At 65.3% G+C, this 57,671-nt stretch carries 42 protein-coding genes (1 of these 42 running past the window's edge); 12 read left to right on the top strand and 30 right to left on the bottom strand.

Annotated elements, in window-relative coordinates:
* On the top strand, positions 1 to 1,260 hold the 3' end of the coding sequence (locus tag AC3WN8_RS18720) for an ABC transporter permease (protein ID WP_492670989.1). It extends 1,260 nt beyond the left edge of the window; only the last 1,260 of its 2,520 coding nucleotides appear in the window; its start codon lies off the left edge, out of view; the stop codon is at positions 1,258 to 1,260.
* Positions 1,261 to 1,379: 119 nt separating this feature from the next.
* Here AC3WN8_RS18720 and AC3WN8_RS18715 read toward each other — a convergent pair whose 3' ends face one another.
* From AC3WN8_RS18715 to AC3WN8_RS18695, 5 genes are read right to left on the bottom strand one after another with little or no spacing between them, the layout of a single operon-like run.
* Positions 1,380 to 1,805, bottom strand: coding sequence for an aconitase X swivel domain-containing protein (locus AC3WN8_RS18715; RefSeq protein ID WP_492670988.1), 426 nt, complete (start codon positions 1,803 to 1,805; stop codon positions 1,380 to 1,382).
* Entirely contained in the window at positions 1,799 to 3,043 is a 1,245-nt protein-coding gene (locus AC3WN8_RS18710; protein WP_492670987.1) for an aconitase X, read from the bottom strand. The genes AC3WN8_RS18715 and AC3WN8_RS18710 overlap by 7 nt, the downstream gene beginning before the upstream one ends.
* Positions 3,043 to 3,942 (bottom strand): beta-keto acid cleavage family enzyme, encoded by a 900-nt coding sequence (locus AC3WN8_RS18705; RefSeq protein WP_492670986.1) that lies wholly within the window; start codon positions 3,940 to 3,942, stop codon positions 3,043 to 3,045. The genes AC3WN8_RS18710 and AC3WN8_RS18705 overlap by 1 nt, the downstream gene beginning before the upstream one ends.
* Positions 3,943 to 3,944: 2 nt before the next feature.
* Positions 3,945 to 4,703, bottom strand: a complete 759-nt coding sequence (locus AC3WN8_RS18700; RefSeq protein WP_492670985.1) for an SDR family oxidoreductase — start codon at positions 4,701 to 4,703, stop codon at positions 3,945 to 3,947.
* Positions 4,704 to 4,706: 3 nt separating this feature from the next.
* Entirely contained in the window at positions 4,707 to 5,189 is a 483-nt protein-coding gene (locus tag AC3WN8_RS18695; RefSeq protein WP_492670984.1) for an acyl-CoA thioesterase, read from the bottom strand.
* A gap of 134 nt (positions 5,190 to 5,323) precedes the next feature.
* On the opposite strand from AC3WN8_RS18695, the gene AC3WN8_RS18690 reads away from it, so the two are divergent.
* From AC3WN8_RS18690 to AC3WN8_RS18680, 3 genes are all read left to right on the top strand, one after another.
* Positions 5,324 to 7,453 (top strand): TonB-dependent receptor, encoded by a 2,130-nt coding sequence (locus AC3WN8_RS18690; protein ID WP_492670983.1) that lies wholly within the window; start codon positions 5,324 to 5,326, stop codon positions 7,451 to 7,453.
* A gap of 79 nt (positions 7,454 to 7,532) precedes the next feature.
* Positions 7,533 to 9,527: a prolyl oligopeptidase family serine peptidase gene (locus AC3WN8_RS18685; RefSeq protein ID WP_492670982.1), complete on the top strand. Its 1,995-nt coding sequence runs from the start codon at positions 7,533 to 7,535 to the stop codon at positions 9,525 to 9,527.
* Entirely contained in the window at positions 9,524 to 10,825 is a 1,302-nt protein-coding gene (locus tag AC3WN8_RS18680; protein ID WP_492670981.1) for a spinster family MFS transporter, read from the top strand. Before AC3WN8_RS18685 ends, AC3WN8_RS18680 begins: the two co-directional genes overlap by 4 nt.
* Positions 10,826 to 10,946: 121 nt before the next feature.
* Here AC3WN8_RS18680 and AC3WN8_RS18675 read toward each other — a convergent pair whose 3' ends face one another.
* The gene (locus tag AC3WN8_RS18675; RefSeq protein ID WP_492670980.1) at positions 10,947 to 11,711 is read right to left on the bottom strand and encodes a GntR family transcriptional regulator; all 765 of its coding nucleotides are present in this window, start codon (positions 11,709 to 11,711) and stop codon (positions 10,947 to 10,949) included.
* Positions 11,712 to 11,728: 17 nt separating this feature from the next.
* Positions 11,729 to 12,934, bottom strand: coding sequence for an acetylornithine deacetylase (gene argE, locus AC3WN8_RS18670; RefSeq protein WP_492670979.1), 1,206 nt, complete (start codon positions 12,932 to 12,934; stop codon positions 11,729 to 11,731).
* 155 nt (positions 12,935 to 13,089) lie between these two features.
* On the opposite strand from argE, the gene AC3WN8_RS18665 reads away from it, so the two are divergent.
* From AC3WN8_RS18665 to AC3WN8_RS18655, 3 genes are read left to right on the top strand one after another with little or no spacing between them, the layout of a single operon-like run.
* Entirely contained in the window at positions 13,090 to 14,439 is a 1,350-nt protein-coding gene (locus tag AC3WN8_RS18665) for a peptide MFS transporter (protein WP_492670978.1), read from the top strand.
* Positions 14,436 to 16,826 (top strand): penicillin acylase family protein, encoded by a 2,391-nt coding sequence (locus AC3WN8_RS18660; protein ID WP_492670977.1) that lies wholly within the window; start codon positions 14,436 to 14,438, stop codon positions 16,824 to 16,826. The genes AC3WN8_RS18665 and AC3WN8_RS18660 overlap by 4 nt, the downstream gene beginning before the upstream one ends.
* Positions 16,823 to 17,368, top strand: coding sequence for a GNAT family N-acetyltransferase (locus AC3WN8_RS18655; protein ID WP_492670976.1), 546 nt, complete (start codon positions 16,823 to 16,825; stop codon positions 17,366 to 17,368). The genes AC3WN8_RS18660 and AC3WN8_RS18655 overlap by 4 nt, the downstream gene beginning before the upstream one ends.
* 69 nt (positions 17,369 to 17,437) lie before the next feature.
* Here the strand turns inward: AC3WN8_RS18655 and AC3WN8_RS18650 are convergent, their stop codons facing one another.
* Positions 17,438 to 17,848 (bottom strand): hypothetical protein, encoded by a 411-nt coding sequence (locus tag AC3WN8_RS18650; RefSeq protein ID WP_492670975.1) that lies wholly within the window; start codon positions 17,846 to 17,848, stop codon positions 17,438 to 17,440.
* Positions 17,849 to 17,909: 61 nt separating this feature from the next.
* On the opposite strand from AC3WN8_RS18650, the gene AC3WN8_RS18645 reads away from it, so the two are divergent.
* Together AC3WN8_RS18645 and AC3WN8_RS18640 are read left to right on the top strand one after the other, a co-directional pair.
* A complete protein-coding gene (locus AC3WN8_RS18645) occupies positions 17,910 to 18,092 on the top strand; it encodes a hypothetical protein (protein WP_492670974.1) in 183 nt (60 codons plus the stop codon).
* A gap of 169 nt (positions 18,093 to 18,261) precedes the next feature.
* The gene (locus AC3WN8_RS18640) at positions 18,262 to 18,945 is read left to right on the top strand and encodes a Fe2+-dependent dioxygenase (protein WP_492670973.1); all 684 of its coding nucleotides are present in this window, start codon (positions 18,262 to 18,264) and stop codon (positions 18,943 to 18,945) included.
* Positions 18,946 to 18,967: 22 nt separating this feature from the next.
* Here AC3WN8_RS18640 and AC3WN8_RS18635 read toward each other — a convergent pair whose 3' ends face one another.
* Entirely contained in the window at positions 18,968 to 19,150 is a 183-nt protein-coding gene (locus AC3WN8_RS18635; protein WP_492670972.1) for a hypothetical protein, read from the bottom strand.
* A 299-nt stretch (positions 19,151 to 19,449) separates the two neighbouring features.
* Between AC3WN8_RS18635 and AC3WN8_RS18630 the strand changes: the two genes are divergently transcribed.
* Positions 19,450 to 20,457 carry a transglutaminase-like cysteine peptidase gene (locus tag AC3WN8_RS18630; protein ID WP_492670971.1) on the top strand — a complete coding sequence of 336 codons (1,008 nt, stop codon included), beginning with the start codon at positions 19,450 to 19,452 and terminating at the stop codon, positions 20,455 to 20,457.
* A 110-nt stretch (positions 20,458 to 20,567) separates the two neighbouring features.
* On the opposite strand, the gene AC3WN8_RS18625 is transcribed toward AC3WN8_RS18630, so the two are convergent.
* The 6 genes from AC3WN8_RS18625 to AC3WN8_RS18600 are packed head-to-tail and all read right to left on the bottom strand — an operon-like array spanning position 20,568 to position 40,768.
* A complete protein-coding gene (locus AC3WN8_RS18625; protein WP_492670970.1) occupies positions 20,568 to 21,863 on the bottom strand; it encodes an HlyD family type I secretion periplasmic adaptor subunit in 1,296 nt (431 codons plus the stop codon).
* The gene (locus AC3WN8_RS18620) at positions 21,860 to 22,915 is read right to left on the bottom strand and encodes a cell wall hydrolase (protein ID WP_492670969.1); all 1,056 of its coding nucleotides are present in this window, start codon (positions 22,913 to 22,915) and stop codon (positions 21,860 to 21,862) included. Before AC3WN8_RS18620 ends, AC3WN8_RS18625 begins: the two co-directional genes overlap by 4 nt.
* Positions 22,912 to 25,062: a type I secretion system permease/ATPase gene (locus AC3WN8_RS18615; protein ID WP_492670968.1), complete on the bottom strand. Its 2,151-nt coding sequence runs from the start codon at positions 25,060 to 25,062 to the stop codon at positions 22,912 to 22,914. The genes AC3WN8_RS18620 and AC3WN8_RS18615 overlap by 4 nt, the downstream gene beginning before the upstream one ends.
* Before the next feature lie 44 nt (positions 25,063 to 25,106).
* On the bottom strand, positions 25,107 to 26,477 hold the full coding sequence (locus tag AC3WN8_RS18610; protein ID WP_492670967.1) for a TolC family protein: 1,371 nt from the start codon (positions 26,475 to 26,477) through the stop codon (positions 25,107 to 25,109).
* 44 nt (positions 26,478 to 26,521) lie between these two features.
* Positions 26,522 to 27,241: an OmpA family protein gene (locus AC3WN8_RS18605; protein WP_492670966.1), complete on the bottom strand. Its 720-nt coding sequence runs from the start codon at positions 27,239 to 27,241 to the stop codon at positions 26,522 to 26,524.
* A 30-nt stretch (positions 27,242 to 27,271) separates the two neighbouring features.
* Positions 27,272 to 40,768: a T1SS-143 repeat domain-containing protein gene (locus tag AC3WN8_RS18600; RefSeq protein WP_492670965.1), complete on the bottom strand. Its 13,497-nt coding sequence runs from the start codon at positions 40,766 to 40,768 to the stop codon at positions 27,272 to 27,274.
* A gap of 444 nt (positions 40,769 to 41,212) precedes the next feature.
* Between AC3WN8_RS18600 and AC3WN8_RS18595 the strand changes: the two genes are divergently transcribed.
* The gene (locus tag AC3WN8_RS18595) at positions 41,213 to 42,904 is read left to right on the top strand and encodes a sensor histidine kinase (protein WP_492670964.1); all 1,692 of its coding nucleotides are present in this window, start codon (positions 41,213 to 41,215) and stop codon (positions 42,902 to 42,904) included.
* Positions 42,905 to 42,906: 2 nt separating this feature from the next.
* Entirely contained in the window at positions 42,907 to 43,524 is a 618-nt protein-coding gene (locus AC3WN8_RS18590) for a response regulator (protein WP_492670963.1), read from the top strand.
* Between the two features lie 85 nt (positions 43,525 to 43,609).
* On the opposite strand, the gene AC3WN8_RS18585 is transcribed toward AC3WN8_RS18590, so the two are convergent.
* From AC3WN8_RS18585 to AC3WN8_RS18515, 15 genes are all read right to left on the bottom strand, one after another.
* Positions 43,610 to 44,134, bottom strand: a complete 525-nt coding sequence (locus AC3WN8_RS18585) for an A24 family peptidase (protein ID WP_492670962.1) — start codon at positions 44,132 to 44,134, stop codon at positions 43,610 to 43,612.
* A complete protein-coding gene (locus AC3WN8_RS18580) occupies positions 44,131 to 44,946 on the bottom strand; it encodes a tetratricopeptide repeat protein (protein WP_492670961.1) in 816 nt (271 codons plus the stop codon). Before AC3WN8_RS18580 ends, AC3WN8_RS18585 begins: the two co-directional genes overlap by 4 nt.
* Positions 44,947 to 45,912: a LytR C-terminal domain-containing protein gene (locus AC3WN8_RS18575; protein ID WP_492670960.1), complete on the bottom strand. Its 966-nt coding sequence runs from the start codon at positions 45,910 to 45,912 to the stop codon at positions 44,947 to 44,949. It lies immediately after the preceding gene.
* Positions 45,912 to 46,883 (bottom strand): type II secretion system F family protein, encoded by a 972-nt coding sequence (locus AC3WN8_RS18570; protein WP_492670959.1) that lies wholly within the window; start codon positions 46,881 to 46,883, stop codon positions 45,912 to 45,914. Before AC3WN8_RS18570 ends, AC3WN8_RS18575 begins: the two co-directional genes overlap by 1 nt.
* A 4-nt stretch (positions 46,884 to 46,887) precedes the next feature.
* Entirely contained in the window at positions 46,888 to 47,886 is a 999-nt protein-coding gene (locus AC3WN8_RS18565) for a type II secretion system F family protein (protein WP_492670958.1), read from the bottom strand.
* Positions 47,883 to 49,265: a TadA family conjugal transfer-associated ATPase gene (locus tag AC3WN8_RS18560; protein ID WP_492670957.1), complete on the bottom strand. Its 1,383-nt coding sequence runs from the start codon at positions 49,263 to 49,265 to the stop codon at positions 47,883 to 47,885. The genes AC3WN8_RS18565 and AC3WN8_RS18560 overlap by 4 nt, the downstream gene beginning before the upstream one ends.
* A gap of 3 nt (positions 49,266 to 49,268) precedes the next feature.
* On the bottom strand, positions 49,269 to 50,468 hold the full coding sequence (locus tag AC3WN8_RS18555) for a CpaE/TadZ family protein (RefSeq protein ID WP_492670956.1): 1,200 nt from the start codon (positions 50,466 to 50,468) through the stop codon (positions 49,269 to 49,271).
* An 11-nt stretch (positions 50,469 to 50,479) separates the two neighbouring features.
* Complete coding sequence (locus AC3WN8_RS18550) at positions 50,480 to 51,106, bottom strand: TadE family protein (RefSeq protein ID WP_492670955.1); 627 nt, start codon at positions 51,104 to 51,106, stop codon at positions 50,480 to 50,482.
* On the bottom strand, positions 51,106 to 51,600 hold the full coding sequence (locus AC3WN8_RS18545) for a TadE/TadG family type IV pilus assembly protein (RefSeq protein ID WP_492670954.1): 495 nt from the start codon (positions 51,598 to 51,600) through the stop codon (positions 51,106 to 51,108). Before AC3WN8_RS18545 ends, AC3WN8_RS18550 begins: the two co-directional genes overlap by 1 nt.
* Positions 51,601 to 51,605: 5 nt before the next feature.
* Positions 51,606 to 53,198: a pilus assembly protein TadG-related protein gene (locus tag AC3WN8_RS18540; RefSeq protein ID WP_492670953.1), complete on the bottom strand. Its 1,593-nt coding sequence runs from the start codon at positions 53,196 to 53,198 to the stop codon at positions 51,606 to 51,608.
* Between the two features lie 10 nt (positions 53,199 to 53,208).
* Positions 53,209 to 53,505 (bottom strand): hypothetical protein, encoded by a 297-nt coding sequence (locus AC3WN8_RS18535; protein WP_492670952.1) that lies wholly within the window; start codon positions 53,503 to 53,505, stop codon positions 53,209 to 53,211.
* The gene (locus AC3WN8_RS18530) at positions 53,495 to 55,000 is read right to left on the bottom strand and encodes a type II and III secretion system protein family protein (protein ID WP_492670951.1); all 1,506 of its coding nucleotides are present in this window, start codon (positions 54,998 to 55,000) and stop codon (positions 53,495 to 53,497) included. The genes AC3WN8_RS18535 and AC3WN8_RS18530 overlap by 11 nt, the downstream gene beginning before the upstream one ends.
* The gene (gene cpaB, locus AC3WN8_RS18525; RefSeq protein WP_492670950.1) at positions 54,987 to 55,904 is read right to left on the bottom strand and encodes a Flp pilus assembly protein CpaB; all 918 of its coding nucleotides are present in this window, start codon (positions 55,902 to 55,904) and stop codon (positions 54,987 to 54,989) included. Before cpaB ends, AC3WN8_RS18530 begins: the two co-directional genes overlap by 14 nt.
* Positions 55,905 to 55,984: 80 nt before the next feature.
* Positions 55,985 to 56,155: a Flp family type IVb pilin gene (locus AC3WN8_RS18520; protein ID WP_492670949.1), complete on the bottom strand. Its 171-nt coding sequence runs from the start codon at positions 56,153 to 56,155 to the stop codon at positions 55,985 to 55,987.
* A gap of 434 nt (positions 56,156 to 56,589) precedes the next feature.
* On the bottom strand, positions 56,590 to 57,671 hold a 1,082-nt coding region (locus tag AC3WN8_RS18515), incomplete at its 5' end, for a phosphatase PAP2 family protein (RefSeq protein ID WP_492670948.1).

Genomic DNA, 57,671 nt, shown 5'->3' with positions numbered 1-57,671 from the left:
CGCGAGCCGCTGTTCGCGGCGGTCGTGCTGGCCTCGGTCGGCGCGGTGCTGCTGCTGCTGCTTGGCATCGGGTGGGCGATCCGGCGCGTGTCGCAGCGCCTGCCGCGCCCGAAACGGCCGCTGCTGCGGCTGGCGCTCGCCAATCTTCATCGCCCCGGCGCGCAGACCGTCGCGCTGGTCATCGCGCTCGGCCTGGCCCTCACCCTGTTCGTGACGCTCGCGGGCATCGAGACCAGCCTGAATGCGGAGATCACCCGCACCGTCCCCGAAAAGGCGCCCAACCAGTTCGTGCTCGATATCCCCTCGGGCGAACGTGCGCGCTTCGAGGGGGTGATCCGGCGCGAGGCGCCGGAGGCCGAGATGAACATCGTGCCCTCGATGCGCGGCACGATCGTCGCCTATGGCGGCCAGCGCGTCGCCGATCTCGCCGAACTGCCCGAGGGCGCCTGGTTCCTGCGCGGCGAACGCGGCGTGACCTATAGCGAAAGCCTGCCGCAGGGCAGCGAACTGGTCGAGGGCCGCTGGTGGCCCAAGGGCTATGCGGGGCCGCCGCTCGTCTCGCTCGATCGCGAGGCCGCGACGATCATGAAGGTCGGGGTCGGCGACACGCTGATCGTCAGCGTGCTCGGCCGCGAGATCGAGGCCAGGATCGCCTCGCTACGCGAGGTCCATTGGGACACGATGGGCTTCAACTATATCCTCGTCTTCTCGCCCAGCGCGCTCGCGGGCGCGCCGCACAGCCTGACCGCGACGATCAGCATGGACAAAGGCCATGACGGCCCGGTCTCGCGCGCGCTGCTCGCCGCTTTCCCCTCCGCCTCGATCATCGCGGTCAGCGAGGTGATCGGGCAGGTCCGCACCATCCTGGACCAGATGGCGACCGCGATCCTGCTGTCGGCCTCGGTCGCGATCCTGGCGGGTATCGCGGTGCTGGTCGGCGCGATCGCCGCCTCGCGCCAGGCGCGCAGCTATGACAGCGTCATCCTGAAGACGCTGGGCGCGACGCGCGGGCAGATATTGGCGGCGCAGGCGATGGAATATGGCCTGCTGGCGGCGCTGCTCGCCTCGGTCTCGCTCGGCCTGGGCATCGCAGCCGCCTGGTATGTGATCGTGCGGGTGTTCGAATTCGGCTGGGCGCCGGACTGGTGGGTCGTGCTCGGCACGCTGGGCGCCGGCGCGGTGCTCACGCTCGGCATCGGCCTGCTCGGATCGCTGCCGCTGATGTCGGTTCGGCCGGCACAGGCGCTGCGGCGGCTGTAGCGTCCACCCTCTCTCCCTTGTCATTCCCGCGTATGCGGGAATCTAGCTTCTTCTTCTTTTCCTGAAACTGCATGGAAAAGCTGGATTCCCGCGTGCGCGGGAATGACAGGAAGGGATCTTTAAGCAGGATCGATCATGATCCGGGCTTGATTGCCTTCCGTCTCGATCGACAGCGCCGCTCCATCCACGAGCACGGGCCAGGCCTCCGCCTCGATCACGATCAACGGAATCTCGATTCCATAGAGGTCCGCCGCGACGAGCGCGCCGATCGTCAGGATCGGATCGTGCAGCCCCAGGATCAGCGCGGCGGGCGCGACGCCGGCGCGCGCGGCCTCGACCAGCGCGCTCGACGAGGACGAGGATCCCCGTGCGCTGCGCATCGCGACGATGCGCCCCGCGATCGCCAGCCCGCATTGCGGATGCGTCCGGTCGATGATCGCGCCCGTCCGCAGATCGAGCCCGCCCCACAGGCTGAGCGGCTCGTCGAGCAACAGCAGCGGCCCGGCGGCCCGGCCCGGCGTCAATGCCCGTGCAGCGATCAGCATGGCGGCGCGACCCGGCCGAGTTCGGCCGAGCGGATGCAGCGTTCGAGCGTCATCAGCCCCACACGCCGCTGAAGATTGCCGGGGCCGTAATGCGCATATTTGGCGGAGGTCGTCAGGATCGCGCCCTGGGTGTTGCGGACGACAGGCGCCAGATAGGTGCAGGTATCGACGACGATGCGCGCGTCGAAACGGCGCAGCGGGGCGAAGGCCGGATCATGTTCCACCGCCGCCGCGATCTCGCGCGAGGTCGAGACATAAAGGGCAACGCCTTCGGCCGGGCTACGCCCGCCGAGCGCCGCGTTCAATATCCGGAATTCGTCGAGCGAATAATGCGGCGTGCCCAGGCAGACCGCCGCCACCGCCTCCCCCTCTGCCACCGGACACAGCCGGGAGACGGCGTCGTGGAGGTCGGCGGCTACGATCTCGATCTCCGGAAGCGGCGCTTGCGCGGCCTGTTCGGCCGCCCATTCGGCTTCGGGCGTCACCCCTTCGGCATGGAACAGCGCGAGCGAGCCCGACGATGCGCCTGCAGCGCCCAGCGCCTTCAGTTCATCCTCCGTGGCGTCGCCCGGAACGCCCCTCACCAACGGAACCAGGCCCGGCGCCCGCTGGCCGATCACATAGCCGAGCGCCGCGAAATACAGGTCGCGCGGCAGCCCGGCCGCCTCCGGCCCCGGAACGCCGACGATGCGTTGCGGCCTGCGATTCTCGTCGCGATGAAGCCCGGCAAGCGGCACCCGCCCGGTCAGTGCGGCGCACAGATCGGTGAAATCGCCATAGCGATCGGTGCGCGCGCCGAGCACCGAGTTCACGAAGACGATCGCGTTCGATTCGGCCCAGGCGACATGCTCGCCCGGCCGGGGGCGGACCATGCGCTGATAGGGCGCGCAGGTCAGCGTCGCGATGCAGCCGAGCCGTTCGTGCAGCTCGGTCAATTCCCGCTGCGCGTCGAGCAGTTCGGGTGGGCCGCAATGCCAGCCGGGATGGACGACATCGACCGCCGCGACGTTGAGCGTCGTCGGCACGCGCACCCGCCCGCCCAGATCGACGAAGCGGCGCGCGAAATCGGTGCTGGACGGGCCATGATACAGGCAGCCGTCGATATGCGCGGATTCGATCGACACGAAACAGGGTGCGCCGCCCGCTTCGCCATAGCGGACAAGCATCGCCATCGCGCGCGCCGCCGCCGCGCCATGATCGCCGCCCAGCAGCGCACGGTCGACCGGCTCCAGTTCCATCAGCCAGGCTGCCGCAATTTCAGGATCTCGCGCGTCTCGGCGGGCGTGGCGACGCTGTAGCCGCCAATGGAATTGACGATCGAATAGGCGCGCTCCACCAACTGGCCGTTGGTCGCCCATACGCCGCGCGACATATAGAGATTATCCTCCAGCCCGACGCGGATATTGCCGCCCAGCAGCAACGTCTGCGCCAGCATCGGCATTTGTTCTCGGCCGATGCCGAAAGCGCCCCAATGCGTGCCAGGCGTCATCAGGCCGCGCTGATAGAGGATGGTGTCCACGCCATGCGGCGCCGCCCATTGCACGCCCAGCACCATCTGCATCATCGGTGGCCCGTCGATCAGCCCCTCCTCGACCAGCTTGTTGCCGAACAGGATATCGCCCGCGCCGAACACTTCCAGTTCGGGTTTCACCCCCGCCGCCTTGAACCGCTTGGCCATCGCGCGCAGCGTGTGGGTGGGGCTGAAATAGATATATTCGGTCGGCCCCTCGACCTGGTTGTTGGTGACGATGTCGAGCGTCGCGATCTCGGGCAGCAATTCCTCGACATGCGCGACGCGCTCATCGACGCCGACCACGTCGCTGCCCGGCAACATATGCCCTTCCCGCTCCGGATCGGGCAGGAAATAGGCACCCATGCCGCAGGTCAGGTTGAGCACGATATCAGTGCCCGTCTGGCGGACCCGATCGACCACCTCGCGGAAATGCGCGCGATCGCGATTGCCCTGGCCGGTTTCCGGATCGCGGACATGGATATGGACGATGCTGGCCCCGGCTGAGGCCGCCTCGATGCAGGCGTCGGCGATCTGCTCCGGCGTGATCGGCATCGATGGATGCTTGGGGTTGAAGGGCGCGCCGCCGGTGACCGCGCAGGTGAGGATCGTCTTGTTGCCGCTCATGCTTATTCTTCCCATTCCATATTGCCGCTGACGGCGATGGTCTCGCCGGTGATCTTCCGGCCCGCGTCCGAGGTGATGAATTCGACCATGTCGGCGAACTCGCTCAGCTCGACCTTGGTGCGCAGCGAGACATATTTGAGATAGTCGTTCTCGATGTCCTCGAAGCTGCGTCCGGTCGCGTCGACGTTGCGCTGGACGATGAAGCGGAAGCGATCATTGTTGATGATGCCGGGCAGGATCGCGTTGCAGCGGATGCCGAACGGCCCCAGTTCGCGCGCGCTGTTCTTCGTGAGCCCCTCGACCCCTGCCTTGGACGCGATATAGGGTGCGCGATACGGGATCCCGGTGCGCGTCGAGCAGGTCGAGAAATTGACGATCGACCCGCCGCCATTGGCCTTCAGCATCGGCACGGCGCGCTTCATGCAATAGAACATGCCGGACAGGTTGACGGCGATGGTCTTGTCCCACTCGTCCTCGTCGATCTCCTCGATCGGTGCGCGTGGCCCGGCCATGCCGACGACATTGACGAGGATCGACAGGTCGCCGATCGACGCACGGACATCGTCGAACAGCCGGTCGACATCGGCGCGGACACCGACATCGACGGCGCTGCCGCTCAATCCCGGATTGGCGTCGAGCGTCGCCTGCACCGCATCGGCGCGGATGTCGCAGATATGGACCTTATATCCCTTGCCCAGAAACCGTTCGGCGATGGCGCGGCCGACACTATCGCCCGCGCCGGTCACGAGGACTCGTTCCATAGTTTATGCTCCCAATGAAGATTGATCGGACGCCGCCGGAATCAGCAGCGTCTCGGCGATGGCCCGCACCGGATCGGACAAGGGGACCGACCGGCGCGCATCGAGGTCGAAACGGACGGTGACACCCTCCAGCACGGTGCAGATATGGTCGTCCGACCGTCGCATCACGATCGTGCGATGGCGAAGCGACGAACGCCCGATCGCCAGGATCCCCGATCGCAGGATCAGCAGATCGCCCGCGACCAGTTCGTGCAGATAGCGGATCTCGTGCGACACATCGGCCCAGCCGAGGCGATGCCCGTCCTCCAGCGCGGTCGTCGGCGCCAGCGTGCCGAGCAGATGGTACGCCGCATTGTCGAGCAGCGGCATCTGATGCTGCACCGACATGTGCCCCATCGAGTCGCAATGCCAGGGGAAGACGACGCCGCGAAACGTCTCGATCCCATCCCCTTTTGCGAATTCCACCACGCCTTCCGGCCCAGCCATGTTCTCAAATCCCTCTTGAAACCGCCGATAAACGCTGGGTTAGAGCGACGCGCTTGACTTGTCTACACAGATTATACAGATTGTGTTCACGAGAAATTCAACATCAATGAGCCGAAAAGGTGCAGGGGGATATGATGCGTAAGAAGCTGTCGACGGGATTGCGGTGCGGTGTGGCGATGGCGTTGCTGCCGCTGGCATGGGCGGTGCCGGCAAGCGCACAGACCGCCGACGCGGCGGACGAGGATACCGGCGAGATCGTCGTCACCGCACAGAAGCGTGAAGAGCGTCTGCAGAAGGTGCCGATCTCGGTCGCGGTCCTCGGCGGCGCGCAACTCGACGGCCAGACCACGGGCGGCGTCACCGACGCGCTGCGCAGCGTCGCGGGCGTTTCGATCACCAGCACCGCACAGGGAGGCGCGACCCAGCTCACCATCCGCGGCGTCGCCGCCAACGGCGCGACGCTCTCCGGATCGAGCACTGCCGCCTATTATATCGACTCGGTGCCCTTCGGCCTGGTGAAGTCCGCGATCCTGCCCGACACCAACGGCTTCGACATGCAGCGGATCGAGGTGCTGCGCGGGCCGCAGGGCACGCTCTATGGCGCCAACGCGCTGAACGGCGTCGTCCGCCTGCTGACCAACGACGCCAATCTCGACAAGTTCGAGTTGAAGACGCGTGCCGGCATATCTTCGACGCAGGACGGCGACGAAAGCTATCGCGGCGACATCGCGGTCAACATCCCGCTTGTCGAAGGCAAGCTGGCGGTGCGGCTGGTCGCGGGCTTCGAGAATGCGGGCGGCTGGATCGAGCAGCCGGCGCAGGGCATCAAGAACGCCAACGACACGCAATCGCGCAACGTGCGGCTGAAGATCAACGCGCAGCCGACTGAGGAGCTGAGCATCGGCCTGTCGGCCTGGATCTCACGCATCGATCAGGACGCGCCCAGCTATGCCAATGCCGCCGGCATCCAGCTCGCACCGGTGCCGATCCCGCAAAAGCTGAACTATGACGCGTTCAGCGCGAAGCTCGGCTATGAGCTGCCCGGCGTCACCATCACCAGCGCGACCAGCTATCTGAAATTCGTCAATCGCGGCTTGCGTGACTATAACACGCTCGGCCCCAGGCAGACGCTCTATTCGAACATCGAATCCGAGGTCTTCACCGAGGAACTGCTGCTCAATTCGAAAAGCGAGGGCAGCTGGCGCTGGTCTGCCGGCGCCTTCTACCGCGATGCGACCGACCTGCTGTACCAGACGCTGTTCGTGCTGCCCGCACCGATCAACACCAACGACAAGTCGCGTTCCTACGCGGTGTTCGGTCAGCTCACCAAGAGCTTCCTCGACGATACGCTCGAGCTGACCGGCGGCCTGCGCTATTTCAATGATCGCGTTTCGCAGATCGAGCGGACCCCGACCACGGGCAATCCCGCCCAGCCGCTGGCGCACCGCACTGAGACGTTCGACGCCGTCACGCCGCGCGTGGTGCTGACCTGGCTGCCCTCGCGCAGCTTCACCGCCTATGCATCCTATTCGCAGGGCTTCCGCAGCGGCTTCAACCAGAGCCCGACCGTGATCCGCACGGCGCCGACGCTGCCGCCGGTTCGCGCGGACAAGCTGTCCAACTACGAGATCGGCGCCAAGGGCAGCCTGCTTGGCGGCGTGCTGAACTTCGACGCGGCGCTTTATTATATCGACTGGAAGGACATTCAGCAGAATGTGAATCTGAACTTCATGGGCGCGCCGATCGCGGCGAGCGTCAACGGTTCGTCGGCCAGCGGCTTCGGCGTCGACCTGAGCGCGACCGTCCGTCCGGCCAGGGGGCTCGATTTCGGCGGCACGTTCAGCTGGAACGGCCTGAACCTCGACGCGGCGATCATCACCCAGACGGCCGCCGGCCCGGTGGTGCTGTTCCAGAAGGGCGAACGGCTGGCCTTCTCGCCCGAATATACCGCCAGCGCCTTTGCCGATTACGAATTCCCGATCGGCGGCGCGGGCCTGGAAGGGCAATTCTCGGGATCGGTGAATTATCGGTCCAAGATCCCCGGCCGCCTGCTCTCCGGCGGCGTATCGCGGCTGTTCATCAGCGACGCGCCATTCACCGCGCGCGCCAGCTTCGCGCTGAAATCGCCGGATAACTGGACCGCGACGCTGTTCATGGAGAATATCACCAACTGGAACGGCCGCTTGCAGCCGCCCAGCGATGTCAGCCTGGAATTCCGGACCCGGCCGCGTACCGTCGGCCTCCAGTTCGAATTCCATATCTGATCCTGTCGGGCGGCGGGCCTGCCGCCCGATGCGATAGGAACATGTGTTACGTGACGACGATCGAAAGACCTGGACCGGCATGATTGATGAGAATGAACTCGCCGCGATCCAGACGCGCGTCACCGATTATTTCGAAAAACTCTATCGGCCCGGCACCGCGCAGTTCCACGCGATCGTCCACGCGGTCGAGAATCCCGCGACGGGCGTGATCGCCTTTTCCGGGCCGGTCTATGAAGCCGATGGCGGTTTCCCGGTCACGCGGCTGGCGCTGCTCGGCACCGATGGCGCCGTGCGATTGCTGGGTGACGCGGGCGCCAACGATACCGATCCCAAATGGTCGCCTGACGGCGCGCAGCTTGCCTTTCTGTCGGATCGCGGACGCGGTGGCGGCAATTTCCAGCTTTTCCTGAGCGATGCCGACACGCCGGAAGTTCAGCTTGCCGGCCCCATCCTCGACGGCGAAGCGATCGAGAGTTTCGCCTGGTCCGCCGATGGCCGGCGCATCCTGATCCAGAGCGCGGATGCCGGCGCGGACGCTGCCGGATCGGCGAGCACCGCGCGCATCGGCAGCGCGGCGGTCGAGCGCCCATCCTGGATGCCGACGGTCGAAACCGGATCGCACGACACTCTGTGGCGCCGCGCCCGCATCTGGGACATCGCGTCGAACCGCCTGACCGAGATCGGCATCGCCGGCCAGAATGTCTGGGAAGCCGATTGGTGCGGCAGCGATGCGGTCGTCGCGATCCTTTCCTCCAGCCCCACCGAAGGCGGCTGGTACCAGACCGAGATCGGCATCGCGCCGGCCAGCGGCGGCGCGTTCGACCGTTTCGCCCGGCCCGATGTCGAACTCGCCAGGGTCTGCGGATCGCCCGACGGACGCACGATCGCCGTCATCGAGGGGCGTTTCCATCGCACCGTCGCGCTCGGCACGCTGACGCTTTACGATCGCATGACCGGCGAGCGGCGCCAGCCCATGATCGGCGCCGAAGTCTCGGCACTGGCATGGCGCGACAGCGCGCGCCTGTTCTTCGCGGGCTTCGCTGCGCCCGGAAGCGTCGCGGGCACGCATGATCTCTCCAGCGGCGAAACCGCGATCGAATGGCGGTCGCCGGGCACCGGCGGCCGGAAGGTTCCCGCAGCGACGCCCACGGGCCATGCCGGCGCGATCGTGCCCGGCCATGCATTCGATCGCTACGCCCATATCGTCCGCGTCGACGACGATGGCAGCGAGCAAGTGGTGCTCGATCTGGCGCATGACGGCGCGCGTGCGATCCTGGGTATGATGCAACCCGCCCAGGCAATACGCTGGCAGGGGCGCGACGGATTGGAGATATTCGGTTATCTCGCCCTGCCCGCCAATGTCGAACGGCCGCCTCTGGTCGTCTTCATCCATGGCGGCCCGTCGCACCTGTTCCGCGATTCCTGGAGTTTCGACAATCCGCTCGCCGCCTTGCTCGTCAGTTCGGGCTATGCGGTGCTCTTTCCCAATCCGCGCGGCAGTTCGGGGCGCGGGCTCGATTTCGCGTCGCGCGTGATCGACGACATGGCCGGCGAGGATGCGCATGACATTCTCGCAGGGCTGGACCACGTCATTGCCAATCACGACGTCGATCCCGGCCGGCTGTTCGTCACCGGGGGCAGCTATGGCGGTTTCATGACCTGCTGGCTGGTCGGCCAGACCGACCGGTTCAAGGCCGCCTGCGCGATCGCGCCGCTCACCGACATGCGCAGCCAGTTCTTCACCGCCCATCATCCGGAATTCCTGTCGCTTTATTCGGGCGGCAATCCCTATGATGTCGGTGGCGTGTTCGACCAGCGCAGCCCGCTGGCGCATGCGAACATGGTGGTCACGCCGACAATGCTGGTCGCGGGCGAGCAGGACAAGACCACACCGTCGAGCCAGGCCGTGCAATATCACCATGCGCTGGTGCTGGGCGGCGTGCCGAGCGAGCTGGTGCTCTATCCCGAGGAAGGGCACGCCGCCGCGCGCTTCGAGGCGCAGATCGACCAGGGTATGCGCGTGCTGCGCTGGTTCCGCACCTGGGAGGGGCGCAACACCGGGCCGCGCCCGTGACGCCGGGCGCAGCAGCCCCCGAACAGGCCGCAACGACCGGGTCGTCGCATCTCTATTCGCCCGCGCGGCGCTGGTTCTTCCTCGCGATCCTGTTCCTGGTCGGCACGTCGAGTTCGGTCGACCGCGTCGTCATCTCGGTCCTGCTCGAACCGATCAAGCAGGAATTCGGGGTTTCCGACACCCAATTGGGGCTGCTCAGCGGCCTTTCCTTCGCATTACTCTATTCGATGCTCGGCCTGCCGATCGCGCGCTGGGCCGATCGCGGCGACCGCAAGCTGCTGATCACCGTCGCGATCAGCATCTGGAGCGCGATGACGATGCTGTGCGCGGCGGCCGGGAATTTCTGGCACCTGCTGCTCGCGCGCATCGGCGTCGGCGTGGGTGAGGCGGGCGCGACACCCCCGGCGCAGTCGCTGATCGTCGATTATTTTCCCGTATCCGCGCGCGCGCGCGCCATCGGCATCTTCGCGACCTCGGGCACCGCCGGCTATCTGATCGGCCTGTCGATCGGGTCGCAGATCGTCACCGCCTATGGCTGGCGCGCCACGCTGGTGGCGTTCGGCCTGCCCGGCCTGCTGATCGCGGCGATCGTCTATTTCCTGCTCGACGAGCCCCGCCGATCGGGCGCCGCATCGGCACCACGCGGCGCGACCGAGGCGTTCGGGGAGTCGATCCGCAACCTCAAGGCGAAACGCTCCTTCGTGCGGCTGCTGATCGGCTTCACTTTCTACAATTTCGCGGCTTATGGCTCGCTGGTCTTCGTGCCATCCTATCTGATCCGCGTGGTCGGCAGCCCGATCGCCGATGCCGGCCTCTATTACGGCCTGTCGTCGGGTGTTGCGGTCCTTATCGGAAGCCTCGCGGGCGGCATGGCATGCGACATGCTCGTGCGGCGCGACAAGAGGTGGATCGCCTGGTTCCCGGCACTCGGCTTCGGGCTGGCGGCGCTCCCCAACACGCTGATGTTCCTGATCGACGATCTCGGCTGGTTCCTGGTGGTCAGCACCTTTGGCGGCATCCTGCTCTATGCCTCGCTGCCCGCCGCCTTCGCCGCGGTCCATGCAGTGTGCGGCAGCGCGCGGCGCGCGACCGCGATCGCGCTGCTGCTGTTCTTCGGCAATTTGCTGGGCTTCGGGCTGGGCCCGGTGGTGACGGGCGCGCTCAGCGACATGTTCAGCGCATCCGTGGGGCCGACGGGGCTGCGCTACGCGCTGCTGCTGGTGATGGCGCTGACCGTCCCGACCGCGATCATGATGTTCAGCGCGGCCGGCGCGGTGCCAGGCGACCTGGAGGATTGAGGGGTAATCCGCAAACCCCAACGTCATTGCGAGCGTAGCGAAGCAATCCAGGGAAGCTTCAACCGCTGGATTGCTTCGTCGCTACGCTCCTCGCAATGACGATGGCAGAGTAGGATCAAACTTAAGAGCGCCGCCCGACCAGCGAGAAGTCCGCCGTCGACGTCCCCGCGATAAAGGTCTTCATCCGGTCGCGAAACTCGTCCGAATGCTGGTAGACCAGGTCTTCCGCCAGATCGGCATTGCCGCTGCGGATCGCCTCGATCATCTCGCGATGCTGTTCGACGACATCGTAGCTCGAAAGCTGGGCGTCGCTCTGCCGAAAGGCGAGCAGCGACAGCCGCATGACGCCGCGCAGCATTTTCGAGCAGTCGGCGGCGAGATATTTATTGCCGCACGCCTGGTTGATCGCGTCATGGAACGCCCAGTTCGCCTCGACGATCACGCGTGGATCCTCGGTCTCGCATGCGACGGCGAATTCGCGATTGCGTTGCTCCAGCTGCGCGATGTCCGCCGGCTGGCGCCGCAGCGCCGCCCAACGCGTCGTCGCGCGCTCATAAAGCTCAAGCGCTTCGAGCACCTGCGGTACCTGATCGAGATCGAGCGGCGCGACGCGTGCGCCGCGATTGGGCGCAAGCACGACCAGGCTGTCCGATGCCAGCCGGATCAGCGCTTCACGGATCGGCGTGCGTGAGAAACCGAGCTCGCGGCTGAACTGGACCTCATCGAGTTCAGTGTTCGGGGCCAGCTCGAGGCTCAATATCTGCTCGCGCAAAAGCGAATAGACTTTCTGTCCCGAAGACTGGCGCACGCCGTCGCCCGCCACGACATCGTCCAGACCGGCCTCGTCCGGATCGTTCACAGCCTTGGCGATCGTCTTCGTGCGCATTCCTGCCTGCCTTTCGTTCACCGCATCCCGACAAATGCAACAAGCCGGGTGATGAAGCGAGCCCCCGCTTCGATCTGGCTCAATTCGATGAACTCGTCCGGCCGATGTGCCTGGGATATCGATCCCGGGCCGCAGATGACAGTGGAAAGACCCGCCGCCTGGAATTGGCCGGCCTCCGCGCCATATGAAACCGCGGTTCCGGGCCCGTTCGCACCGCTCAGCATCGCCGACAATTGCTCGGCCGCCCCGCTCTGCTCGCGCCGCAGCGCCGGCACTTGCGCCAGACGGTTGATGGTGATGCCGGTGCCTTCGCCCTCGGCCTCGAGACGCGCATGCGCCCGCTCCACCGCACGCCAGAAGGGCTCCAGCACGGTTTCCGCCTCGCGGTCGGGGATGCAGCGCAGATCGAAGGTGAAACGGCATTCGCGCGCCAGGATGTTGGGCGCGGTGCCGCCATGGATCGTCCCCACGGTCAGAGTCGACCATTGCGGCTCGAAACGGGGGTCGCGATGATCGCGCCGCTCGGCGTCGGCGATTTCGACAAGCCTGGCCAGCAGATCGATCGCGATCATGTTCGCCGACACGCCTTCATGCACCAGGCTCGAATGCGCTTCCCGGCCGGTGACCACGACTTCGTAGAGATGGATGCTCTTGTGGCTGTTGACGATGTGCATGCTGGTCGGCTCGCCGATGATCGCAGCGATCGGGCTGTAACCGTCATCGACGATGTTGCGGATCAGATCGGGCGCGCCCAGGCAGCCGATTTCCTCGTCATAGGAAAAAGCGAGATGCACGGGGCGGGCGAGCGGTGCGCGCACGAGCAGCGGCACCGCCGCGAGCGCAAGCGCAAGAAAGCCCTTCATGTCGCTGGTGCCGCGGCCGTAGAGTCGGTCTCCGCGCCGGGTGAGCACGAACGGATCCGACGTCCAGGGCTGATCCTTCACCGGCACCACATCGGTATGCCCCGAAAGGACGATGCCGCCCGTCAGCCCATCACCAACGGTCGCGAGCAGATTGGCTTTCGAACCGTCGGCATTGGCGATGCGGCGCGACGCAACGCCATGATCGGCGAGATAGGCCTCGACATAGGCGATCAGCGCCAGATTGGATTCGGACGAAGTGGTGTCGAACGACACCAGCTGGGCAAGGATATCGATCGCATCGCGGACGATTTCGGACTCTGCCTGCAGGTCGATCGCTGGATCGACGGTTACCGACGGCATTGTGCGACAGCCCCGCCGGTGTTTGATAACGACATGAAACCCCTGTTCCGACGCGGCAACGCGTGCATTCAAAAACCTGTATACACATTGTATTTTTGAGGTACACAGTCAATAGATATTCGTCGCACGGCGCGACAGGGCGCTTTGGAGAAAGCATGGAACGCAACGGGGACACCGCCTTTTTCGGCCATCCACGGGGCCTGGCCTATCTCGCCTTCACCGAGGTGTGGGAGGGCTTTTCCTATTACGGAATGCAGGCGCTGCTGATGCTCTACATGGTCGGCCAGTTGCTGCAGCCGGGACATTTCGAGCGGGTGGCCGGGCTCGGGCAGTTGCGCGCGGGCCTGGAATCGATGGGCGGGCCGATGACCACCATCGCGCTCGCATCGCAGATCTTCGGCCTCTATGTCGGACTGGTCAACACGACGCCATTGCTCGGCGGTTGGCTGGGCGATCGCGTGCTCGGGCAGACACGCACGATCGTGCTCGGCGCGGTGTTGATGACGCTCGGCCACCTGTCGATGACATCCGAACGGCTGTTCCTGCTCGCACTGCTGCTGCTGGTGCTCGGCGCCGGCTTCATCAAGGGCAATATGGCGGTCCAGATCGGCCATATCTACGGCGCGGACGATCCCCGGCGGACACGGGGCTTCGGCATCTACATGCTCGTCCGCAATCTCGGCGCCCTGTCCGCCCCGCTGATCTGCGGCACGCTCGGCGAGACGCTGGGCTGGCATTATGGCTTCGGCGTCGCGGCGATCGCGATGGTCGCGGCGCTGATCATCTATCTGGCGGGCCGGCGCCATCTGCCGCCCGAACCGCCCGTGGCGCGCCTCCGCGTCGCACAGGCCCCGCTCACCCGCGACGACTGGCGCGCGATCCTGGGGCTGTTGCTGGCGTTCGTCCCGTTCCTGCTAATGTTCAGCGCGGTCTATCAGGCCTATACGCTGTTTCCGGTCTGGGCGACCGACCATGTCGACCGCCAGGCCTGGGGCCTCACCATCCCCGTCACCTGGATCTTCACCTTCGACGGTATCGCCACCATGATCGGCATCCTGCTCGGCGTCCGGCTGTGGCGGATGCTGGAAACGCATGGCCGCGAACCCGGCGATATCGCCAAGATCGCCGTCGGCTGCGCGATGGCGGGCACGGCATTCGCGATCCTGGCGCTGGGTGCGGCGGTCTCGACGGGGCAGGTTCCGCTTGCCTGGGTGCTCGCCTTTTTCGTGCTGCTCGATTTCAGCTTCATCTGGGGCGAGCCGCCGCTCAAGGCCTTCGTGTCGCGCCATGCGCCGCCCGCCAAGGCGACGATCATGATGAGCCTGGCGATCATGTCGATCGCACTTGCCAATTTCACCGTCGGCTGGCTTGGTCGCTTCTACGAAAGGATGGGGGCGCCGGAATTCTGGCTGCTGCATGCCGGAATCGCCATCGGGGGGCTGATCGCAGCCCTGATGCTGCGCCCGATCATCCATAAACTGGTTGAGAGGAGAGTGCCCGGATGATGCCTGCCCTGCCCCGGATTCGATCGATCGCGCTGATCGCCGCCGCCCTGCCGTCCATCGCCGCCGCCTCCGATGTGAAGCGCGACGACTGGGCCGTACGCGGCCTGCAGCAGCCCGCCGAGATCGTCGTCGATCGCTGGGGGCTGGCGCATATCTACGCGAAGAGCGAGCGCGACGCCTATTTCCTGCAGGGCTACAACGCCGCGCGCGATCGGCTGTGGCAGATCGACCTGTGGCGGAAACGCGGGCTTGGCCTGCTCTCCGCCAGCTTCGGCCCGACTTATGTGAAGCAGGATCGCGCCACCCGGCTTTTCCTCTATCGCGGCGAGATGGCCCATGAATGGACGCGCTACGCGCCGGGAAGCCGTGATCGCTACACCGCGTTCGCGGCCGGGGTGAACGCCTATGTCGACGAGGTGCTGGCCGGCACCAAGCCGATGCCGGTCGAATTCGGCATCACCGCCAGCCGCCCGGACCATTGGCAGGCCGACGACATCCTCCGCATCCGCAGCCATGCCCTGGTCTCCAACGCCAAGCAGGAAGTGCTGCGCGCGCGCGTCGCCTGCGCCGGCGGGCTCGAAGCCGACCGGCTGCGCGCCAAGCTTTCACCCGATCACGTGCCCGTCATGCCGCAGGGGCTCGATCCCTGCACGATCACGCCCGATGTGATGGACGATTATCTGCTCGCCACTGCCGAGGTGAGCTTTGCGCCCTCGTCGTCGACCACCGTGGCACGCCTGACCGATGCGGCGGACCCAAACACCGCCGACGGTTCGAACAACTGGGTGATCGCGTCGTCGCATTCGGCGACGGGGCGGCCGATCCTGGCCAATGATCCGCATCGCGCCTTCGGCGTGCCCAGCCTGCGTTATGTCGTCCATCTCGATGCGCCGGGGGTTTCGCTGATCGGTGCAGGGGAGCCCGCGATTCCGGGCGTGTCGTTCGGCCATAACGGCAAGGCCGCGTTCGGCCTGACCATCTTCGGCACCGACCAGGAAGATCTCTACGTCTACGAGACCAAGCCCGGCGACCCCGATTCCTATCGCTATCGCGGCCGCTGGGAGAAGATGAAGCTGGTGCGCGAAACCATTCCCGTGAAGGGCGGTGCACCGGTCGCGGTCGAGCTTCGCTACACACGGCACGGTCCGGTGCTGCGTCAGGATGCGAAGCAGAACCACGCCTTCGCGCTCAGGACGACATGGTCGGAACCCGGATCCTCGGGCTATGCCGCCGCGTCCTGGCTCGCGAATGCCGCCAACTGGAGCGATTTCCGCAAGGCGGCCGATCATTGGGGCACGCCGCCGCTCAACCTGATCTGGGCCGATCTCAGCGGCACGACGGGCTGGTCTGCCGCCGGCTTCGCACCGATCCGCGCCAATTGGGATGGGTTGCTGCCGGTGCCCGGCGACGGCCGCTACGAATGGCGCGGCATCAGCCGCCCCGCCGACCTGCCGCAGATCAAGGATCCCGCAAAGGGCTGGTTCGCCAGCGCCAACGAGATGAACTTCCCCGCCGGCTATTCGCCGCGTTCGCCGGTCAATTTCGAATGGAGCGATCGCAGCCGCATCGACCGCATCTCACAAGTAATCGCCGGCAAGCCACGCTTCTCGGTCGCGGATGCGATGGCGCTGCAGATGGATACCGGCAGCGGCATGGCGCAGCGCATGATCGCGCTGGCGGCGGCGCTCGAAGGCAATACGCCCGAAGCGCGCCAGGCGCTGGCGCTGATCAAGGCATGGGACGGCAATGTTGCGGCGGAAAGCGTACCGGCCGCGATCTACGAAAGCTGGCTGACCCAGCATCTTGGCCGCGTGATGGTCGACCGGATCGCTCCAGCACCCGCCCGCCCGATCATCGATCGCGGCTCACCCGACGCGCTGCTGTCGCTGCTGGAAACGCGCGATGCGATGCTCGGCGCCGATCCCGCCGCCGCCGCGAAATCGATGCTGATCGACAGTCTCGAAGCGACGCTCGCCGATCTGCGCCAGAAGCTGGGCCCGGATATCGCGACATGGCAATGGGGGCGGCTCCACACGCTCACGCTCAAGCCCGCAGTCGCCGCCCTCGCCGACGGGACGCTGCAAAGATCGATGACGATCGGGCCGGTGCCGGTCGGGGGATCCTCCACGACTCCTGCGATGACCGCTTATCGCGGCACCAGCTTCGCCGCCGTCCACGGCCCCTCGGTACGGCTGGTGATGGATGTGGGCGACTGGGACAAATCGATGTTCCTCAACATGCCCGGCCAGTCTGGTGACCCCAGCGATCCGCATTACAGCGATCTCCTGCCGGCGTGGAAAGACGGACGCTATGCCCCGCTTTCGTTCAGCCGGGCGGCGGTCAACCAGGCCGCCGAACGCGTGATCGCGCTCAAACCGGCGCCGTGATCCTCGCCGCCGCACCGGACGCGCTGTCGTCGCCGCGCCTGACATTGCGTCGTCCGGTCGCGGCCGATTTTCCGGATATCCTCGCACTCTGGTCCGATGCCGAATTGCTGCGTTTCATCGGCAAGCCGTGCTCGCGCGAAGAGGCGTGGACCCGGCTGCTCAAATATGCCGGTCATTGGTCGCTGTTCGGTTTCGGCTACTGGATGCTGCGCGAGGCGGAAACCGGCCGCTTCGTCGGCGAGATCGCGCTCGCCTATCAGCAGCGCACCGGCGTGCCGATGTCGGGTGAACAACCGGAAACCGGCTGGATGCTCGCGTCGAGCGCGCAGGGGCGCGGGCTTGCGGGCGAAGCGCTGACGGCGGTGCTTGACTGGGCCGACGCGCATCTGCCCGCCCGCTGCACAACCTGCCTGATCGATCCGGACAACACGCCGTCGATCCGGCTTGCCACCGCCCGGGGATATTATCGGATCGCCGAGATTCAGCTCAACGGCGCGACCACCGGCTTGTTCGAGCGGAGATCAGGAACGGTTGAATCCTGACTCGATCCAAAAACAAAGGGCCGGCAACGACATCACGCCGCGCCGGCCCTGTGTGACGGGGCAGGCCGCTCAACCGATATGGCCGGCGCGTACCTTGGTATAGGGCACGAACTCGCCCAGCCCGACCCAGCCCGTCTGCATGCGCGATCCGCTCTCATAGAGCTTCACGGTGTCGATGCTGCAGAGCTGCGACGAATGGGTGTTGGTGACCATCACCCGGCCGTCGCGCAGCGACGACGCGCCTGAACGCGGCGTGTTGACATAGATCTTCCCGCCGCCCGTCTCGTAGAGGATGGCGGTGTTGTCGATGATCCGCGTCGAGCGGATGTCGCGCAGATTGAGGCAGGTGACCGGCTTACCGGCCACGCGGCCGTCGAGTGCCTTGGCGAGCTTCGCCTCGGGACTGCGGTCGGGGGCGGCCTGTGCGGCAACGCCGGCAAATGCCATGGCACCGGCAAGCAATGCGGTTACGATACGCATGATCAAATCTCCGTTTCCTTCAAGAATGCGGCGCCAATATCGTGACGGTGGTGAACCGAACATGATCACCGCCGTTATCGAATGTTCAGGAAATCTGCCGCTCTTCTCTATTGGTCGGATTGACTATTATCCGCGTTCTTCTCCGCTGGTTCGCATCCGCCCCGGAGAGCGGGTTCGACCCGACAAATTCTCTGCCTCTCTTTCAATTCACGACAGGATTGGCGGCTTCATCAGACGGATTTGAAGGAATCGAGGCCGCGTAGCCTCTCCAATTTACGATTCGCCAGAACGCCGATTTCCTCATGGAAACGCGTATTCGCCCTGACGAAAGCATAAGCGGCTGAGCGCCATTTCTAAGAACGCATCGCAATAGCATTGACGAGGTGGCGGCATGGCAATAGCGCGATGGCGGCATGATGATCGCGATCCCCGAGATTCTCGACGCGGCGGCGCTCGCCGAAGTGCGCGGCCTGATCGATGCTGCCGATTGGATCGACGGCAATGCGACCTCCGGCCATCAATCGGCGCTCGCGAAACGCAACCTGCAATTGCCCGAGGACAGCCCCGCTTCGAAACAGGCGGGCAAACTGATCCTCGACGCGCTCGGCCGGGCACCTTTGTTCATCGCCGCGGCATTGCCGCTCAAGATCTTCCCGCCGCTGTTCAATGCCTATTCGGGCGGCCAGGCGTTCGACCTGCATGTCGACAATGCGATCCGTATCCGGCGCGGCAGCGATTTCCGTATCCGCAGCGATCTGTCGGCCACGCTCTTCCTGGAAGATCCCGATGCCTATGACGGCGGCGAACTGATCGTCGAGGACCAGTTCGGCGCGCAGGCGGTGAAGCTGCCCGCGGGCCATATGCTGCTCTATCCCGCATCGAGCCTCCACCGTGTCGAGCCGGTCACGCGCGGCCGCCGCGTCGCGAGCTTCTTCTGGATCCAGTCGATGATCCGCGATACCGATGCGCGCCGCACCCTGTTCGAGCTTGACACCGCGATCCAGACGATCGCCCAGGATCGCGGCCAGGATGACCGCGCGATCATCCAGCTCACCGGCGTCTATCACAATCTGTTGCGCCGCTGGGCCGACGCCTGAACGGCGCCGCGCCAGACGACCGCTAGCCCTTTCTCAGCGAAGGTTTGCGGACATCGCCCATCAACAGGCCGGACAGCCTGCGCTCATAGCTGCGCGCCAATTCCACATGCGCCCGATAGCCCACCGGATCCGGCGCGCGCTCGGCGCGGATGCGCTCCATCCGCGCACGCCAGCCGAGATAGCCGCGTTCGTTATCGAGGATCATAATCCCTCCTTCGAACACCCCCGCGCTCATGCACAGCCTATCACGATCGGGAATCGATTCGAAGGGCATCCATCGCAAAGACACAACCCGTCACCCCGAGCCCCGCAAGCGCATCGACCGCAGATCATCGCGCGAATCCGGATTCCGCACAGGTTTCGGTGCGGCCGACGCGGCGCCCTGCAAAAGAACCGGTCGAAAACATATCTGGAAACAGCCGGTTACCGCATCCCGATTGCTTTTAGAATTCATTAACCAAGGCAATTAAACATATATTCGATGCTCCTCGCCATGCTGATCACATGGCAGGATCGTCTCTCAAACGCGCTATTCTCGTCCGGACCTCGGCAATGCTGGTCGCGGCTGCATTGGTGTCGAGCACGCCTGCGGTCGCCGGCACGACGGTGCTGCCGATCGCGATCAGCGGCATGTGCGCGGCGGTTTCGATGTTCGAGACCGCGCGCATCGCCGCCGAGCCGGCAGCATCGAGCGCCAGCAAGGCCCAGGCGATATTGGGCGGCGCGCCCAGCAAACTCGATCTCATCAGGGCACAGCATGACGGCTTCACAACGCCGTCGCCCATGGCCGACACCATTGCGCCCGGCTTCGATTTCAGGCCGCTTTGCGGCGATCCGAAACCGGCGCTCATCGCGGCGGTGCAACCGATCCAGCCACAGCAATTCGTGCAGCCACCGCAATTCTTCGCACCGATCGCCCATGACCGCCCGGACATCTTCGGATCGGTCGCGTTGAGGATTTCGGCGACGCCACTCAGCACGCGCTGGACGATTGCCCGCGCGGCATCGCTTGGAACACGCCAGGGGCCATGGGCGTCGGTCATTCAGTCCGCCCGCCATCGGGACCGCGCGGCGCAGGTTGCTGCGGTCAACAGCTGGGTCAATGCGCGGATCCGCTTTGTCGAGGACCGGAACGGCTATGGCCGCGCCGATCATTGGGCATCGGCCGCCCAGTCGCTGCGGAGCCGCAAGGGCGATTGCGAGGATTATGCGATCGCGAAGATGCAGATGCTCAAGGCGCTCGGCGTTGCGGACGAGGATCTCTATTTCGTCATTGCACGCGATCTGGTGCGCCGGGCTGATCACGCATTGCTGGTGGTTAGGCTCGACGGCAGGCTGGTCGCGCTCGATAACGAGACCGATCGCCTGCTCGATGCCGCGCAGACCAACGATTATCGGCCCATCTTCACCTATGCCGGCACACAGGCCTGGATGCACGGTTATCGCGCCGAACCAGCCGGGCGGTCGATGCAGACCGCGTCGCTGACCCTGGCGAGCTACCGGGCGAACTGATTGCGCCTCATACGCGATCTCGAAGATGCTGACGCATCCTCGATCGGTTCGCTCAAGCACCGCGCGGGCTGATACCGGATCTCGACGAGTCGAACTCATCAAGATCCGTATCAGCGCTCCTGCAAGGCCTCCGAACGGGCTTTCAGGACGGGTTTCAGAAGATAGGACAGCACGCTCTTGCGGCCGGTGATGATCTCGACGTCGCAGATCATGCCGGGCGTGATCGGCAGCTGGCGGCCGCCGGAGACCAGATAGGCACGGTCGGTCTGCACGACGACGGTGAAATAGGCCTCCTTCGACACTTCGTCGTAGATGCTGTCGGCCGAGACCTGCACGACATTGCCGACCAGCCCACCATAGATCGAGAAATCATAGGCGGTCACTTTCACATTGGCGCGGTCGTCGACCTTGATGAAGGCGATATCGCTCGGCTTGACGCGCGCCTCGATCAGCAATTTGTCGCCCATCGGCACGACCTGCATGATCTTCTGGCCGGCATTGACGAAACCGCCGACGGTGGTGATCTGGACATCATTGACCACACCATTGACCGGTGACCGGATCTCGGCGCGCTGAAGGCGCCCCGCCGCCCCCTTCAGCGACTCCGCATTGACCGCGATCTTGGCGGACAATTGGCTGCGTTCGTTCAACGCTTCCTGGCGAAACTGGAACGATGCTTCCGACGCCTGGGCCTGGGCTTCGCCGACACCCGCACCCGCGCGCGATATCGTCTGCTGGGCAGCGGCGAGGCGTCCCTGCAGATCGACCAGTTCGCGCCGGGCGGTGAGCAATTCGGTCTGCGGCACGATCGATTTCTCGGCAAGCGGCGCGAGCATCTCCACCTGCCGCTGGGCGAGCGCGATGCTGCTGCGCAGGCTGCCCGCGGTCGCCTGCGCCTCGGCCAGTTCGCGACGCCGCTGTTCGACCGCGGCCCCCAATGCCGCCATGCGGCTGCCCAGTGCCTGGCGCCGTACGGCCTGAAGCGCTGCTTCCTCACGGCATTCGGGTGCGGTCGATCCGTCCGGCTTGGTCGCACAATTGCCGCCGCCGATCCCGCCCTCTTGCCCCAGCCGGTCGGCGCGCGCGGCGAGCGAACGATTCTCCGCCGCGATCTGCCCCAATGCCGATGAGGAATCGGTATCGTCGAGCCGGACCAGAAGCTGGCCCTTGCGCACGCGCTGCCCCGATCGGACCAGGATAGCGTCGATGCTGGCGGGCTCGGCCGCCTGGACGACCTGTACCTTGCTCGACGGAATGACCCGGCCCTGCCCGCGCGTCACCTCGTCCACCTGGGCGAGGCTCGCCCAGAGCAGAAAGACGCCGAAGCCAACCGCGCTGGTGAATATCACCAGTCGCGCACCCGACAATGCCTGCACCCAGGCCATGAATCGACCGATGACCGTCATTGGCTTGCCAGCTTTGGCTGTTCGTTGATCGGCGCAACGCCGCGCTCGGCACGCGCATAGGCAATCGCCTGGGCCGGAGCCCCCTGACCGCTGGTCGCGGCGGCAAGCGCGCTGTGTGTTTCGGACGGTGTCGGAATGCTCAGCGACCAGCCCTTGGTCACGTCGAGCCGGCCGCCCACATCATTCTCGGCGCGCCGTTCGGGCGGCATCTTTGCCAGGATGGCGGCGATTTCGGCCGGAACATCGTCGGCAACGACGGCAAGCTGAACCGTCGGCACCGACTCCAGCCCGGCATAGCGCCCAGAGAAAGCCGCCGGCATTCCCCAGCTTCCCGGCCAGCGATAGAAGATATGTGCGCCCACCTGAACCAGCTTGGTCAGTCGCGGCGCCCAGTAAGGCGACACCCAATCGGTGTGATAATGGGTGGCTGTGCCCACCGCAGGATCGACCGCACCGGCAAGCGCCGCTTTCGCCACCGCGCGCGCCTCTCGCCACGCCGCAGCCGCGGGTGTCCGTGCCAGCGACCCGTCGCAGGTGAAGCTGAACTGGCAGACCCGGCGGTCGGACCCTTCATAGACGACGCCGCAGACCGTCTTGGGAAAAGCGGGATGGCGCAGGCGGTTGAGCACGACCTGCGCGACCGCGCGGCGCCCCTCCAGCGGCTCGAAACCAGCTTCGTAATAGATTGCCTGAGTCATGCACTGCAGCGCGCGCTCCTGGTCGGAGACCGCCGCATGCGCGATCGAGAAGCGCGCGGCGGACAGGATGGGCGCGGTCGAGAATGGCAATGCGGCATTGATCTGCACTGCCTTTTCTCCGGTCACGGCGGCTGCGGCAACGCCGTCGCGCGTCGCGGCCATCAGTGCCTCATGCTCCCGGCTGACCGCGACCTCGTCCGCCGGTTTCGGGGGCTGGTCCGTCCAGCCCAGCGCGTCGAGCAATGGCGCAGGCCGGGCAAAGGCGGCGGCGATCGCGACGGCCGCGATCAGCGCAGCCGCAATGCGCCCCGCGGGCAGGCGCCGCGCCGTGATGCCGGGTTGGATCGGTCTCATTGTTTTTCCCCATTGGCGGCAAGCGCGCCCAGAACGGTATCGCGCGGCCCGTCCGCGACGATCCGCCCCTGATCGATGACGATAAGGCGATCGACGATGCCGAGCATCGCGTTGCGATGGGTCGAAACCACCAGCGTCTGGTCGGGCGTCAGCGCCGTTGCCAGATGCTCGATGAAGAGCCGCTCGGTCTGGGTATCCATCGCGCCGGTCGGTTCATCGAGGAAAAGCAGGCGACAGGGCTCGACCAGGGCACGGGCGAGCACGAGGAAGCTGCGCTGTCCGCCCGACAGGCGGCCGCCGCGTTCGCCGACATGCAGGTCGAAACCCGCCGCGTCGCGCGCGAGAAAGGCGCCGGCGCCCGACTTCCGCAACGCGGCGACCAGCGCATCGTCGTCGGCGAGCGTGGCGCCGAGTGCGAGATTGTCGCGGATCGTGCCGCTGAACAGTTCGGCGTCCTGCCCGACATAGCGGAATGCGGAGCGGATCTCGTGCGGATGATGCTGATGGCTGTCGAGCCCGTCGATCAGATAATGGCCGCCGCTCGGGCGATAGAGACCGCACAACACGCGGCCGAAAGTCGATTTGCCCGAAGCGACGCGCCCGATCACGCCGATCCGCTCGCCGGGCCGGATCGTCAGCGAGATGTCGCTCAACGATGGCGCGGCGCTGTTGGGATATGCGAAATCGAGATGTTCGAGCGCGATATCGCCGCTGCGGATCTGCGGCACCACCGAACGGCTGCCCTGATCGCGCTCGTCGTCGAAACCCATCATCGTCTGCAGGCTGTCGAGCGTCACCATCGCCTGGCGCGCGCGCGTCATCAGATAGGCGAGCTGGCCGACGGGCGAGAGCGAACGGCCTGCGAGCATCACGATGGCGATGATCGCCCCCATCGAAATCGATCCGGCATTGAACATGTAGAAGCCGCCGATCACCAGGCTGATGCTCGTCGCCTGCTGGCAGAGCGCGGCAAGGTTCACGCCCATCGCGGTCAGCCGCCGCAGCCGTTCCTGCGTTGCCGCGCTCATATCGGCATAGCGCCGCCAGCGGCCGAGCATCCGCCCTTCGGCGCGGCAGGATTTCAGCGTCTCGAGCCCGCCGATCGATTCGATGAGGACCGAATGCTGGAGACTCGAATCCGCCTGCGCCTCGACGGCGGCGCTCGCCATCGATTTCTGCAGCGTCAGCCCCGCAAACGCCATCACCGCGATCGCGGCGACCGGGATCAAAGCGAGCCAGCCCGCCAGCACCGCCATCAGCGCGACGAAGAGGAACAGGAAGACGACATCGATCGCGAGCACGACGGTGGTCGATGCGAAGAATTCGCGCACCATCTCATATTCGGAGACGCGCCGTGCGAATGCGCCCGTGCTGCCCTGCTTGGCGGCGAGCGGGATGTTCATCACCTTTTCGAACAATTTCTGCGACAGCCTGGAATCGAGCGCCCGACCGGTTTCGTCGATCAGCCGCGCGCGCGCCATACGCAGCGAGAATTCGATGATGAAGGCAAGCGTCACGCCGAGCGCGAGCACCCAAAGGCTCGACGCCGCACGATTGGGGATGACGCGGTCGTACACGTTCATCGTGAACAGCGGCAGCGCGAAGCCCAGCAGATTGATGAGGACCGCGGCGAGCGCGACGAAGCCGAAGGACCGACGAATCTTCCAGACCTCGCTCCAGAACCAGTGCCGGCGCTTCAGCTGATCCCAGGGCCGCTCATCGGCGCGCTCGCGCGTCGCATCGGCGGCGACGGATATGGCCTCGCCGGCGTAGAAGCGCTGGAACTCCCGCTTGTCGACCCAGAATGCCGCGTCGCGCCCCGGAAGCTGGATCTGGAAATCGCCGCCGTTGACGTCGAGCAGGATCGCCGCCCGGCCATCGGCCATGCGGACGATCGCGGGCATGTCGGCGGCGCTCCAGCGTGCCATGTTGCGACCGAGCCGATCCCCGGTCAGGCCGAACCGATCCAGCGCCGGCTCGATCTGATGGAAAGGGAAACGGCCCGATTCGTCGAGCGCCAGCCCCGCCTTGACCGCGACCGGCGAAGCCGAACGATCGAAGCTGCGCGCGACGAATTCGATACACGCCAGCACATCGTCCGGGCCCGCAGGCCCGGAGGTGTCTTCGTACCAACCGGTCAAACTCACGTGATACTCCCCGCACCGCTTACCCTGGACGGACCGATCCGCGATCAGTTCGGATAGCGCCGCTCCATCAGTTCGGCGGGCGCGGTCGGCTTCACATTGAAGCGTTCACGCGCATAGGTCTTCGACGCAGCCGGCGGCGCCAGCTCGAGCGCGGGCAGCAGCTGATTGGTCGCCGCCAGCACCTGATAAAGCCCGAACATCTGCGAGAAACGCGCGGTCTCCGCACGCACCTGAACATTGTATCGCGTATTCTGCGAGTCCAGCACATCGAGCAGCGACCGGCGTCCGACATTGAACTGCTCGCGATAGGACAGCAGCAGATCGTCGGCGACGCGGCTTTGCTGCTCCAGATCGGTGAAGAGCTGTTCCTGGCTCGTCCAGCGATTCCAGGCGCGGCGGACATCCTCTTCCGCCTCACGCGAAAGCTGGTGCATGCGGAAACGCGCCTCGCTCGCACGGCGGACCATTTCCTGGACCTTCGCGCGATTGATGCCGCCGTCGAACAGATTCCAGCGTAGCACGACACGGCCCTGCAGGTCGTTGGTGCTGCCGCGGAAACCGTCGATATCCTCCCCGATCCGGCCGCGCCCCTCGAGCGAGACCGTCGGCCCCAGATCGGCGCGCGCCTTGCCCACCATCGCATAGGCGGCATCGATATCGGCCATCGCCTCGCGCACGCGCGGATTCCGATCGCGCGCCTGTTCGATCGCCTCGGCCAAGGTCGGCGGCAATTTGGACCGCGGCGAGGCCGGCATCGATCCCCGAACCAGCGACAGCCCGGTCAGGGTTCGGAATGAAATGGCGGCATTGGCCAGATCCTCCTGCGCCTCGGTCCGCCGGACCTTGGCGGCCTGAAGCCTTTCCTCGGCCTGTTGCTGATCGGCGATGCTGATCGAGCCCTTGGCAACGCCCTCGCGCAGATCACCCGCCAGCTTCTGGTGGAAGGTCACATTGTCGTCCGACGCGGCGACGATGCGTTCCTGGAGGAGATAGTCGAGATATTGCCGCGCGACATTGAGCGCGACGAATTCCGAACGTTCCTCCACCCGCAACGCGGCACCATCGGTGCGCGCTGCCTGACGCTTCAGTTCCGAGCTGCGCGCGCCCGAATCGAAGACCACCTGCTCCGCCAGCGCATTGGCCTCGAGCGGATAGAGCGTCTCGTCCGCGATGTTGAGGCTGCGCCGCGTCGCATTTTCGAGGCGGCGGATGCCCGCAGACCCCTCGACGCTGACGCGCGGCAGGAACTGCCCTTGCGCCTGTTTGCGCTCGAACTCGATCGCTTCCTTGTTCTGCGCGGCCTGATTGATCTCGGGATTGGTCTCGAGCGCGGCTTCGACCGCGGATTTCAGGTCGATCTCCTGCGCCGGCGCGACACCCGCCACGCTCAGCATGAACGCGCCGGGGAAAGCCAAGAGCCACTTCCTCTTGCTGCTTGCAGTCATGACACCACCCCCCTTTATTGACCTGATCCGACGGTGATGATCTCGACCCGACGGTTCATCGGCTCGCGAACACCGTCGAGCGTTTCGACCTTCAACTGGGATTCGCCGCGCCCGGTGATCGTCAGTTCGCCACGGGGCACGCCGGCGGCTTCGAGCAGCGCCGCGATATTGTTGGCGCGACGCGTCGACAGGCCGAGATTGTAACCGTCGGTGCCGGAGCGATCGGCGTGGCCGACCACATCGAGACGACGCCAGCCACACGTCGCGCGGCTCTGCACCACCTGATCGAGCGCGGCCCGCGCATCCGCGGGCGGCACGTCAACATTCCAGTCGAAGAACAGCGACACGACCGGCGGTACCGAACATGCGGGTTCGGGCGGCAGTGGCGGCGGCGGCGGTTCGGCCGGCGGCGGAACCTGGCTCAGCCGCGCGGTGAAGGCGTCGCATTTGTTGATGCTGTCGGCATCGACGGTGCGGGTCTTCAAATAGCCGATGGCGATGCCGCACTGAACCTTGGCTTCGGACGCCCAGATATACCGGACATCCTCCGACCGCTTCACATCCAGCGCGAGCGTGGCCGCGAGCGCGGTCTGATAACGCGTCTCCAGCTCGCCGCGCAGCTGCGACTGCGGCATATCGAGCAGCGGCGAGCGCGGACTCGCCTGGGCGTGCGCGCTACCGCTCGCACATATCATCGCGGCGCCGAATGCGGCCGCGCCGAGTGCTGATTTCATCATCCCGTCCCCCATCGCTTTACCCTTTCCTCAATGCGCGGCCGCGACATGCGAGACGGCCATCACCGCCTCATGTGCCGCCGCCACCGGATCGGCATGCGCGCCGGTGCCTGCCCAGTTCGGCATGGCGATCTCGGGCGGCTGTCCGCCGAAGAGCGCCACGACATTGCCTTGACCACCCGTCCCGCCCGGCAGATTCGCGAGCAAGGCATCGATGTCCGGCCCCGAACCGCCGCTCAGCGCATCCGCCACGATTTCGCCGAGCGCGGGCTTCTGCGCATCGCCATGGGTGGCAGCCGCAACGGCCAGCCCGGCCGCGGCGATTGCCGGCATCGGTGCCATGTCGACAAAGACCGGCGCGGGCGAAGGCGCATCGGCCGCATCCTGGGCCGTATCCGCGGCCGGCGAAGCGGAAACATGCTCGGCGGCAGCGTCGTCCCCAAGGGTGCTGGCGCGCCCCGCATCCGTGACGTCCGCTTCATGCGACGCATGTGTCGGCGTCGACCGATCGGCCGCCTGATGATCGTCCGGCGCAATCTCGAATACAGCGTCACCCGGCGCCGAGCGTGCAGGCGCATCGCTTTGTTGCGGTGCATCCCCGGCGATCGCCGTGTCGCCATCGCTGGCATTGGTGCCGGGCTGAGGCGGGTTGGGTGGGGTGGCGGAAACCGCCTGCGCCGCCACCAGCCCGGCGGCCACGAGCGCCTGGCCGAAGCCGGGGTTCGCAAAAGCGCTCGCAGCCTTCTGGTCTTCTTTCGCGGCCGCGCTCGTTGCGAACGCCGCGTCCGCGGCGATGCCGGTGCTGCCGTCACTCCTGGTGTAATGCGTCTCGCCATGGACGATCGCGTCGCCATTGGCCGCTGTGTACCGAACACCGTCGGAGGTCAGTGAAAGACTGACGATTCCGGCTTCCGCGAGCGTGCGGAACTCACCGGCGTCGGTGACGCCATTGCCGTTCGCATCCTGCCAGACCCCGAACTTGCCGAACTCGGCATCGGCGGCGGAAAGCAGTCCGTCATGATTGGTGTCGAACGCGATCGACAGCGCTTCGAGATCGGTGGTCGCACCTGCGGCGTGGCTGGTCAGGACAAGCTCGGAACCGCTGGTGACCAGCCGGTCGCCATTGCCGTCATAGACAAGGAAGCCGTCATCGGATCCCACCCATGCCGTGGCTTCGGCCTCACCGTCGCCATCATAATCGAACGCGACCCCGGCATCGCGCGAAACGAGTTCCACGCCGTCGCCATCGAGATCGAGCACGATCGGCGGCACGAGGATGTTGGTTCCCGATCCACCGTCCAGCGCATCGGTTCCAGGGCCACCGTTCAGCGTGTCGTTGCCGTTATTGCCGTTGATGACGTCGTCGCCGTCATTGCCGTTCAGCTGATCATTGCCGTCGCCGCCATTGATCAGGTCGTTACCGCCGCGGCCGATGATGGTGTCGTCACCGCCATTGCCCGCCAGGATGTCGTTGCCCGACGTGCCGTAGATCAGGTCCGGCAATGTCGCATCGCCCTGGACGTTGATCGCCGGATTGCCCGCGTCATTGTACGAGAATTCGAACCGGACCAGACGCGCCTGGTAATTGCCGCCATCATTGTCGAAATAGGTGACGGTCCAGGTGTCGCCCGCCTGGGCGGGATTGGACGTCAGGAACTGCGCCAATGTCGTGGCGGTGGCATTGCCCGATCCATCGAGCAGATAGATGTTGTTGTAGCTGACCGTCGCCCGCATCAGCCCCGAAGCGGCGTCGTAGAACCAGCTCTGCTCGAAGGTTCCGGCAGAGAGATCGTCCTCCACGATCACGAAGCGGTTCGTACCGATACGGACTTCGGCCTGGACTTCCTGCTCGCGATGGCTGCCGGCATTGTTCGCCCCGAAAACGGTCGGATCCCGCTCACCCACGGGGATCGGCACGTCGTTGGGTTGCTGCTGGAAATCGGTGAAGACATCGATCACGGCAATGCTGACATTGCCAGCCAGGCCCGCCGCGAAATCGGCGTTGAGCGTGAAGCTCTGGACCTGATCATTGCCCGATGTCAGCGGCGAGCTTCCGTCGCCGACCTGTACGTTCTGACCCGGCAACCGCGTCGGCACGACTTCGTGGATCGTCACGACCTGGTTCACCGTCGCGGTGCCGTCGGTGACGCTCAGATTCAGCGGAATCGTCACGACGTCGTTGACGGTCGCCGTCGGGCGATAGACCAGATCGTCGAGCAGGTTGATGCCGAGATTGGGATTGTAGAGGACCGTATTGGCCGCGAGCGCGACATAGCTCGCGCCATTGAAGTAGAAGACGCCGACAGGCGCATTGGTCGCGGTGACGATCAGATTCTCGATATCGACATCGGTCGGAAGCTGGACGTCGACCGGATAGCCGTTCGCATAGGCCGGCGTCGTGGCGGTCTGCTGCGCGGGATCGCTCGACATCCAGGTATGGCTGTTGAGCGTCACCGGCGCATCGTTCGCACCATTGACCGTAACTGTGAGCGTCGTCGTCGAGACGTCGCCATCGGCATCGGTGATCGAATAGGTGAAAGTGTCGGTGACGGTTTCGCCGGTATCGAGCCCCTGCACCAGCGGGCTGGCATTGTTGAGGACATAGCCATAGCTGCCATTGGCGTTCAGCGTCAGCGTGCCATAGGTACCCGCCACGCCACTGCCGACATTGCCCGATGCGCTGACCGGCGTGCCGGCCGCGACCCCGGTCACCGTCACGCCATCGGCGCCCTGTACGTCGGCCACCCCGTCGGTGCCGTTCGCGTCGGGTGAAACTGCCACGTCGACACCGGTGATCACATTGCCGGTGGCCGTTGTCGGCCCGTCCTCGGTGACGCTGTCGACATCGGCCGCAGCAACGGGGACGTCATCCTTCACATCGACGAACACCTGACCGGTCGCGACATCACCGTCATTGTCGAGTGCTTCGACAATGGCATAGCCGATGCTCTGCGTCTGCGCCGCCAGCGCGAGCTGATGCGGCAGATTGTCCGCCAGCGTCACGGTGACCGTCACATTGCCGGTCGCGCCGGCCGCGATGCTCGCAGGCGCCGACAGGCTCAAGGTGATCGCGGCCGGCCCCCCAGAGGTCAGCGATCCGACGATCGTCTGACCGTCGCCCGAGCGCGTCCAGAACAGGTCGGTGCCCGCGCCATCGAGGTTGGCGACAAGATTGCTGAGATCGGTCGAGAAGCGGAACGTCGTCAGTGCATCCGAACCTGCCGTGAAGCTGAGAGCGGGCGCATTGTCGGTTTCCGCGGTCGAGCCGGGGTTCGATCCGAACGACAATGCCGCCTCGTCGACCAGCAAAGTCACCGGCGCCGCGTTGCCGGCCGGTGCGCCATCCTGGATCGCGATGGTCAGGCTGTCGGCGCTGGTATCACCGTCGCTATCGGTGGCGGTCAGGGTGAAGCTCGCCTGTGGCGACAGGTCGTTGTCCTGTCCGGTCGCCGCCGCGAACGAGAAGGTACCGTCGGCACGCACCGTCAGTGTACCGGTCGGCTGGACCAGAACGACATTGGCGCCTGCGGGCAGCGTCAGCGTGCCCGACGCTCCGCCGAACGTCACCGCAAGCGAGGCGACGCCATCCGCACCCGGTGTGAGCGACCATGTGCCGTTGACGGCGGGACCACCTTCGATCGCCGTTGTCGGCGTATCCGACACGGTCAGCGTCGGCACATCGTCCTTGACGTCGACCAGGACCTGGCCGGTCGCGACATCGCCGTCATTGTCGAGTGCCTCAACGATGGCATAGCCGATGCTCTGCGTCTGCGCGGCCAGCGCGAGCTGGTGCGGCAGATTGTCCGCCAGCGTCACGGTGACCGTCACATTGCCGGTCGCGCCAGCCGCGATGCTCGCAGGCGCCGACAGGCTCAAGGTGATCGCCGCCGGTCCCCCAGAGGTCAGCGATCCGACGATCGCCTGACCGTCGCCCGAGCGCGTCCAGAACAGGTCGGTGCCAGCACCGTCGAGGTTGGAGACCAGGTTGCTGAGATCGGTCGAGAAGCGGAACGTCGTCAGTGCATCCGAACCTGCCGTGAAGCTGAGAGCGGGCGCATTGTCGGTTTCCGCCGTCGAGCCGGGGTTCGATCCGAACGACAATGCCGCCTCGTCGACCAGCAAGGTCACCGGTGCCGCGTTGCCGGCCGGTGCGCCATCCTGGATCGCGATGGTCAGGCTGTCGGCGCTGGTATCACCGTCACCATCGGTCGCGGTCAGGGTGAAGCTCGCCTGTGGCGACGGGTTGTTGTCCTGCCCGGTGGCGGCGAGGAAGGAGAAGGTGCCGTCGGCGCGCACTGTCAGCGTGCCGGTCGGCTGGACCAGCACGACATTGGCGCCTGCGGGCAGCGTCAGCGTGCCCGACGCTCCGCCGAACGTCACCGCCACCGAGGTGACGCCATCTGCGCCAGGTGCCAGCGACCATGTACCGTTGACGGCGGGACCACCCTCGATCGCCGTCGTCGGCGTATCCGACACGGTGAGCGTCGGCATGTCGTCGTCGAAGGTGATCGCCAGGCTGCCGTTCGCCGGAGACCCGTCGCTGTCATTGACGGTATAGGAAAGCGTCGCCGTGGCGTCGTTCTCGCTATTGTCGCCCGGCAGCGTGTCGAGCGAGTCATGCAGGACGTTGCGGGCCAGGGTCAGCGTGTAGTCGCCGGTCGCCTGGTTGACCAACACGGTGAACAAGGTCTGGCCGATCCGCGCGGCATCGCTGCTCGCGGTGATCGTTGCGGTCAGCGTGCTCGCCGCGTCGTTCCAGGCATAGCTGACGCTTTCGGTTCCGACCGAGCCGGAGAGCGTCGTGAAGCTGAAATTGGTCGCCGGCCCGGCCGCGCCGTCCAGTCCATAGTTGAAGCCGAGATTGCCCGAGAAGCTGGCCTCGCTCGAAGCCGGGCCATCGGCGTCGCCGATATTGGCATCGAGGTCGCCGAGCGTGCTCGTCGCATTCCCGCCAATGCCGTCGTCATCGACCGATGCCGTGACGTTCGCGGCGCTTGGCGTATTGACGTCGCCGGTGAAGGTGAAGCGCAGCACTGCGGTCGACGTGTCGCCATCGGCGTCGCGCATCGTGTAGGTGAAGCTGTCGATCGCGCCCGCCGCCACCGAGGCATTGGGCACATAGCTGTAGCCGCCCGAGGCCGAGATGGTGAGCGTGCCATGGAGCCCGACAAGCGGATTGCCGAGCGTGCCGCCCGCGATCGAAACCACCGCCGTCGGCGTATCGGCGCCGCTGGCATCGTTGGTGAGGACGTTACCCGTCAGATTATCGGGCACCGCGCCGGATTCGGTCGCGGAGACGTCATCGTCCACCGCATCGGGACTGTCGTCCTCGATCGTGATGGTGATCGCGCCATTGTTGGTGTTGGTGACCGTGCCGTCGGAGGCGTTGACGGGAACGTTGAAGCTCCGCTGATCCTCGCCAGCCGTCTCAATGCCGGTGACGGCATGGTCGACGGACTGCGACAGGGTGACGGTGTAGTTACCCGCATCGTCGATCACGATACGGATCACTTCGGTCGGGCCGACCGAGCCGATCAGCGTCTTGGTGCCGATACCGGCCCAGGTGACGGTGGCGCCATCGGCCGTCAGCACCGCGCCCGGATCGCCGAGCGTCAGCGTCACCGGATCGCCATCGGGATCGGTAACCGTGACATGGCCGGTCGTATCGATCGGGCTGTTGGTCGTGTCGTTGGTGCCGATCGTGTCGGTGATACCGTTCGCCAGCCCCTCTTCGGAGACGGTGCTGGCATCGGTGCCGATCACCGGGCCGTCATTCGCGCCGGTGATCGAGATGGTCAGCGTCGCGGTGGACGTGTCACCGTCACGATCGGTGATCGTATAGGTGAAGATGTCGTTCAGTGCCGGGTCGGTGGCGTCGAGCCCCTGGACCGCGGGATTATTGTTGTCGAGCAGATATTGATAGCTGCCGTCGGCGTTGAGCGTGAGCGTGCCGTAGCTGCCGGCCAGGCCGGTGCCGAGCGTGCCGCTGGTGACGCCGAACGCGATCGCGGTGACCGGCCCGCCGACCGCCGCGCCGTCCGCGCCGAGCCCGTCGGCGCCGCCCACCAGGCCGTCACTGCCGGTGCCGGTGATGACATTGCCATTGGCGACCAGCGGGCCGTCCTCGACCACCGCATCGGTGTCGTTGGCAGCGACCGGGCTGTCGTCGTCGATCGTCACCGTCACCGAGCCGGTGGCGGCAACCGCGTCCCCATCCTTGTCGGTCGCCTGAACCAGCGATCCGAAATCGATCGCGATGTCGTTCTCGCCATTGCCGTTCGGATGATCGAGCGGACGCAGGAGCGTGAAGGTCCAGTCGCCGGTGCCGGCGGTAAGGGTGAAGGTGAATACCGTCGGTCCTGCCGGGCCGGCGGTCGCGGTCAGCGTGTTGCCGGCCACGGTGTAGACGAGCGGCGTGCCGCCGGAGCTGTGCGCCGGCAGTCCGCCCGTGCCGCTGAGGAGCTGATAGGTCAGCCCGCCATCGGCACCGGGGTTGAACAGGCCGGAGACCGATCCGGTCGCGACCACATCTTCGCCTGCGATATCGCCGGGGTTGCCGGCCTGTGCGCCGGCGAGCCCGTTGGTCAGGCCATCCTCGTCGACCGAATCCGCGCTCGTCGCGGCATTCGCGGTGGGCGCATCGTCGCGGAACTCGATGCGATTGCCGATCGACACTGTCGTGCTGGCGGTATCGCCGTCGAAATCCTCGGCGGTCGCGGTCAATGTGATCAGATTGGGCGCGAGCGACACCGGCTGGTCGACGCCGGTATCGGGCGTGTGCATCACCGCGCGGATCTGGTCGAGCGTGACCGAGCCGTTCGCCGGGTTGACGGAAAGCGTGAACACCACCGTGCCCGCACCGCCGCCGAAATAGCCCTCGACCAGCGTGCCCGCGGGATTGACCCGCAGCAGCACGGCTTCACCGGTCGCGGTGTCGAACAGGCCCGAAGGCCCCGCCAGAGCACCGAGCAGATAGCTGATGCCGCCGCCTGCCGCCGGGCCGTCCGCGCCGAACTGCGCGCCGAAAATGCCCGCGAAGCTGTCGGTATCATTGGTGCCAAGCACGGTCTCGTCGACCGAAAGCAAAGGCGTGACCGCGTCGACCAGGCCGATCGTCGGCCCGTGATCGGCGAAGCGGATATTGCCGCCCAGATCGATCGTCTCGCTGTCGCTGGCGGTATCGCCGTCATTGTCGGTGATCGTCGCGGTGCCGGTCAGCGTCACGCTGCCCGCCACCAATGACGCGAACTGGTCGTCGAACGGCGCCCCCGAATTCGGCGCCTCGTCGGCATGATCGATCTGCTGGAACTGGGTGAGCGTGACGACGCCGTCGGCATCGACCCCGATCGAGAAGATCAGCCCGTTGGACGCAGTGCGCCCCTCAACCGTGCTGCCGGCCATCGAAAGCGTGATGGGTTCGCCCGCGCTGCTCAATCCCGACACCGTATTGGTGACGGCCAGCTGATAGCCCCAGACCGGCGCGCTCCCGCCATCGGCGCCCGTCGTCGACGACTGGACGAATGCACCGCTGAAATTGGCGACCGAAACCGCGACATCGCTGTTGGGGCCGATCGTCGCGGCATCCTCGGTGGTCAGCACCACATCGGCATCGCCCCGGACCGAAACGGCGATCGAGGGACCATCGTCGAGGAACGTCACGAGACCGCCGATCGCGGCCTGGCCGCTGGCGGTGTCGCCATCGCCATCCTCGATCGTCACCGTCGCCATGACGAGCCCGGTCAGATCGAGCGGATCATTGTGCGCGGCGGCATCGCTGCCGTCGATATTATGCTCGAGCGCGACCGACTGGGTGACGGTCAGCTTGCCGTCGGCACCGATCGACAGCGTGAAGGCGGTGGTGTTGCCGTTATAGGTGCCGGTGATGGTGTCAGCATCGGTCTGCACCAGCGTGATCGCGAAATCGCCCACCGCGGTCTTCAGCGCGGTCGTGCCGTTGCCCGTCAGTGCCAGCCCATAGCTGGTCGCGTTCGCCGCGGCAGGACCGTCGGCGCCGAAGACCAGATTGCCCGAGATCACCGCCGCCGCGCTGACCTGCGAGATCGGGAAGCCTGGCACTGCCGCGTCGGTCTCGTCGAGCGTCACGCTCGCGCCGCCGACAACCGCGGTGACAGTCGGTATGTCGTCAACGATCTCGATCTGGACAGTCGAGGGGATCGAATCGCCGTCGAGATCGCTGACGACCACCGACACCCCGTTGAGCGTGATGACATTCTCACCACTCGCATCGGGGTGCGGAAAATTATCGGTCAGGGTGACAGAAACCGTCGCCTGCCCCGAGGCGCCGGCGGCCACCGGCAAGGCCGGCGGAGTCAATGTGATCGTGATCGCATCGAGCCCGTTGATCGAACCGGTGATGACGGTCGCGCTGGTCGGGGTCCAGACGATGTCGGGCCCGGCAACGCCGTTCACATCGACCGTGATGCCGGCAACATCGCCGAAGACGACCGAAGTGACCGCGTCGGATCCTGCCTGGAAGCTGATCGTATCGCTGTCCGCCGCCGCGCCCGAACCTGCGCTCGTTCCGGTCGCGCCTGCGGTGTTCAATCCCTCTTCATCGACCTGGAGCGCGGCACCGTCGGTGATCGAGGGGCCGGCGCCGTCGCTGATCGTGATCGGCTGGTTCGCGGTCGAGACGTCGCCGTCGCCGTCGGTCAGCGTGTAGCTGAACGACGCATCGGCATCCGCCCCGCCATTGGCGATGTTGGCGTTGGGCGTGAAGGTCCAGCTGCCCGTGGCGGTGAAGCTGTAGCTGCCGTTCGCGGTCACGACCGGCGTTGTCCCGACGGCAGCGATCGCGGTCGTCGTGCCGCCGATCGTGACCGAGGTCATGGTCGCGCCGTCGGCGCCCTGGATATCGTTCGTCAGCACATTGCCGCCGATCGGCGCGCCGCCCTCGACCACGCTCTGCGCGGGATCGTTCACGGCGGTCGGGCCGTCGTCGAGCACGGTCACGTCGATCGTGTCGATCGGGCTGACATCGCCTTCATTGTCGGTCACACGGACCGCGAAGCTGTCGCCGGGAATTGCATCGTCGGCACCGCGATCGCCATCGAGGTCGATGATATTGTCCGGGTGCGTCGGGAGATTGTCGGTCAGCGTATAGACATAGCTGTAGACACCGGCATTGACCGACACGACGAGCACACCGTCGTCGCCCTGCACGCTGCCGCCGGCGGTGACGTCGATCCAGACGCCCTGTGCATTCTGCACCTCGACCTTGCCGATGCTGTCATTGCCCGTGCTGATCGTGAACGCGCCGCTATCGGATTCGCTGTCCGCCGCGGCATTCGAGCCATTGCTCAGACCCGCTTCGTCCACGGTCAGGTCGGTCACCGACACGATCGGCTCGGAATCGCCGGGAAGGGTGATCGTCACCAGTGCGGTCGACGTGTCGCCGTCACCATCGGTGATGGTGTAGGTGAAGCTGTCATTGCCCTGCGCGCCTGGCGCAGCCGTGTAGGTGAAGGTGCCGTTGCCGTTATAGACGGCAACGCCCTTGCCGGGCGCCGTCGCCAGCGCCACGCCGGTCGCATCACTGACGCCATCGGCGCCGCGTATGTCGTTGGCGAGCACGTTGATGACGACGGGCGTGTTCTCGGCCGCCGCCGCCAGATCATTCTGCGCGGTCGGGACATCGTCGATGATGCGGATGTCGAGCGAGGCGCTGTCCGAAGAACCGTCGCTGTCGGTCAATGTGACCGCAAAGCTCTCGATCAGGCTGTCCTCGCCCTGAAGCGGGTGAGTGAGGAGATTGTCCTGCAGCACATAGCTGTAGCTGAAGGTGCCGCCGGTGATCGTGCCGTCGGGCGCCACGGTGGGCGTGAAGCCGGTGATGCTGAGCGCGCCGGCCGGCGTATCGATCACCTTGGCGGTGAAGACGCCGTTGGAGACGACCGCGACGCCGCCGACGGTCACATCGTCGAGCCCGTCGGGCGTGGTGACCGAGAACGTGCCGGTCTGGGTCAGCGCCGGGGCGTCGGGCGAAGACCCATCGAACAGATCGTCCTCGTTCACCACCTCTTCGGCGCCAGCGCCGTCGAGACCGCTGATCGTGACGCCGTCATCGGCGCCGTTGATGATGATCGTCAGCGTCGTGACCGCCGGGTCGCCGTCGCCGTCCTGCAGCGTATAGGTATAGACTTCGGTCAGCGTCTCGCCGGGTGCGAGCGTCTGGACCGCCGGATTCGAGGGATCGAGCGTATAGGTGTAGCCGCCCGATCCGGTGAGGACGAGATCGCCATAGGCACCGGCAAGCGGATTGCCGAGCGTGCCCTGGTTGGCGCCGAAGGCCACCGCGACCACGCCGGCGCCGTCCGCGCCCTGGCTGTCGGCGGTGCCGCCACCCACGCCGGTCAGGACGTTGCCGTCGGCGACCAGCGGCCCATCCTCACTCACGCTGTCGACATCGGGCCGGGCGATCGGCGCATCGTCGACGATGGTGATGACGAGATTGCCCGCCGGCGCGCTGTCGCCATCGCCGTCGGTCAGCACGAGCGCGAAGCTGGCGCTCGACGGATCGGTCAGCGTGTTGTCGGTGAGCGTATAGCTATAGGCGATGCTGCCCGCACCGCTGACCGGATCATAGCTGAAACCGGTGACGACGAGCGTGCCGGTGGCGTTGCTCGCGACTGTCTGCGGCAGGCTGCCGGGCGTCAGCACCGTCCCGCCGAGCGAGAGCGTGCCGATGCCGTCGGGCGACGAGAAGGTGATCGTGCCGCTGACGGTTTCGCGCGTGTCGCCATTGGCGCCGGGGGCCGCTTCCTCGCCGGTCCCCTGGGGCTCCGCGCCACGCGCGGCAAGCGCCGCTTCATAGACGGTCGTCGTGGCCCCGCCGGGTGCGGGAATGCTGACGCTGGGCGTGGAATCGCCGATCGTGAAGGTCAGCGTCGCAGTCGAGACATCGCCGTCGCCATCGGTCAGCGCATAGGTGAAAACCTCGGTGACGCCGCTGGGCGAACCGGGCGTACGGACATAGCTGTAGCTGCCGTCGGATCCGAGAGTCAGCGTGCCGAAGTCTCCGGCGATCGCCGCCCCTGCGGCGACCGTGGTGGCGCCGTGAGAAACGCTGGTCACCTGCGCGCCATCGGCGCCTTGCGTGTCGGCGCCCGCGATCCCGCTGGTCGTCCCGGCGCCGGTCATCACATTGCCGGTCTCGGGCACGGTGCTGGCCGCCGGCACGCTGTCGGTATCGTCGCGGGCCGTCGGCACGTCGTCGATGATATCGATGGTCAGCGTGTCGTTCGCGACGTCGCCATCGCTGTCGACCGCGACCACCGCGAAATTCTCGGCGGTGTCGTCGCCCGACGTGTTGTCGGCCAAGGTATAGCTGTAGCTGTAGACGCCGCCGCTGAGCGTGACCGTCAGGGTGCCGTAGCTGCCCGTGACGGTGCCGCCATTGGTGACGTTGACGCCGCCGATGGTGAGGCTGGCCAGGCTGTCGCCGCCGCCCGAGAAGACCAAAGCGCCCGTGGTCGTCTCGGCGTTCGAGCCGGGATTGGAGCCGAATGACAGCGCCGCTTCGTCGACGACCGAGTCACCGGCGACGATGGTCGGCGTCGAATCCGCACCAAGCGTGATCCTGACGGTGGCGGTGGACGGATCCCCGTCGCCGTCGATGATGGTATAGGTGAAGCTGTCCGAACCTTCCTGGCCCGGCGTCGGCGTATAGGTGAAGGTGCCGTCGCCATTGTAGACGGCGGTCCCTTTCGCCGGCGGCGTCGCCAGCACCACCTTGGTGGCAAGGTCGACGCCATCGGCACCCGGAGTGTCGTTGGCGAAGACGTTGATGACGACCGGCTTGTCCTCCTGCGCCGTCGAGGAATCGTCACGTGCGGTGGGCACGTCGTCGACGATCTGGATGACGAGCGGCGCGGTCGCCACATCGCCATCGGCATCGGTGACGGTGATCGTGAAGGTCTGGCTGTTATTGTCGCCCTGGGTATTGTCGGTCAGCGTGAAGCTGTAATCGATCTGCCCCGGCACCACATTCGTGATCGTCAGGGTGCCGGTCGGCGTGGTGATCACCTGGCCGGGGCCGGTCACCGTCACACCGTTGATCGCAACGGTGGCGGGCGCATCGGGCGCGTTATAGGTGATCGTGCCGGCGGTCGTCTCCGAATTGCTCTGCTGGTCGGATCCGGGCGATTCACCCGGCCGTGCCGGCAGGCCCGATTCCAGCACGATCGTCCCGTCGCCCATGGTGGGCACGGAGGTGATCGTCACCGGGCTGTCCGGGATCGAGATGGTCAATGTCGTCGTCGAGACATCGCCGTCGCCATCGACGATCTGATAGCCGAAGACGTCGTTCACCCCGCCCGGCGCGCCGGGATTGCGGGTATAGCTATAGTTGCCGTTGGCGGAGATGGTGAGAGTGCCATATTGGCCGGCAATCGTGCTGACGCCGGTGCCGACGGCGGCGAACGCACCACTGGTGCCGGCACGGATGCCGTTGAGCGTCGCGCCGTCCGCACCCGGCGTATCGGCCCCCGCGGTCCCGCTGGTCGTGCCGGTTCCGGTGAGGACGTTGCCGGTTTCGGGGCCAAAGCCCCCCGCCGGCAGCGCGTCGGTGTCGGCGCGCGCCGTCGGCACATCGTCGATGACATTGATAGTCAGATTTGCGGTTGCGACATCGCCGTCCCGGTCGGTGACGGCCACCGCGAACACATCGGTCGGATTCGCCGCGACCGAATTGTCGGTGAGCGTATAGGAATAGCCGATCGCACCGTTGGTGATGCTGGTGATCGTCAACTGCCCAAGCGGCGTCGTGAAGACCTGCCCGACCTGGTTCACCGCGACACCGTTGATGGTGACGCTCTGCAGACCGTCGGTCGCAACCGCCACGATGGTCCCGGTCACGGTTTCGCTGTTGGCCGATGCGTTCGATCCCGCGGGCTCGGCGCCGCGCGCCGGCAATCCGGCTTCGTTGACGGAACTGGTGGCGTTGATGGCGCCGGCGGGATTGTCGGGCGTGACGATCGTGACGGTCGGCTCGACATCGACGAGGCCGGGGATGATCTCCCGCTCTTCGGGCTGGCCGAAGTTGAGTTCGGTCGGCGGCAGCAGATCGCCCAGGCCGAAGGGATCGCCGATATTGCCCACAGGATCTGCGAAATTGCCGCCGGAACTCTGTACCGCGCCACCCGCAGCCGGCTGCGGCTCGTTACCGATCAGCAGCGCGGCGAGATTGAGGGGCGGTATCTCGACGCCGCCGATCACCAGTTGCGGCACGATCACTGCGCCGTCAACGATCAGCATCTGCGTGCCGTCGGGAAGCTGGACGACGAGGTCGCGGCCGGACACGCGGATCTGATCGAGCGAAACGCCCTCCGGCAGCACGACGACACCGTCGGGCCCCGGAACGACACGCATCGCACCGGCACCCACCACGGGCGGGGCGGCGGCGGCCTGCGCCGCGCGTGCCACCAGCTCCTCCGGGGTCAATTCAGCGTCGGGCCGCTGCCACTGATTGTCGGTGGCGTCGTTTGCTGCGGTGCGATCGAAATCCATCATCCTGTCCCCACTCTCGTCCTGCAGGCGACGCTGGGGAGTGACTTCAATGGAGCGGGATCATTCCCGGGCGCACGACACCGTTGCGTGCTGTTAGCCGCCCTTGCGCGTAATCTTCCCGACTACGCGCCACTCCAAAGGAGAGACTTCCCGAGGCTACCGCCTGTTGTCGCGGATGCCCTGGTCGACTGCTTCTCAAGATCCGTCGGCGACCCCGCGACTCGATCTTGCAAGCAATACTTAATGCAACGCTAACTCATGAGAGTCACTGTTATTTAGGGTTAATGTTGATTTATTTGATATTTACTATATCTCACGAAATAGATTAATCTATATCTTTAGATATATATTCACCCATTACCGTGCCAGATTAGAACATAGCGCTCGATAGACTCGTGGCATATGATGCGAGTCCCGGGGGAAGCGGGGAAAGGGGGCACCCGCGTGACGTGGCGCAGCAAATTGGAGTCCGGCAGGCAGCGGATCGCGACGGCACTGGGGCGCAGCCCGAGCCTGCCGGTCACGATCGCGCGACTGTGCGTTGCGATCGCCTGCTTCCTGGAATGCCGCTCGATCCATCCCGGCGGGCTTGCAGCCCTCGAAACCGAGTGCCTGTTCTTCGTCGCCTATCTGGCATGGGCGATCGGCTGTCCGGCCATTGCCGCTCTGTCGTGGAAGACGAACATCCATGTCTGGCCGATGATCCTGGTCGGCGACGTGCTGCTCTGCGGATTCATGATCGTCTATTTCGAACCCTATGTCCTGCCGGTCCTGCTGTTCGCGATCCTGGTACTCGCCGCCATCCAGGCCCGTTTCGGCGGCGTACTGGCGCTCCTGACCGGGATCACATTGGGCATCGCCTTCATCCTGCGCGGCGAGGCGGGAACGCCGATCTTCCCCACGCCGCAGCCGCATATGCCATTGCCCAGCTTCAGCGCCGCCACCGTGATCCTGGCGGGCTTCGTCGCGCTCTCGCTCACCAGTGCCCGCGCCTATCGCAACACGATCCGAAGCTGGGGCGAGGAATTGCTGATGGTGGGCAGCAATTTCCGGTCGCTGCCGGTGGATTATCTGCTCCAGCGTCTCAGCGACCTCTTCCGCGCCGAACGCGTCGGCTTCTTCTGGAGCGAGTCCGACGACGAGCCCGTCAATCTTGCGGTCTACGATCAGAGCACGACCAACGGTGTCACCCATGTCGGGCGCACGACCGGCCGGCTGGTTCATATCGAGGCGGTGGAAGGCGCATTTCTGTTCGATCATGATTCAAGCGCGCTGCTCAGCCGGGATGCCGGTGGCCATCCGCTGGTCGCCGAAGCGCCGGGGGTCACCGCGCAGATCGTGGAAGCGTTTTCCGCTGGCCGCGGCCGGAGTTTCCCGGTCCGCGCCGGTGAGCTCGTCGGGCGGATCTATGTGATCGGCCCATGCCCGATGTCGGAATCGGCGCTGATCGAAACCGAACGTGCGGCGGAACTGACCGAAGGCGTGTTCGAACGCTATTTCTTCCTCAATGCCTGGCGCAACCGCGCCTTCGTCGATGCGCGCCACGCGCTGAGCCGCGATCTGCACGACAGCGTGCTGCAGACCCTGGCGGCGCTGCGGCTCCAGATCGCTTCGCTGATCGATGCCGGCGCGAACATCGCGACCGAGGAGCGGCGCGACAAGCTGGCCTTGCTCCAGGCAGTGATCGTCGAGGAACAGGCCCGGCTGCGCGACATATTGGACGAGAGCTATCGCGCATCGGAGCAGAAGGTCGAACTGGTCGACCAGCTGACCGCCTGCACCACCTATCTCTCGCGCCAATGGGGCGTCGAATGCCGGCTGCTGACGCAATCGAGCAGCTTGCCCGTCGACAGCAACACGGCGGTCGAAGTCGAGTTCCTGGCGCGCGAAGCGGTGGCGAACGCGGTCCAGCATGCCGATGCGCGCAAGCTGACATTGGTCGTCGCGATCGACGAGGACACTTTGTTCCTGTCGCTGCGCAATGAAAACCGAAGGCGCGGCAGAGCGCCCGACACCTCAAGGATCGCATCCCGATCGCTTTCGCGCCGACTGACGTCGCTCGGCGGCGTCGCCTATTCGGAAGAGGTGAATTCGGGCTCTCTGCTGGCGATCCGCATTCCACTAAGGCGAGGATAATAATGGCGAGGATATTGATCGCGGACGACCATCCGATCTTTCTGGATGGATTGGCGCATTTCCTGAGAAGCCATCAGCACGACGTGATCTGCTGTTCTCGCTCCGCCAAGGATGCGATCCACAAGATCCAGAGCGAAACGCCGGACGTGCTGGTGCTCGACGTGACCATGAAGGATGGCGGCGGCCTTGCCATCCTGGCGGCGGTGAGGGAGGCGCAGAATACCGTGCCGGCGATCTTCCTGACCGTCGGGATCGCGCCGGAAAAGACCGTCGAGGCATTGAAGCTGGGCGTGAACGGGATCGTGCTGAAGGAAGGCGACCCGTTCGAGTTGCTCAACTGCATCGATGTGGTGCTGCGCGGCGAGACCTGGATCGATCCGCGCGTCAGTGAAAAAGCCCTGCTCTATTCGGTGATCAGCGGCGGCAAGGCCGCCAAGGACGGGGCACTGACCGAGCGCGAACGCGAAATCACGAGGCTGATCAGAACCGGCTTGCGCAACCGCGAGATCGCGCAGCGCTGCGGCCTGACCGAAGGCACGGTGAAGGTCCATCTCCACAGCATCTTCCAGAAGCTCGGCGTGAAATCGCGCGCCGAGCTGATCGTCAACACGATGGACTGACCAGAGGACGGATTGGCCTTCGGATTGGCGTCCTTCCGGAATAGATCATATCCAATCCCCTCCCGCTTGCGGGAGCGGGATATGCTCAATCCGGATGCATCGCCGACAGTTTGACCGGAGCCGGAGTCGGATTGGGCCCGTGCCAGGTCGCGCACAGCAGGGCGCCGGTCGCGATTGCCAGGCCATAGGGAATGGGGCCGCGCGGCCGGAGCGCGGGCGGACGTATGCCGCCATGCCTGGGCGCCGGGATCAGCCGCCGGGCAATGAGGAAGGCCAGCGCGAGCAACCCGCCGCCGATCGCGACATAGACGATCAGCGAGATCCCGCCGGCGATGTCGAACCATAAGGCGATCGCAGCAAGCAGCTTCACATCGCCCCCGCCCAGCCAGCCACGCGAGAAGAGCAGCGCGCCGCCAAGCAGCGTGACCGCGAAAACCAGCGCATTTTCCCAGACATCGAACTCGATGCCGACGCTCGCGAGCCAGGCGCCGAACAGCGCGACCACGGCGATGGGAAAGAGATTGGAGATCCGGAGCTGTGCGAGGTCCTGCAGCGCCGCGCAGACGACCACGGCGTAGAACAGATAGAGGATCACCGTCGCCACGGTCATGGCACGCCCTGGACAAGCGCGAGATTCGCCGCCGCGCGCACCGGATAGACGTCGGCGGCCGAGACCGCCGCACTCAGATACCGGACCGCATGCTGGGCGTTACCCACCAGGAACGCGGCATAGCCGGCATTGTTGACGCGATCCGCCCAGCGCGCGCTGCCCTTGTCGGGGATCTGCGCGATCAGGTCCTCGCCGGCCGCCGCGCGTGCGATGTCGAGATTGTTGGCGGCGCGCTCGTTCCGCGGCGCGAGCCGCACCGCTTCGCGCAGGATCGGCACCGCATCGGCGGGACGGCGCCTGAGGATCATCGAATAGCCCAGATTGTTGAGTACCCTAGCACGGTCGGTGGTTCCCGCCAGCGCCATGCGATAGGCCCGGTCGCTGTCCGCCCAACGCGCGGCGCGATCATATGCGATACCCAGCGCATTCCATGCCCGCCACCGGTCCGGGCAGAGCCGCGTCGCACTTTCCAGCGCGTCCTGGGCGCCTGTCATCCGACCGAGACGGATCGCGACGATGCCGAACCCTTCATTCACGCGGCAATCGTCGGGCGTCTGGGTACGCAACGCGCCGAAGGCGGTAAAGGCGATCTCGTCATGCCGTTCGGCCAGCGCCAGTTCGGCGGTGAGCAGCGGCAGTGCCACGACCATCGCCGGCGCCGCTGGATCGGCGCGCACGATCATCGCGCGGGCCTGCGCCAGCCGCCCGCCCGCGATCGCCGCACCGATATCGGCCGGATCGATCGTTTCACCCGCATATGCGCTGGTGGATATCATGATCGCCACCGCAGCGATGATCGTACCGAAGCGCATCTAAAGCCTGCGGTTTCCGCGCAACGTCTCGTCGAACCGCACCGCGTTGGCACCAAGGACGAGGATCATGCGGCCCGCCTGCGGCGAGGTATAGACCCGGACCTTGAACGGCAAGGCGGCCAGCACTTTCTTCGCGTCGCCGCGCAGCGCCGGCGGCGCGATCAGGCGGGATTGATCGACGCGCTGTGCATAGTCGCCGGTTTCGACCGCAGCCCAGCCCGATCGGAGCAGATGGCCGCGCATGCGCGCGGCCTGACCGCGACGACCGACCGCGTTCATCACCCGCAGCGGTGCAGGCATGCTCGCGGTCCGGATCGGTGCCTGCGCCACCGAATCCGTCGCCGAACGTGCGGGGACCGGACCTATGACCGCGGACCGTGCGGGTGCCGGTCGTGCGGGTGCCGGCCGGCCATCGGTCACGAGCATTGTTTCCGCCATGGAGACGCGTTCGAGCCGGGCCGGAGCGGGCGGCGCCGGCACAGTGACGATGTCCATCGTCACCACCTGTCCACGGGCGATCGGCTCCGGCGACTTGGCCGGCCCGGATGCTTCGGACGGCGGCGGCACGACGAATTCCCGGCGCAGAACATCGGCATCAGCGCGCCGATCCTGATGCTCCAGCGACAACGCCATATCCTCGCGAAGCGCCGGATCACGTGGCGCGATCGCCAGTGCCAGTTCATGATAGCGCCCGCCGAGATCGAAGCGGCCGATCGCGTCATAGCTGGCAGCGAGGCCACGATAGGCCTGCACATCGTCGGGATTGGCGCGCAGCGCCTTGCGATACGCGTCGATCGCAAGCGCATGTTCGCCACGGCCGGCAAGCATACGCCCCTGGGCGAGCGGCACGCCCTCCTCCGCGACGGGAAGCGGCCTGGCCTGAAGGCGCGGCGCCTCGCGTGCGCAACTCGTGCTGGCCAGCAGCATCAGGACGAGGATCGTTGATCGTTTGGGCCGCCGCTGCATCATTGTCCTCCGCCCAGGGCCGGCAGCAACAGGCGCACCACGCGGATGCCGGCCGGAAGCATCAGCACGCCGATCATCACCGGCAGCATGCAAACGACCAGCGGGATCGAGAGCAGCACCGGCAGGCGATGCGCCTTTTCCTCGGCCCGCATCCGCCGTTTCTCACGCATCTCCCCGGCATAGATGCGCAGCGTCTGGCCGATGCTCGAGCCGAGCTTGTCGGACTGGATGATCAGCGTCGCAAAGGATCTGATCTCGTCGACCTTCATACTCTCCCCCATTCGACGCAGCGCTTCTTCCCGGCTCTGCCCGGCGCGCAGCTGAAGCACGACTTCGCCCATCATCCGCGAGACCAAAGGATGCGAGATCGCCATCTCGCGACCGACCCGATCGAACGCCGCTTCGACGCCCAGGCCGGCCTCGACGCAGACCAGCATCAGATCGAGCGCATCGGGGAAACCATTGACCAGTTCCTGCTGCCGCCGGTCGGCCTTGGCGGAAAGCCAGAGATTGGGGGCATAGAGGCCGAACAATGCCAGAGCGGCACCGAAAACATAGAGGTTCGTCAGCGACAGGGGGTGATCCGAAAGGAGCTGTGTCGCCAGGAAAGCGGCGGGCAGCAGCAATGTGGCGGCCATGCGAATCAAGGTGAACAGTCGAGGCGCCAGTGGTGACGAATAGCCCGCCGCGATCAGCTTGCCGCGCAACCCTTCATTGGTGTCCGCCAGCGAAATGCCGCTCTTCTCGATTGTTTCGACCAGCGCGGTCCAGGCGCTTCGGTTGGCATGGGTGCGCAGAGAGGCTCCGTGCTCACCGCTTCTAGCCAGCGGCTGGGTATCGGCGAGGCGACGCCGGACAACCGAGCGTGTCGCTATCATGTTGCTGACGAGCAGCACCAATATGGCGACCGACACGAAGACGACCGTCAGGAGGATGCCCCGCGAATTCGACAGGAAGGAAAGCTCGAACATCGCGTCAGACCTTCAGATCGATCATGCGACGGATCGAATAGGCGCCGATCGCATAGAGCAGGATGAGGCCGCTAAAGCCGATAATGAAGGCGGGGTCGGTGGCGACGTCCAGGTAAAAGCCCGGATTGACGAGAAACAGACCGACAAATGCCAGCACCGGCAGGCTGGTGAGGATGATCGCGGTCATCCGCCCTTCGGAACTCAGCGCACGGACCTTCATCATCATGCTGGCGCGCTCGCGGATCACGCGTGACAGATTCTCCAATATCTCGGCCAGATTGCCGCCTGTTTCGCTCTGGACGGCCAGGCAGACGACGAACATGTGCATGTCCGCCATGTCCCAGCGGTCCGCCATGTTCTGCAACGCGTCACGCAGGTCCGCGCCATAGGTGACTTCATCGACGACGATGCCGAATTCGCTGCCGATCGGATCGGGCATTTCGGCGGTGAGCAGGTCGAGCGCAGCCGCGATCGGGTGACCAGCACGCAGGCCGCGGACAAACACGTCGAGCGCGGTCGGGAATTGTTCCTGGATGCGGCGGCGGCGGCGGTCACTGATCCGCGACAGGATCATCAGCGGCACGCCGAAGCCGGCGGCCAGGGCAAAGGTCGCGATCATCAGGAACGTGCCGGACGTCAACAGATAGCCGGCAAAACCGGCAAGTGCCGCGATCAGCACGAACAGCAGGATGACCGCGCCGATCATCATCAGCAGCAGCCGACGCGCGGGTATCGCGAGGCCCGCCCCGTGCAGCGTCCGTTCTATCCGGCGCAGGACAGTGCCGAGCGTGCCGGGAATGTTGAGCGTGTCGGAGGTGTCGCGGCGCAGACGGGACAGAATCTCCGATCGGTCGAAACCGCTGGCGATCATCGCCAGCCGCTTATTGACCCTCCGCTCCGTACCGCGGCGACTGCGCAGCCAGCTGATCGAGCCCTCCACGGCGAGGATCGTCGCCGCGAAGAGCAGGATCAATGCGAGAATGCGAAGCGCGGTCGGGGTCATGTGCCGATCACCACGTCCGGCCGGAACAGTTCGACGGGCAGGCTGATGCCGCGATCGGCCAGCTCGTTCATGAATTTCGGCCGGATGCCGCTCGCCTCGAAACGGCCGAGCACATTGCCGTCCTCGTCACGGCCCATCAGCTTGTAGCGGAAGATCTCCTGCATGGAGATCACCTCGCCTTCCATGCCGGTCAGTTCGGACAGGCTGAGCAGGCGTCGGCGGCCATCGGCCAGACGGCCGATCTGGATGATCACGTTGAGCGCGGACGCGATCTGCGCGCGCGCCGAGCGCGGCGAGATCTCCACCCCGCTCATGCCGATCATCTGTTCGACGCGCGACAGCGCATCGCGCGGCGTGTTGGCGTGGACGGTGGTCATCGATCCGTCATGGCCGGTGTTCATCGCCTGAAGCATGTCGAAGGCTTCACCCGCGCGCACCTCTCCCACGATGATGCGATCGGGCCGCATGCGCAGCGCGTTCTTGACCAGATCGCGCTGGCTGACTTCGCCGCGTCCTTCGATATTGGCCGGCCGGGTCTCAAGCCGCGCGACGTGACGCTGCTGCAATTGCAGCTCCGCCGAATCCTCGATCGTCACGATGCGCTCGTCGGTGTCGATATAGGCGGACATGGCGTTGAGCAGGGTCGTCTTGCCCGAGCCGGTACCGCCGGAGATGAGCACGTTGCGCCGCGCCGCCACCACCGCTTTCAGCACCTCGGCGATCTCGGCGGGTACGCTGCCGAATTCGATGAGCTTCGCCATGTCGATCGGGATGCGCGCGAATTTGCGGATCGAGAGCAGCGACCCGTCCACCGCCAGGGGTGGCACCACGGCGTTGACGCGCGATCCGTCGGCCAGGCGGGCATCGACGAACGGCGACGATTCATCGACCCGGCGGCCAACCGCGGCGACGATCTTCTGGATGATGCGCAACAGATGCTTCTCATCCTTGAAGCGAACCGAGGTCTCCTCCAGCCGCCCGGTCCGCTCGACGAACACGATATTGTGGCCGTTGACGAGAATATCGGTGACGCTGCTGTCCTTGAGGAGGGGCTCCAGCGGTCCGAGGCCGAGCAATTCGTCGAGCACGTCGGCGACGAGGCGCTTGCGTTCCTCATGATTGAGCGCGTGCTTTTGCAGCGCGAGCTGTTCGTGGACGATCTCCCCCACTTCCGCCTCGACCTGCTCGCGCGACATGCCGTCGAGCGCCGACAGGTTGATCAGATCGAGCAATCTCTTGTGAAGCTCGACCTTCAGTTCGGTATGCCGGTCGACATCGAGCGCGCCGGACGTCCGCGACGATTTGCCGTCGATTTTCGATATCCGGCCTGGATCGGTGACCAGATCCTGCAGCGGGCCAGGCTTCTTGATCTGCCACATGGCCTAGCCGCCCCCTTGCTGCACAAGCTGGCGGCAGCCGTCGAGAATCTCGCCGATGTCGCGCGAGATGCGGTTCTTCGGCTTGATCTCGTCGAGCAGGACGCCCTGATCGAGCGCGGTGCTGACCAGTGGAAAATCATTGGCGATACTGAACGCGACGGGGTGATTGAGCGCACGCTCCGCATCGGAGAGGTCGATGGTGCGGAACAATTTCTTCTGCACGCGATTGACGACGATCTGCAGCCGCCCGTCGAGCACGCCCTGGTTGCGCAGCAGCGCAAGCTGGCGCTGCGCCTGGCGCAGGCTGGCGATGGTGAGTTCGACCACCAGCAGGATCACGTCCGAACGCGCCATCAGCGAGAGCGACCAGTTGGTCCAGTTGCCCGGCAAATCCGCGAAGATCATGCCGTAATTACGCGTGGCGAGATCGACGACGTCGAAGATCTGATCGGCGCTCACCGATTCGAGCGGCATGATCTCCGGCGGCGCGGCGACGAGGTTCAACCCCGTCGGAGTTCGCGCCATCACCGAACGCAGCAGATCGCCGTCGACGCGCGCGCCGGCCTCCAGCAAGTCGCCCAGACCGAGCTGCGGCTGGACGCCGAGATAGGTCGCGGCATTGCCGAACTGCAGGTCGAAATCGAACAGGCAGGTTTCGCCGTGCCCCTGGCTGGCATGGAGGCTTGCCGCCTGGGTGGCGAGCATGGTCGCGCCAACGCCGCCGACACTCTTGATGACCGAGACGACGCTGCCATCGGCTCCACCCCCATGATGGCCGGCATCGACGGTGCTGCGGATCCGTTCGAGCGCGGCACGCAGCTCGGCGCCGGTCAGCGGCAGCGCAAGGACATCGTTCACGCCGGATTGCAGCAAAGCCCGCACCACCGGGATCGACGCGTCGCGCACCGCCGCAACGATCGGCAGGCGCGCATGCGCCGCGCGGAGCGCCGCAAGACGGCTCAACGATGCATCGGCGTTGGGCTCGACTTCGACGATCAGCACCTGGCCGCGCTGAACGATCTCCTCGGGCAGCGGCGCATCCGCGGCAAGCATGTTCATCGCGACGCCGAAACCGGCAATCTCGCCCGCCGCGATCTCCGCCGCGGTGATTTCCGCCGCCGACAGGACGATCTGGACGCTGCCGTCTTCCCGACGCACCGCCCAGTTGCGCTTGCGGACCTCACCCTTGTTCACAACGCCCACTATGCTGTTCCTCAATTCGATACATGTCCGGCTCCGTCTTCCAGCGTCAGCGTCGCCAGACGGTCCGGTAAGGTGATCCCGCCCCCGAATATGGTGAGCAGAATCGGTTGGAATCTGATGCCCGTCAGGCGGACCGTCACGAATGGGGCGACATCCGGCCCATTGGGATCGCCGGCATAGCCGAGCCCCGAATTCGCATATTCGATCCTGACCTTGTCGGCGGTCACGGCCGGCAGGAATTTGTGCATTCGAGCCACGACATCGTTGAACGCCGTTCCGTTATAGGGCGTCAACCCCGGACAGGTGCCGGTGCAGCTTGGGGAATAGCTGCAACTCACAGCCCCGCCCGTCTTGGAGCAGGTCACGCCCGGAAAATTCGCCGCGGGCACGGCAACACCCTGACCCAGCGTCGTGCTGAAATCCGCAGAATACAGGCCGCCGGGCACCATTTCGGTCACCACCGCCATGCGCACGCCCATCTGGGTGGCCTTTTCCGCCTGGTTCCAGGTCCACATGAACCGCCCGACATCGATGATGCCGAACAAGAACAAGATGGCCAGCGGCAGGACCATCGCGAATTCGGCGGCGGTGGCGCCGAGTTCGCCGGGCGGCGGGCGGAAGCGCGGCGTCGGAGACATCATACCCCCATCACCGGCACTTCGGATTCGGCCCGGACGACCAGCCCGGTCGTGCTGAATCCGAGACTCGACAAGAGCGAGCGATAGGGAACCGCCGCACTGACGCGCACGACCGGCACCGATGTCCGGCCATAATAGACACCCGAATAGGTTTCCGCAGAATTGTCGGCGCAACTCAGGCTGACGGTGACGGTGGCGGGATTGCTCCAATAGGAAAGCCGCGGCGTTCCCGACGCCACCTGCCCCGTCAGCGTCACATTCCGCGTGTCGGTGATCACCCCCGACGAAACCGTGGATGGGCACGTGTAATTGGAAAATCCGCGACGCGACGCATAGCGCGCGCCATCGCGTACGGCCTTCACCACGACATGGTTGTTGTAGAAATAATTGCCGAGTTCGAATGCGCCGAACATGAGGGCGAGCATGACCGGCATGACGAGCGCCAGTTCCACCGCCGCCGTTCCACCTGTCGCTCGGATGAGAGTGCGCGACATGGCCGTCATTCGATCAGATACGGAACGTCACGCCGGGTGATCTGCCCGGCTCCGCCCCCCTCGCCGCTTCCCGACGCGCCGATGATCTCGATATAGACGTCGTTCGCGCTGGTGATGTCGGTGTTGCAGCCCGATCCACTGCTGCACTTCTTGCGATCGAAACTCGGTTCGACCAGGAACACGTCGACGAAACCGGCAACGGGTATCGTCTTCTTGCCGTTGAGGCCGGTGGTCGCGGCCGCATAGCGGCAATTGACCGTGGCGGCGGTGACGCGCCGGCGATCGGCGCCGCTGAGGCTGGGCACCACGCCGGGGAACAGGCATCGTCCCGCTTGCGGCGTGCTGTAAGCGGCGAGCGTGGCGTCTCCGCTGGTGATCTTGGTCGCGAGCGCGGTGTTGGCCGTTGCCGCTTCCTGCGCGGCTTCCCACAGATAGACGCCATAGCGCGTCACGCTCACCCCCAGGCCCGTCGTATTCTTCCAGTCGAGCCCGGGGTGGTTCGATCTGAAATAGGCCGCACGATCCCAAACGCCGTTGCCGACCCGACCGGCCGAGCAGACATTAGGCACAACTGAATGACAGATATCGCGGGGATGCCCCATGATTTCTGGGGTCTCGGTGTCAGGAAGCACATCATTGTTTTGAGGACGATAGCGCTTCTGTGCGAAATTGGCGCTGGTGGCGGGATTCTCTTCCCAACTGCAGGCATTCGCCTTGCGGACCAGATCCTTGCGGACATTGGAGGACGGCGAGCAGGGACCATCAGGGCAGGTCGCATTGATGTTTCCGTTGGGCGCCAGGTCGAAACGCATGTTGAACGAAGCCCGGAACGAACTCATCTGGCCGGACTCGGTGGTGACGTTCGCAGTCTGCGAGCATTCCGAATAAAGGGCATTGCTCGATAAAGCTTCCTTCACGCCATTGGCGCCTTTGCCGAGCTGATCGAGAAAACCGAAATTGCCGGGCCCCCATTGCTGCCCCCCCTCGAGCATCGCGATACCAGTACCGGGCGCGATGCTGACCTCGCGATAGGGATCATTGTTGTTGAGCGGCTCGTCGGGGCTGCAGATGAAGAAGGGTACCGCACCACACACGGCGCTGCCGACGCCCGCATAGGCGGTCGCGGTGATCGGGCCGGACGAGAACGCCGCCACGATCGGGGTGAGCGCGTAAAAGGCGGTGCGCCCGCCGACGGTGACTTCGACGAACTCGGCATTCGCATCGGTCAATGTGCCGGTATCCAACTTGTCCTTCTGACTGAAAAACCGGATCGCGCCGACACGATCGCAATCGGCCTCGTTGGCGATGTTGATCGCCCGGCCGAGATTGTCGTTCGCGAAGCGCGTATCGTTGCTGATCAGGCTGCTCGCGGCCGTCGCAGCGCGCGCGCAGGCCCCGTCCTTGCCGTCGAGCTGACTCGCGGCCGCCAGCGCCGCCTGATCGGCGGCGTTCTGCAATTCGCTGTCCATGGTAACGAGCCGCGAATAATCGAAAGCCAGGCCTCCGACCGCAATCAGGGCGAACAGCGACAGGGCCACAGTGGGCGCGATCGCCCCTTGCGTATCGCCGGCTAGATGCCTGATCGGGTGTCCGCGCATATCACGGCCCTCACTTCGGTCCCAGACCCGAGCCGGATCCCGAAGTGCCGGATCCGCTGGTGGTGGAGGTGACGACCGGCTGCTTGACGCCGCCTTCATTGTAACGCTTCACCGCCGCGGCGGCACGTTGGCCGGAACCACCCTCGACAGCATCGGTCTGTGCCACGGGATCGGGATCGATTGTCTGCAGCGCGATATTGTGGCGCACCGCCCCGCCCATCGAGATGTCGTTGGGCGTGCAGCCCACCAGCCCTGCAGACAGCATCAGCGCGGCGGCGCGAATGATCGGCTTCGTCCTATTGCTCATGGCCGGTTGGTCCCGAAAAGCCGGTCTTGGGATCGGCGGGTTTGGCCGGTTTTTCCGGCGGTGGCGCGTTCGGATCGAGCGGATTGATGCCGACGGCCTTGTCGGTGCGCCCCATCAGGAACAGATCCAGTTCATGCGGGTTACCGACACGGTCGGTCGGCACACGCGCATCGCCAGCCGCCATCGGCTGAACCAGGCGCGGCGTCACGATGATGACCAGTTCGGTCTCCTGCTTCTGAAAACCGGTCGAACGGAACAATGCGCCCAGAATGGGTATCGAGCCAAGGATAGGAAGCTGGCGCACGGTATCCTGAAAATCGTTGCGCAGCAGCCCGGCGATCGCGAAGGACTGGCCGTCGCGCAGCTCGACGGTGGTCTTTGCGCGCCGGGTCAACAGGCCGGGAACGACAAGGCCGTTGATCGCCACCGAAGCGGACGGATCGATCGAGCTGACCTCCGGCGTCACGACGAGATTGATGACCCCGTCATCGAGCACGGTCGGCGTGAAGCCCAGGCTGACGCCGAACGGCTTGAATTCGACGGTGATGCCGCTGTTGCCACCGCCGGTGCCGCCTGTTCCCGAGCCGCTGCTCTGCAGCACCGGGATCGGAAATTCGCCGCCGGCGAGGAAGGAGGCGGTCTCGCCCGAAAGCGCGATCAAGGTCGGCTCCGCCAGCGTCTTGACCATGCCCTTGCGCTCGAGCGCGTCCAGCGCCGAGAACAGATTGAGGCTGCCGATCGCGTAGGACAAGGTGCCGACACCGAATGCCTCGCTCAGCCCGTCGATGCTGATGACGGGGGCGGGATTTCCAGCCTTGATTGCATCGCTGATCGCCACAGTCGAATCGACCGAGAGATTGCCGACGCTGCCATAGGTCTTGTTGCCCAGGAAGGAGTGATTCAGGCCGATCTGCTTGCTGGCCTGGCGATTCACCTCCGAGAAGCGGACTTCCAGCATCACCTGCTGCGACGCGCCGACGGTCAGCATGTTGACCACTTTCTCGCCGGCATAAGTGGCGGCGATCTGGCGCGCGCGCTCCACCGCCGGTGCGCTGGAGACGATGCCGGTCAGCACCACGGAATCGTTGGAGATGCGCGCGCCGATCTTTTCATGCGGCATCAGTTCAGAAAGCTGGCGCCGCAGGGTCACCACATCCGGCCCGACGGCGATGTCGATGACCGCGATCAGTGTGTTGCGCGTATCATAAAGCGTCAGGCTGGTCGTGCCGACCTTCTTGCCCAGCACGTAAAGCGACGATCCGGTGAGCGGCAGCACGTCGGCGATCTCGGCATTGCCGATCAGGGCCTTGGCGAAAGGCCGGTCCGCACGGAGGATCTGGCTTTTGTTAACGGGCACGTCGAGTTGCCCGGCATGCCGGCCATCATCCTCGCTGATCGCGCGGACCGGCTGCGCGGCGGCGACGGTCCCCACGACCGCGAACGTCGCCACACATAGCGTCGAGCCGACGATGCGCATGAGTCTAGTTGCTCGCATGACGGCCCACCTCGTAATTGCTGCCGGTCAGACCGCGGACGACCTCGACCGTCGACGTGGTCTTGGGTGCCGGCCGCGGGCGCCGGGGAACCGGCTGCCAGGCCGTCGGCGGCGGCGGTGAATATTGCGGCGTATAGGCTGGGCCCGTGCTGGCGAAGCCGCCGCCATAGGCGCCATCGCGCAGATCCTCGAGCCCTACGGTCTGCACCACCGGGTTGGTCTGGTCCGACACGTTGCGCAGCGCCATGCTGAGCGAGCCGACCTGCTGGGCGAGCGCAAGCTTCTGCGCATCGACCTGGCTGGCTTCCAGCGTCGCGGTCTTGCCGACCCGAGGGTCGCTCTTGCCGTCATTGGCGTTCTGATCGATCGCGATGACGCGGACCTTCTGGAGCAGTACATCAGTGATCTGCTGCGCGGCCGCACCGTCGCCGCCACCGATCGTGCGCGTGATGAGGATATCGACGACATCGCCGGGAAGGACGAAGCCGGCGACGCCGGCGACATCGTTCACCCGCACCGCGATGGCGCGCATGTCGGGCCGCAGCACTGCTGAAATGGTGGCGCGGCCGCCCTCACCGGACAGCTTGGATGCCAATAAGGGTTCGTTGACGGCGATGGGCCGCAGCGCGACGCGCGATTTGCCCATCGGCAGGAGTTGGGGGAGCGAATTGAAGACGCCCTGAGGCAGCGAAGCGCGAGGCCAGTCGACCATGCGCACCTTCTCCGGCGTGATTTCGGAGCCGTATTCAAGCGGCACGGCGGCCACCAGGATCTTCACGGTCCCCTGTACTGCGGCTTCCTGCTTCTGCTGGACGCCACCCAGAAAGGCATTCGCGACGAACACGGCGGCAAGACCCAGTAGCGCCGCCAGCGCCAGCACGATCAATGATCGTCTTTGTGGCAAGTGAACCTCCCCCCGGAGTGTCTATGCCCGGTTGATTGGAAACCGCCCGTCCCCCGCACCGCAGGGGACGGGCAAACTCCCTACGAAATGCTGCTGATCGTATCCGCAGCGCCGCTGATTGCACCCTGGATGGCGTTGCGCAGGCCTATCGCGGCCGTTGCGATACCGACGCCGACGATCGCGAGGATCAGCGCATACTCCGCAGCAGATGCGCCGCTCTCGTCGTTCCAGAGATTTTTGATCATGGTCATAGCATTTACCCCACTGCTGCCGGGACCATCCCGGCCCTTCAATGCATCGCTATCCCGGGGCCATCGAACCTCCGCGACACCAGCGACGCCTTTCTGGCGACTGCATGACCGAAGGCTCCGGAGAGCTGCACCGAAAGGAGGACCCCAATTCGGAATCAAGTCAACGGCTATATTTTACCCTTTTTTAACAATGATTTACAAAAGTTTTTTGTTAACCATAACGCTTCCGGCCATAAGAAACGCTCGAGATACCCCCGAGTCGCGACACTATAACTTTCGATATAGACCTAGCGGGGCAAATACTATATCCGACTCTATCGCGAACTAGCTAAGAATAACGCTTTAATTGAAAAAAACACCTATAGCTTTAGTTATGAATCAGTGACACCGATCCAAATAATAACTTCAATCCTCGAATCACGTCGTAAGCAAAGTCAGATCGTTACGGGTTTGTCATGGTGTGACTTGTCAGGAGAAGCGATTCGGCTTGTCCACCAGCGGGCAAAGATCCCGCTGAGCACCCAAAGCATGGGGGTGACGATCAGCGACATATAGCCATCGACAGCATAGTGATATCCGAGGTGGATCGAACCGATCAGGATGAAGATCAGGAACAGGGTCGCGGCCAGGCCCGCGCACCGCGAATGGCGCCAGCCGACCAGAACGAACAGGCACGCGATCGATACATGCATCGACGGCATGGCCGATATCCCGCGCCCCAGGCCGTGACTGCCCAGCGTCTTCCAATCGATCAGGGTCTTCTGAACGTCGAGTGCCATCAACGGATAGACGCGATCCGCTGCTGCCAGATAATCCATGAGCGGGCGAAAACGAGCGTCACCATAGAAGATCTCGAAGAAACAAGGCCCCACCGATGACAGGGCAATCGCCAGTATCGTCCCGAGCACGATCCAGCACAGCGCATAGCTGAGCAGGAACTGCAGCCGGATCGCCGGATTGGCAAGCCACCCGCAGACCAGGGGCAACCCCATATAGAGCAGCAGGATCCAGAGATGATAGACACCATTGATCACGAAGCTGATCAGTGGATAGCCGACCAATGGCTGTATGAGTTCCCAGACATTGCGGCCATGTATCCAGATATCCATCCGGGCAAAAAGATCGTCGTAACGATAGGCATTGAAATACGGGATCGCGCTCTTGGCCGCCGAGAATGCGGGCATGAACACCGCAAAGGCGCAGATGACCGGAATCGAAGGCACAAGTCGATCATGCAACCGGATATTGCGGGCGAATTGCGACAGGAATTCGAAGGGAGACGACGGGCGGATGCGTGCAAGCGACCACAGAAAAACCCCGGCAAGCATGATGAACACTGAGGCACAATAGAGGCCGAGATTCATCAGATATGAACTTGGCCGCAGGAACGGGAGGCCGCTCAAGTGAAAAATGACGAGCAGCGTCAGGACATAGACGAAACACAAGGCGATTACGGGAAGATCGGCGAACAGCCCCCGCCTGATTTCGCTGACGATCATCCGCCCCACCCCATCTA

The organism is Sphingobium sp. FW305-3-2-15-F-TSA7, assembly GCF_058787155.1.
Note: the sequence above shows the minus strand (reverse complement) of the source record. Positions and strands in the feature narration are given on the sequence as shown.

Bases quoted from the DNA above. Each gene is read 5' to 3' on its own strand.
- AC3WN8_RS18715 (WP_492670988.1), bottom strand. From the start codon at position 1,805: ATGCTGATCGCTGCACGGGCATTGACGCCGGGCCGGGCCGCCGGGCCG.
- AC3WN8_RS18710 (WP_492670987.1), bottom strand. From the start codon at position 3,043: ATGGAACTGGAGCCGGTCGACCGTGCGCTGCTGGGCGGCGATCATGGC.
- AC3WN8_RS18705 (WP_492670986.1), bottom strand. From the start codon at position 3,942: ATGAGCGGCAACAAGACGATCCTCACCTGCGCGGTCACCGGCGGCGCG.
- AC3WN8_RS18700 (WP_492670985.1), bottom strand. From the start codon at position 4,703: ATGGAACGAGTCCTCGTGACCGGCGCGGGCGATAGTGTCGGCCGCGCC.
- AC3WN8_RS18695 (WP_492670984.1), bottom strand. From the start codon at position 5,189: ATGGCTGGGCCGGAAGGCGTGGTGGAATTCGCAAAAGGGGATGGGATC.
- AC3WN8_RS18690 (WP_492670983.1), top strand. From the start codon at position 5,324: ATGCGTAAGAAGCTGTCGACGGGATTGCGGTGCGGTGTGGCGATGGCG.
- AC3WN8_RS18685 (WP_492670982.1), top strand. From the start codon at position 7,533: ATGATTGATGAGAATGAACTCGCCGCGATCCAGACGCGCGTCACCGAT.
- AC3WN8_RS18675 (WP_492670980.1), bottom strand. From the start codon at position 11,711: ATGCGCACGAAGACGATCGCCAAGGCTGTGAACGATCCGGACGAGGCC.
- argE (WP_492670979.1), bottom strand. From the start codon at position 12,934: ATGCCGTCGGTAACCGTCGATCCAGCGATCGACCTGCAGGCAGAGTCC.
- AC3WN8_RS18665 (WP_492670978.1), top strand. From the start codon at position 13,090: ATGGAACGCAACGGGGACACCGCCTTTTTCGGCCATCCACGGGGCCTG.
- AC3WN8_RS18660 (WP_492670977.1), top strand. From the start codon at position 14,436: ATGATGCCTGCCCTGCCCCGGATTCGATCGATCGCGCTGATCGCCGCC.
- AC3WN8_RS18650 (WP_492670975.1), bottom strand. From the start codon at position 17,848: ATGCGTATCGTAACCGCATTGCTTGCCGGTGCCATGGCATTTGCCGGC.
- AC3WN8_RS18645 (WP_492670974.1), top strand. From the start codon at position 17,910: ATGATCACCGCCGTTATCGAATGTTCAGGAAATCTGCCGCTCTTCTCT.
- AC3WN8_RS18640 (WP_492670973.1), top strand. From the start codon at position 18,262: ATGATGATCGCGATCCCCGAGATTCTCGACGCGGCGGCGCTCGCCGAA.
- AC3WN8_RS18635 (WP_492670972.1), bottom strand. From the start codon at position 19,150: ATGATCCTCGATAACGAACGCGGCTATCTCGGCTGGCGTGCGCGGATG.
- AC3WN8_RS18630 (WP_492670971.1), top strand. From the start codon at position 19,450: ATGGCAGGATCGTCTCTCAAACGCGCTATTCTCGTCCGGACCTCGGCA.
- AC3WN8_RS18625 (WP_492670970.1), bottom strand. From the start codon at position 21,863: ATGACGGTCATCGGTCGATTCATGGCCTGGGTGCAGGCATTGTCGGGT.
- AC3WN8_RS18620 (WP_492670969.1), bottom strand. From the start codon at position 22,915: ATGAGACCGATCCAACCCGGCATCACGGCGCGGCGCCTGCCCGCGGGG.
- AC3WN8_RS18605 (WP_492670966.1), bottom strand. From the start codon at position 27,241: ATGAAATCAGCACTCGGCGCGGCCGCATTCGGCGCCGCGATGATATGT.
- AC3WN8_RS18600 (WP_492670965.1), bottom strand. From the start codon at position 40,768: ATGGATTTCGATCGCACCGCAGCAAACGACGCCACCGACAATCAGTGG.
- AC3WN8_RS18590 (WP_492670963.1), top strand. From the start codon at position 42,907: ATGGCGAGGATATTGATCGCGGACGACCATCCGATCTTTCTGGATGGA.
- AC3WN8_RS18585 (WP_492670962.1), bottom strand. From the start codon at position 44,134: ATGACCGTGGCGACGGTGATCCTCTATCTGTTCTACGCCGTGGTCGTC.
- AC3WN8_RS18580 (WP_492670961.1), bottom strand. From the start codon at position 44,946: ATGCGCTTCGGTACGATCATCGCTGCGGTGGCGATCATGATATCCACC.
- AC3WN8_RS18575 (WP_492670960.1), bottom strand. From the start codon at position 45,912: ATGCAGCGGCGGCCCAAACGATCAACGATCCTCGTCCTGATGCTGCTG.
- AC3WN8_RS18570 (WP_492670959.1), bottom strand. From the start codon at position 46,883: ATGTTCGAGCTTTCCTTCCTGTCGAATTCGCGGGGCATCCTCCTGACG.
- AC3WN8_RS18565 (WP_492670958.1), bottom strand. From the start codon at position 47,886: ATGACCCCGACCGCGCTTCGCATTCTCGCATTGATCCTGCTCTTCGCG.
- AC3WN8_RS18560 (WP_492670957.1), bottom strand. From the start codon at position 49,265: ATGTGGCAGATCAAGAAGCCTGGCCCGCTGCAGGATCTGGTCACCGAT.
- AC3WN8_RS18550 (WP_492670955.1), bottom strand. From the start codon at position 51,106: ATGTCTCCGACGCCGCGCTTCCGCCCGCCGCCCGGCGAACTCGGCGCC.
- AC3WN8_RS18545 (WP_492670954.1), bottom strand. From the start codon at position 51,600: ATGTCGCGCACTCTCATCCGAGCGACAGGTGGAACGGCGGCGGTGGAA.
- AC3WN8_RS18540 (WP_492670953.1), bottom strand. From the start codon at position 53,198: ATGCGCGGACACCCGATCAGGCATCTAGCCGGCGATACGCAAGGGGCG.
- AC3WN8_RS18535 (WP_492670952.1), bottom strand. From the start codon at position 53,505: ATGAGCAATAGGACGAAGCCGATCATTCGCGCCGCCGCGCTGATGCTG.
- AC3WN8_RS18530 (WP_492670951.1), bottom strand. From the start codon at position 55,000: ATGCGAGCAACTAGACTCATGCGCATCGTCGGCTCGACGCTATGTGTG.
- AC3WN8_RS18520 (WP_492670949.1), bottom strand. From the start codon at position 56,155: ATGACCATGATCAAAAATCTCTGGAACGACGAGAGCGGCGCATCTGCT.